Source organism: Achromobacter sp. UMC46, from assembly GCF_014170335.1.
Classification (GTDB): domain Bacteria; phylum Pseudomonadota; class Gammaproteobacteria; order Burkholderiales; family Burkholderiaceae_B; genus Achromobacter.
Window position 1 is genome coordinate 1 of record NZ_LZZS01000001.1, and the last position, 55,745, is coordinate 55,745.

Sequence of the window (55,745 nt, forward strand, 5' to 3'; positions counted from 1 at the left end):
CAGATGCAGGTTCATCTCCGCGGCCATCGTCCGCTCGATTACCGCTTTCTGGAACGACAGGAACAGGTCTTGAACCTCGCTGGGCGTCATCGGTCCCTTGACCAGATGGTCCAGTAACTCGGCCGGCACTTCAGGCAGCGGCCCACGGGCCGCCGCCTGCGCGGCTGCTGTGCGTCTCTTCTTCATCGGCATATCCATGATCTTTATTCCTCATGATATGCCCCGCACACAAAATCCCGGATAGGCCCCAACGGCGAGATCGTGGCCTACGAAACCAGCCGACGACCGGTGTTCAAGCTCGTGGGCAGCATGTTGAAAAAGGCGCTGGCTCGGCTACGTCCGGCAGACCGCCCCGTCCTGCACTCCGACCAGGGATGGCAGTACCAGCAGCCCAACTACCGTCGCATGCTCGCCGCCCGGTCAGTGACGCAGAGCATGTCACGCAAGGGAAACTGCTTGGACAATGCCGCCATGGAGAGCTTCTTCGGGACGTTGAAGGCCGAGTTCTTCCACCTGAACCGCTTCGAGAGCATCGACCAGTTGCAGGTGGGCATCAGGCAGTACATCCGTTACTACAATCACGACCGCATCAAGCTCAAGCTAAAAGGCCTGAGCCCGGTGCAATACCGAGCTCAGGCCTTCGGGCTTTAGCTTCTGACCGTCCAACTTCTGGGGGTCAGTTCACCTTCACGGGGCGTTTTCATGTGCGGGACGGCAACCGGTTTATTTGACCGCCGACACGTCCAGCTTGGCCAGCGTCTTGGACTGGATCTCGTCCACCGTCACGCCCGGCGCCGTTTCCAGCAGCTTCAGGCCGTTTTCGGTGACTTCCATCACGCCCAGGTCGGTGATGATCAGGTCGACCACGCCCACGCCGGTCAGCGGCAGATTGCATTCCGGCAGGAGCTTGATGTCTTCGGTGCCGTCCTTCTTCTTGGCCACGTGCTCCATCAGGACCACGACGCGGCCGACGCCGGCAACCAGGTCCATCGCGCCGCCCATGCCCTTGACCATCTTGCCCGGGATCATCCAGTTGGCCAGATCGCCCTTTTCGGACACCTGCATCGCGCCCAGGATGGCCAGGTTGATCTTGCCGCCGCGGATCATCGCGAACGAGTCAGCGGACGAGAAGATCGACGAGCCCGGCAGCGTCGTCACCGTCTGCTTGCCGGCGTTGATCAGGTCGGCGTCGACTTCGTCGTCGGTGGGGAACGGGCCGATGCCCAGCAGGCCGTTCTCGGACTGCAGCCACACTTCCACGCCCTTGGGCACGTGGTTGGCCACCAGGGTCGGCAAGCCGATACCCAGGTTCACATAAAAACCGTCTTGCAGCTCGCGCGCGGCGCGCGCCGCCATTTCATCGCGGGACCATGCCATGTCGTCTTCTCCTTAGGCCGGGCGAGTGGTGCGTTGTTCGATGCGCTTTTCCGGCGTCGTGTTCAACACGATCCGCTGCACATAGATGCCGGGCAGGTGGATCTGATCGGGATCCAGGCTGCCGGTGTCAACGATCTCTTCCACTTCGACCACCGTGAACTTGCCGGCCATCGCGACGTTCGGATTGAAGTTGCGGGCCGTCTTGCGGAACACCAGGTTGCCGCTGCGGTCGGCGATGTGCGCCTTGACCAGCGACACGTCCGGCACCAGCGAACGCTCCATCACGTATTGCTGACCGTCGAATTCGCGGATTTCCTTGCCGTCGGCCACGATGGTGCCCACGCCGGTGCGCGTGAAGAACGCGGGGATGCCCGCGCCGCCGGCGCGCAGCTTCTCGGCCAGCGTGCCCTGGGGGGTGAACTCAAGCTCGAGTTCGCCCGACAGGAACTGGCGTTCGAATTCCTTGTTCTCGCCCACGTACGACGCGATCATCTTGCGGACCTGGCGCGTATTGAGCAACTGGCCCAAGCCGAAACCGTCGACGCCCGCATTGTTGCTGATGCAAGTCAAATCCTTCACGCCCGAATCGCGCAGCGCGGCGATCAGGGCCTCCGGGATACCGCACAGGCCGAAACCGCCCACGGCGATCATCTGACCGTCCTTGACGATGCCTGCCAGCGCCTCCTGGGCGCTTGCAAAAACCTTGTCCATCGCTCCAACTCCTAGTTAAGGTCGAACTCAAGAGTGCCCGCCCCGCCGCTTGCGCGGCCGTCCCGCCTGGGGATCAAGAAATTCGGGGAAGGCCCTGTCTTTCCTTGGAGCGCGGCTGCCGGCGTCGGCCCCAACGACATCGCACGACATTGCCCGATGTCCCTGGGTCGCGGCGCCGAGGGTGGCGCGCCCCTTTATTTCTGTTTTGATTTTGTGCCTGATTTTAACGGCATGACGGGCAATTCCGCGCGGGCTTTCAACGGAGAGCCCCTGCGGGATTGCCCGCCCTCAGGCGGAAGCCTTGAACTGCGTGGCCATCTGCGCCAGCACTTCCTGCGGCCACGGCGCGGACGTATTGGCCACATAGTCCATCCAGACTAGCACGTTGCGTCCGCGGGCATAGGGGCCCGCGTCGTCGCCCGCCTTCTCCAGCAGCAGCTCGAATTCCGCGCTGGAACGGCCGATGCGGGTCACCTTGTGCGTCACGCGCACGGTCGCCGGATAGGTCAGCGGGCGCAGGAAATCGCACGAGGCATGGGCCAGGATGGCGCCGTTGTCGGCGGGCAATTCGAAGCCCGCGTCGTACAGGATCTGCATGCGCGCCTCTTCCATGAGGCGGAAATACAGCGTGTTGTTCAGATGATTCAAGGCGTCTGAGTCGCCCCAACGCAAAGGCAATTCCACCTGATGGGTATCGCCCACCGCCAGAATCCGCGCAGACAGATTGTCCGGGTTCACCAATTACTCCTGAAGGCTAAAAGAAATACGAAGGCGTACACGGCCTCCGCCTGCAATACAATCGCCGATAATACTTCCAGCCAAATATGGAATACATACGGGGAGCTTTGCAAATGTCTGAACGCGAGTCGATGGAATATGACGTGGTCGTGGTTGGCGGTGGACCCGCCGGCCTGGCCACCGCAATCCGTCTAAAGCAGCTGGCCGCTGAAAAGAATCAGGAAATCGGCGTCTGCGTACTTGAGAAAGGCGCGGAACTGGGTGCGCACATCCTGTCCGGCGCCGTCATGGACCCGCTGGCACTGACCGAGCTCATCCCCGACTGGAAGGAAAAAGGCGCGCCGCTGAACGTGCCGGTCACGCAGGACAAGTTCCTGTTCCTGTCCCAGACCGGCGCGCGCGCCACGCCGAACTGGCTGCTGCCGCCCTGTTTCCACAACGAAGGCAACTACATCGTCCGCCTGGGCGACGTCGTCAAGTGGATGGGCGAACAGGCCGAGGCGCTGGGTGTGGACATCTTCCCCGGCTTTGCCGCCGTTGAAGTGCTCTACGACGAAAACGGCGCCGTGCGCGGTGTGGTCACCGGCGACATGGGCGTGGCCCGCGACGGCTCGCACACCGACCACTACCAGCCCGGCATGGAACTGCATGCCCGCTATACGGTGTTCGGCGAAGGCGCCCGCGGCCAACTGGGCCGCCAGCTGATCGAACGCTTCAAGCTCGACGACGGCCGCGACCCGCAGGCCTACGGCATCGGCATCAAGGAAATGTGGGAAGTCGATCCGGCGCAATCCAAGCCGGGGCTGGTCATCCACACCGCCGGCTGGCCCCTGGATTCCGACACCTACGGCGGCTCGTTCCTGTACCACCTGGACCACAACCTGGTGGCCGTGGGCATGATCGTCGGCCTGGACTACGCCAACCCCTGGCTGTCGCCGTTCGACGAGTTCCAACGCTACAAGACGCATCCGGCCATCCGCGGCACGTTCGAAGGCGGCAAGCGCATCGCCTACGGCGCCCGCGCCATCACGGCAGGCGGCCTGCTGTCGCTGCCCAAGCTGACGTTCCCGGGCGGCGCGCTGGTCGGCTGCGAAGCCGGTTTCCTGAACGCGTCCCGCATCAAGGGCAGCCACGCCGCCATCAAGTCCGGCAAGCTGGCCGCCGAAGCCGCGTTCGACGCGCTGGTCGCCGACCGCCGCCAGGACGAACTGACCGACTACCCGAAGGCCTTCGAGGCGTCGTGGCTGCACGCCGAACTGAACAAGGCGCGCAATTTCAAGCAGTGGTTCAAGAAGGGCCGCACCATCGCCACCGTGATGACCGGCGTCGAACAGCTGCTGCTCAAGGGCAAGATGCCGTGGACCTTGCGCCACAGCAAGCCCGACCACGCCTGTCTGCAACCGGCCTCGGAATGCGCCCGCATCGACTATCCCAAGCCGGACGGCAAGCTCACTTTCGACAAGCTCAGTTCGGTGTTCATCTCGAACACCAACCATGAAGAAAACGAGCCCATCCACCTGACCTTGAAGGACCCGTCGGTGCCGGTCAGCGTCAACCTGGCCAAGTACGGCGGCCCGGAATCGCGCTACTGCCCGGCCGGCGTGTACGAATTCATCAAGGACGACCACGGCGACGACCGCCTGCAGATCAACGCGCAGAACTGCGTGCACTGCAAGACGTGCGACATCAAGGACCCGACCCAGAACATCGTCTGGGTAGCGCCGCAAGGCGGCGAAGGGCCGGTGTACAGCGGCATGTGATCCGGCCGGGGTGACCTGCATGACGGAACGCGTACTTCTCATTGGCTGCGGCGACCTGGGCCAGCGCGTCGCCCGGCGCTTCCTGGCGCGCGGCGACGACGTCCACGCGCTGCGCCGCCATCCGCCCATGGACGACGGCACTGGCATCCGCTGGCTGCAAGGCGACATCACGCGGCCCGGCGAACTGCCTGCGCTGCCCGAGGGCGTGACCCGGCTGATCCACCTGCCCGCCCCCGGCTCGCGCGACGCGTCCGTCTACCGGGGCGTCTTCATCGACGGCCTGCAGGCCGTGCTGGACGCGCTGGACACCTCCCGGCTCAAGCGCGTGGTGTTCGTGTCGTCCAGCGCCGTCTATGGCGAACACCAGGGTGGCTGGGTGAACGAAGACACGCCGCCCGCCCCGCAGGGGTTCAACGGCCAGGTGCTGCTGGAAGCGGAAACGGCGCTGGCCGTGCGCGGCCTGTCGTCCACGTCGCTGCGGCTGGCCGGCCTGTACGGGCCGGGCCGGCTGCAATTGATCGAACGGCTGCGCAGCGGAGCGGCAGGCGCGCCCGTCCAGCCCGAGCATTGGGCCAACCGCATCCATATCGACGATGCGGCCGCGGCGGTCGTGCACCTGGCGCTGCTGCCCACGGCGGACCCCGTCTACATCGGCTGCGACGACACGCCGCTGCCCTTGCATGCGCTGTATGCCGACCTGGCCGCGATGATCGGCGCGCCCGCGCCGCGCATCGCGCCCGCCCCGGCGAACGTGGGCAGCAAGAAGCTCAGCAACGCCAGGCTGCGGGCAAGCGGGTTCACGCTGCAGTGGCCGGATTCCCGGCCCGGGTACGCCGCGCTGCTGGCAGCGGGCGGCCCCCCTCCAGCCGGCACGGCGCAGGCATAGTTCGCCCGGCACCGAATCGTTGCGTGCGCGGGCGGCGGATACTGGCAGCCGGATCCACCACCGGCCACGCCATGCTTCCCGCCCCCCCCCTGCTTGCCGTCACGCACGCCGACCCTTACCCCTACTACGCCGCGCTGGCGCGCGAAAAACCGCTGTACCGGGACGACGCGCTGGACCTTTGGATCGCCAGCCATCCGGACACGATCCTGGCCGTGATGCGCGCCCCCGCCGCCCGCGTCCGGCCGCCGTCGGAACCCGTGCCGAAAGGCCTGTGTGGCGGCCCGGCCGGCGAGTTGTTCGGCCGCTTCGTGCGCATGAACGATAGCGCGGTGCACACGCGGCTGAAGGGCTTGCTGGCCGCATTCATCCAGGAACAAGGCGCGCGGGCCTGTACGCCGCAATGGCCCGCGATGCCGGCCACGGACGCCGCCGCCGTGGACCACTGGCTGACCGCCGCGCCGGTGCATGCGCAAGCCGCTTTTCTGGGACTGGCCCCCGCCTTGCAGGCCGATAGCGCAGCGCAGATCGCCGCCTTCCTGTCCGCCCTGCCCGCCACGGCGGATGCAAGCCAGGTCGCCGCCGGACATGCCGCCGCCCGCGCGCTGCAGACCCGTCTGGAATCCTTCCTGCTTGCCGATGACGTCGCCCCGGCGTTGCGCACGCTGCGCGACGACGGCGCCCGCGCGGACATCCCCGTTGCGGTGCTGGCGGCCAACCTTGCCGGCCTGCTGTTCCAGTCTGGCGAAGCCGGCGCCGGGCTGCTGGGCAACACGCTGGTCCATGCGGGCAGGCGCGGCCTGGCTGCCGCCGAGGCCAGCGCCGATGCCGAGGCGATCGTCGGCCACGTCATCCGCCACGATCCGCCGCTGCACAACACGCGGCGGTTCCTGGCGGACACGCTCACGGTCGGCGGCCAGCGGATCGAAGCCGGCCAGACCGTGTTGCTGGTGCTGGCCGCCGCCGCGTCCGTGCAGCCCGACGCCAGCTGGACGTTCGGAGCGCTTGGCCACGCCTGCCCCGGCCAAGGCTTGGCGCGCCACCATGCGGCGAGCGCGCTGTCCCACCTGCTGCGGGCCGGCGCCGACCCCGCGGCCCTGGCCTTCCGTTTCCGTTATCGGCCGCTGCCCAATGCGCGCGTGCCGCAATTCGCGTTTTAAAAGGAACCCGCACCATGATCGCCGTGATATTCGAAGTCGAACCCGCCAATGGCAACCCCGATCCCTATCTGCAGATCGCCGCCGGCCTGATCGACGAGCTCAAAGCCGTCGACGGATTCATTTCCGTCGAGCGCTTCCAAAGCCTGACACAGCCGGGCAAGCTGCTGTCTCTGTCGTTCTGGCGCGATGAAGAGGCGGTGAAGCGCTGGCGGTCGCTGGAATCGCACCGCCGCGCGCAGGAAGCGGGGCGCGGCGTCGTGTTCCAGAACTATCGCCTGCGAGTCGCGCAGGTGCTGCGGGACTACGGCATGGCCGAACGCGACGAGGCGCCGTCCGATAGCCGCAGCCGGCATGGTTGAGGGGCACTGGATTCACGTCGTTTTGTATTAATTTCCAATAAAATTCACGAGACGGCACTTACCCCTGCACGTCGGCCTGCGGCGCTCCGGTACCATTCCCCTTCTGCCGCCCTTTTTACCGCCACGCCGACGCGCCATGTCCACCGCCGCCCCCGCCCGCCCCACGCCGCTGCAAGTCGATCTGGCTCGCCATATCGCAGAAGACATCGTGGCGCGGCGCCACCGGCCGGGCGACCACCTGTCGGAAGAGGCTCTGGCCGCGGCCTACAAGGTGTCGCGCACACCGGTGCGCGGCGCGCTGCGCTTGCTGGCCGCACAGGGCCTGATCACGCACCGTCCCAACAGCGGCTATACCGTCGCGGACAACGCGACGGCGGGCGCCCCGTTGATCGAAGGCGCCGGCCCTACACAAAACGAGCTTTACCGCCGCCTGATCGACGACCGCGCATCGCGCGGCCTGCCCGAGACCTTCACGGAACGCGACCTGCTCCTACGGTATGGCATTGCGCGCAGCGTGCTGGCCAAAACGCTTCTGCAGCTATCCGCCGACGGGTTGATCGAAAAGCGCAAAGGGCACGGCTGGCAATTCGCGCCCTCGCTGGAGAACGCCGAAGCGCTCAACGAAAGCTACCGCTTCCGCATGGCCATCGAATGCGCGGGGCTGCTGGAACCCGCGTTCCGCGTCGACAAGCCGGCGCTGGCGCGCATGCGCGCCGCGCACGAAGCGCTGATCCAGCACGACGACGCCGACATCTCGGCCACCGATTTTTTCGCGCTGAACACGTCCTTCCATGAATTGCTGGCCCGCTTCTCCGGCAACCGCTACATCCTGCAAGCGGTGCAGCAGCAGAACCAGTTGCGCCGGCTGGAGGAACACGCCGCGTTCTATCGCGACGCGCGCTTCGTGAACTCCACCAATGAACACCTGCAGATCATCGGCGCGGTGGAATCGGGCGACCAGGAATGGGCCGCCCAACTGATGCGCCACCACCTGAAAGCCTCGCTGCAAGCCTCCTGACACTACCTCGGCCCGCTCGCCGCGCCCGCCCAACAAGCCGACATGCTGCCTTGAGCACGACCCATATTGTATTTATCATTTATTTAATACAAAATAAGCGAACCTGAAATCACCCGCAGCAGGATCGCCCATGCCGTCGCTTCCCTCTTCCCCCCCCAGTCCCGAAGCCTATTGGATGCCCTTCACCGCCAACCGGCGCGTCAAGCGGGATCCCGTGCTGTTCAGCGCCGCCGAAGGCATGCACTACATCCGCCCCGACGGCCGCCGCGTGCTGGACGGCATCGCGGGCCTGTGGTGTGTGAACGCGGGCCACCGCCGACCGGAAATCGTGGAGGCCATCGCCCGCACGGCCCACGAACTGGACTACGCGCCGTCGTTCCAGATGAGCCACCCGCTGGCCTTCGAGCTGGCCGATGCGTTGTGCGCCGAAGCGCCCCCGGGGTTCTCCAACGTCTTCTTCTCGAACTCCGGATCGGAAGCGGTCGACACCGCCTTGAAGATCGCGCTGGGTTATCACCGGGCGCGCGGCCAGGGCCAGCGCGTGCGGCTGATCGGGCGCGAACGCTCGTACCACGGCGTGGGCTTCGGCGGCTTGTCGGTGTCGGGCATCGGCGGCCACCGCAAGCCCTTCGGCAATCTGCTGCCATATGTGGACCACCTGCCGCATACCTATGACCGCCAGCAGATGGCCTATACGCGCGGCCAGCCGGATTGGGGCGCCCACCTGGCCGACACGCTGGAGCGCATCGTGGCGCTGCATGACGCCTCGACCGTCGCCGCGGTCATCGTCGAGCCGGTCGCCGGATCCACCGGCGTGATCGTGCCGCCGCGCGGCTACCTGCAGCGGCTGCGCGAGATCTGCGACGCGCACGGCATCCTGTTGATCTTCGACGAAGTGATCTGCGCGTTCGGGCGCATCGACGGCGCCTTCGCGTCGCCCTACTTCGGCGTGAAGCCGGACATCATCACCAGCGCCAAGGGCCTGACTAACGGCGCCATCCCCATGGGCGCGACGCTGGTGCAGCGGCATGTGTACGACGCGTTCATGCAGGGGCCGGAAAACGCCATCGAACTGGCGCACGGCTACACGTATTCGGGCCACCCGGTCGCGTGCGCGGCCGGCCTGGCGACGCTGGACGTCTGCCGCCGCGAAGGCCTGTTCCAACGCAGCCAGGAACTGTCGCGCTATTGGGAAGATGCGGCGCACAGCCTGAAGGGGCTGCCGCACGTGGTTGACATCCGCAACATCGGCCTGCTGGCCGCGATCGAACTGGCGCCGCTGGAAGGCCAGCCGGGCCAGCGCGCGCATGCGGTGCACAACGCCTGCCTGGAGCGCGGGTGTCTGATCCGCTCGGCAGGCGACACGATGCTGCTGTCGCCCCCGCTCATCATCGAACGCGCGCAGATCGACGAGCTGTTCACGGTGCTGGCGGACGTGCTGCGCGCCAGCGCCTGACCCCGTCCGCGCCGCTCAGGCCAGATGGCGCGCCACGGCCTGGACGACCCGCCGCACATCGTCGGCGGACACATCCAGGTGCGTCACCAGGCGCGTCGGGCCGCCGTAGACGGCGCGCATCAGGATCTCTTCGCTGGCCAGCGCCGCCGTCAACGCATCGCAGCGCGACGGCTCGAATTCCACGAACACCATGTTGGTGTCCTGGCTCAAGACCTTGACGCCGGCAATGGCGCGCAGGCCCTCGGCCAACGCTCGGGCGTTGTCGTGGTCGTCGGCCAGGCGCTCGACGTTGTGCTCCAGCGCGTACAGGCACGCCGCCGCCAGCACGCCGGATTGGCGCAGGCCGCCGCCCAGCATCTTGCGCCAGCGGTGCGCGCGGGCAATCAGCTCGCCGCTGCCCACCAGCACCGAACCGATCGGCGCGCCCAAGCCCTTTGAAAAGCAGATGGACACCGAATCGAACGGCCGGCACATGTCGACCAGAGGCTTGCCGCTGGCCACGGCCGCGTTGAACACGCGCGCGCCGTCCAGGTGCGTGCCCAGGCCCAGCCCGCGCGCCCAGTCCGTCGCGGCCTGGATGTAGGCGGCCGGAATCAGCTTGCCGTGGAAGGTGTTCTCCAACGCCAGCAACCGGGTGCGCGCAAAGTGCGAATCGCCCAGCGGCTTGACCGCCGCCGCCAGTTTTTCCAACGGCAGCGACCCGTCTTCCGCATGCTCGACGGGTTGAGGCTGGATGCTGCCCAGTACCGCCGCGCCGCCGCCTTCGTATTTGTAGGTGTGGGCCAGTTGCCCCACCAGGTATTCGTCGCCCCGGTCGCAATGCGCCATCAGCGCGGCCAGATTGCTTTGCGTGCCGGACGGGAAGAACAGGCCCGCCGCCTTGCCCGCGCGCTCGGCCACCGCCGCCTGCAACCGGATCACGGTCGGATCGTCGCCCATCACGTCGTCGCCCAGGGGGGCGGAAACCATCGCCTGCAACATGGCCGCCGAAGGCCGTGTGACAGTGTCGCTACGCAGATCGATCATGGGAAATCCTTGGAGAGGGAACGGAATCGGAAAAAGGGGTCGGGCGTGGGCGCGGAAGGCCGGATCAGGACGCGCGCGCCGCCGGCGCCGCACGGCTGACGACGAAAATGCCGGCCAGGATCAGGACCATGCCGCCCACTTCGCCCAGCGAAGGGCGTTCGGACAGGATCGCCCAGGCCAGCAACATCGCGACCACGGGCACGCCCAGGCTGGACAGCCCGGCGATCGCCGCGGGCACGCGTCGCACCACCTGCAGCCACAGCAGCCAGCCGGCCGCCGTCGCGATCAGCACGATGTAGGCCATGCCCGTCCAGAGCGGCCAGTTCCACTGCGCGGTCATCTGCGGCACCAGATAGGCCACCGGCACCATGACCAAGCCGCCGAACAGCATCTGCCAGGCGGTGAATGTCATCACATCGGGCGCATGGCGTTCGAACATCCGCTTGGACAGCACGGTGCCCACGCCCCAGCACAGGCCGCTGCCCAGGCCCAGCAGCACGGGGCGGATGTCGCCCAGGCCGTTCCACGGTTCCACGAAACAGACGAGGCCCACCGCCGCCAGGCCGATGCCCAGGCCGTGCCGGATGGACGGGCGCTCGCCAAGCAGCCACCACGCGAACAGCACCACCCAGAACGGCATCGTATAGGCCATCAGCGAGACCTTGCCCACGCCGCCCGACACCAGCGCCGTCTGCACGAAGCCCTGAAACCCCGCCGTCTGCGTCAAGCCGATCAGCAAGGTCAGTTTCCACGGCGGCATCGCCAGCGGCCGCCGCGTGGCGATGGCCAGCGCGAACAGCACCAGGCTGCCCGTCACGTAACGCAGCGCCACGAAGTCGAACGGACCGATGTAGGGCACGATCAGCTTCATCGCGATCCAACTGCCTGCCCACACCACGATGGTGCTGAGCATCAGTGCCAACCCTGCGCGATCGAAACTGCTGCGGCTCACTTCCATGGCTCCGTTTTGAGGGAAATAAAAAGAAAAGACGCCCGGACCGGGGATTACCGGTGCGGGCGTCTGACATTATGCTCCCGTCCTGTTGCAGGACGCCGGCCGCGCGCGGCCGGATGCCGTTACAGGGGCTTGGCCAGTTGTTCCAGGATGGCGGGGTTCTCCAGCGTGGACACGTCTTGCGTGACTTCCTCGCCCTTGGCCACCACGCGCAACAGGCGGCGCATGATCTTGCCCGAACGCGTCTTGGGCAGGTTGTCGCCGAAGCGGATGTCCTTGGGCTTGGCGATGGGGCCGATCTCTTTCGCCACCCAGTCGCGCAACAGCTTGGCGATGGCCTGCGCCTCGGCGCCTTCCGGACGTGCCTGCTTGAGCACCACGAACGCCACCACGGCTTCGCCCGTCGTGTCGTCGGGGCGCCCCACCACGGCGGCTTCCGCCACCAGTTCATGCGCCACCAGCGCCGATTCGACTTCCATCGTGCCCAGGCGGTGGCCCGACACGTTCAGCACGTCGTCGATCCGGCCCATGATCCAGAAGTAGCCGTCCGCGTCGCGCTGCGCGCCGTCGCCGGCCAGGTAATAGCCGCGCAGCTCCGGCGGGAAGTAGCTCTTCTTGAAGCGTTCCGGATCGCCCCAGATATTGCGGATCATCGCGGGCCACGGGCGCTTGATGACCAGGAAGCCGCCGTTGCCCTTTTCGACGTCGCCGCCGGTCTCGTCCACGATGGCCGCGGCGATGCCCGGCAGCGGCAGCGTGCACGAACCCGGCTTGGTCGGCGTGGCGCCCGGCAGCGGGGTGATCATGTGGCCGCCGGTCTCAGTCTGCCACCACGTGTCCACGATCGGGCAGCGTTCGCGGCCGATGTTCTTGTGATACCAGATCCAGGCTTCGGGGTTGATGGGCTCGCCCACCGTGCCGATGATGCGCAGGCTGTCCAGATCGTAGTTTTTCGGATGCGCCTCGGGCGTCGCCTCGGACGCCTTGATCAGCGAACGGATGGCGGTGGGCGCCGTGTAGAACGTCGTGACCTTGTGGCGCGCGATCATGTCCCAGAAGCGGCCGGCGTTCGGGTAGGTCGGCACGCCTTCGAACACGACCTGCGTCAGGCCGGCGGCCAGCGGGCCGTAGGTGATGTAGGTGTGCCCGGTGACCCAGCCCACGTCGGCCGTGCACCAGTAGACGTCGTCCTTGCGGGCGTCGAAGGTCCACTTCACGGTCAGCAGCGCCCACAGCAGATAGCCCGCCGACGAATGCTGCACGCCCTTGGGCTTGCCCGTGGAGCCGGACGTGTAGAGGATGAAGAGCGGATGCTCGGCGTTGACCGGCACGGGTTCGCAGGTGTCGGGCTGGCCGGCCTCGACGTCATGCATCCACAGGTCCCGGCCTTCGGTCCATTGCACCTTGCCGCCCGTGCGCCGGTACACGACGACCTTGGAAATGGCTTCGCAGCCGCCCATCGCGATGGCGTCTTCCACCGCGACTTTCAGCGGAATGGTCTTGCCGCCGCGCACTTGCTCGTCCGCGGTGATGACCAGCGACGCGCCCACGTCCACGATGCGCTCTTGCAGGCTCTTGGCCGAAAAGCCGCCGAACACCACCGAATGCGTCACGCCCAGGCGCGCGCAGGCCTGCATGGCCACCACGGCTTCGATCGACATGGGCATGTAGATGATGGCGCGGTCGCCCTTCTTGTAGCCCAGCGCGGTCAAGCCGTTGGCGAAGCGGCACACCCGCGCCAGCAGTTCGCGGTAGCTGACCTTGTTCACCGTGCCGTCGTCGCCTTCGAAGATGATGGCGGTCTTGTCGGCGTTGCCGTTGGTCAGGTGCACGTCCAGGCAATTGGCCGAGACGTTCAGTTCGCCGTCGCCGAACCAGCGGTAGAACGGGGCGTCGGATTCGTCCAGCACCTGCGTGAACGGCTTGGTCCATTTCAGGTTGTCGCGGGCTTGTCCGGCCCAGAAGCCGTCAAAATCGCTTTCGACCTGGGCGCACAGCGCGTTGTAGGCGTCCATGCTGGGAATCGCCGCGCCCTGCGCCGCACGCTCGGGCGGCGGAAAGACGCGGGTTTCTACCAGTACGGACTCAATGGCATTCGACATGATCTTGTCTCCAATCGGTGATTCTGTTGTTTGTGCTGCTGTTTTATTACCCACCCGCCACCGTATCGCCGCGCTCTTACGGGCACCTTACGCAAAATGCGGGCCGGAGCCCGCATACGCACGTGAACGCGAAAGACCTGACGGCGCCGGCTCAGGGCGGGACACACCGGAACGGCGTCGACCCCAGCGGCACGAACAAGCTGACAACGCACCTGCATAGCAGTGCAGAGCAATCCGCTCGATGCATCGCAACGCGCGATGCATCGAAGGCGGTTCATAAGGATAGCAGCCCGCCGCGGCGCGGAGGATCAGGCGGCGGGACGGCGGGCCAGGCCGCGCTTCATGTCCACGCGAGACAGCAGCGCCAGGCCGCCGACAAAGAACAGGCCGGTCACCAGGATGGCCAGGCGGTGGTCGCCGTGCGTGGCCCAGGTCACCAGGCCGTAGGTCAGCGGACCAATCACCGCGGCCAGTTGCACGGCGAACGTCCACAGCGAGAAGAACTCGGCCAGACGGCCGGCAGGGGCCAGCGCCCCCGTCATCGCGCGGCCCGCGCTTTGCGTCGTGCCCATGCACAGGCCGGCGAGCGTGGCCGCCACCCAGAACACCGGCGCCGTCGTCGCCGCGTAGGCGACCAGCACCATCACGATCCAGCCGCATAGCGTGATCGCCAGGGCCGGCTTGTGGCCGATGCGGTCCTGCACGTAGCCGAACGAGAACGCGCCCAGCGCCGCGCCGATGTTCACCGTGAACACCAGCAGCATGATCTGCGGCGTGGTGAAGCCCATGACTTCGGACGCATACACGGCCGCCAGCGTGATGACCACCGAAATGCCAGCCTGGTAGCAGGCGATGCACATCAGCAGCCGGCGGAACTCGGGGAAGTGCTGGCCGGTCTCGCGCCAGGCGTAGGCCAGGCGCTTGAGCATGTGCAGCGCTTGCGGCTTGTCCGCCTGCGGGCGCGTGCGCTCTTTCAGCATGAAGAAGGACGGCAGCGCCGCCAGCGCGAACACCGCGCAGGTGACGACGATGACCCACGGCACGAAGTGCTCCGCCGTCATGCCGCGCGCTTCGGCCTGCGTCACGACGACCAGCGACAGGCCCAGCGTGAGCATGCCGCCGCAATAGCCGAAGCTCCAGCCCCAGCCGGACACGCGGCCCAGCGCCGCAGGCCTGGCCAGTTCAGGCAGGAACGCCGCCACCACGGACTCGCCCACGCAGTAGCAGTAGTTGGACACCACGATGGCGGCCAGCGCCAGCCAGACGTCGCCCGGCCCGGCCTGCGTCAGCACCAGGGTCGCGGCCACGCAGCCGATAGTGCTGGTGTAGAGCAGGCGGCGCTTGCTGCCGCTGGCGTCCGCGCGGGCGCCCAGCGTGGGCATCGTCAGCATGATGAGCAGATAGGACAGCGACAGCGCCGCGGTCCAGGCCAGCGTGGCCCACGGGGCACGCCCGCCGACCACGCCGACGAAATAGGTGCTGAACACCGCCGTGAGGATCACGGTGGTGTAGCCGGAATTCGCGAAGTCGTACATGGCCCAGGCCCAGACCTCGCGTTTGGCCACCCCGGGATTCAGGGGGCTCGCGCGCCCTGCCCCGGTGGCCGGCATGGAACCGTCCGCAGACGGCTCCGGATGCTGCGGCTGGCTCACAGGCCCAGCGCGGCGATGCCAGCTTGTGCGATCAGCACGTCTTCGGTCGACTTCACGCCCGACACGCCGACCGCGCCCACCACGTGGCCGTCGACGGTGATCGGCACGCCGCCTTCCAGCATGCCGTCGATCAGCGGCGCCGACAGGAACGACACGCGGCCAGTATTGATCATCTCTTCGTAGATGCGCGATTCGCGGCGGCCCACCGCGGCGGTCTTGGCCTTCGACGGCGAGATGTGCGCCGAGATCGGGGCCGCGCCGTCCAGGCGCAGCATGCCCAGCAGGTGGCCACCGTCATCGACCACCGAAACGGTCACGGCCCACTTGTTCTGCACGGCGTGTGCTTCGGCCGCGGCGAGGATCTTCTTGACGTCTTCGGCGCTCAGCACGGGTTTGGTATTCATTGCAGCGACTCCTTGATCTGTTCCAGGGCGTTGGGATCTTCAATGGTCGTCAGGTCTCCGGGGTCGCGTCCTTCGCATACCGCGACGATCGCACGGCGCAGCACCTTGCCGGACCGGGTTTTGGGCAATGCGCCCACAAACCGGATCCGGGCGGGTCTGGCCACCGCTCCCAGCTGATCTTCCACCAGCCGCATGATATCGCCTTCCAGCTGCTTTGCCCCTTCCGGCGTTTCCGCGCTGGCGGGATTCTTCAATACCGCGAACGCCATGGCCACCTGCCCCTTCAGCGCGTCGGCCACGCCGACCACCGCGCATTCCGCGATGCCGCTGTGGCTGTTGACCGATTCCTCGATCTCGCGCGTACCCAGGCGATGGCCCGCCACGTTGATCACATCGTCGGTGCGGCCCAGGATGAACCAGTAGCCGTCGGCGTCCACCCGCCCCCAATCAAAGGTCGAATACACCTGGCGGCCGGGAATCGAGGTGAAGTAGGTCTGCACGAAGCGCGCGTCGTCGCCCCAGATGGTGGACATCGCGCCCGGCGGCAGCGGCGGCACGATGGCCACCACGCCTTTCTCGTCCGGTCCCAGGTCTTCGCCCGTGGATTCGCTGACGATGCGCGCGTCGAACCCGTACACCGGGAAGGAAGGGCTGCCAAAACGGGTCGGCACGCGCTCCACGCCCGGCTGGGCGGACAGAATGGGCCAGCCGGATTCGGTCTGCCAGTAGTTGTCGATGATGGGCTTGCCCAGGCCTTCCGATATCCATTGGGCCGTAGGCTCGTCCAGCGGCTCGCCCGCCAGGTAGACGGCTCGCAGGCTGGACAGGTCGTGGCGCTTCAACAGCGCCGGGTCCTGGCGCTTCAGGACGCGCACCGCCGTCGGCGCCGAAAACAGCGTGTTCACGCCGAACTGCTCGACCAGCTTCCACAGGATCGCGCCGTCGGGACGCACGGGCGTGCCCTCGTACAGCACCGTCGCCTGGCCGCCGATCAGGGGGCCGTAGATGATGTAGGAATGCCCCACCACCCAGCCGATGTCGCTGGTGCAGAAAAACGTGTCGCCCGCGCGCCCGTTGAACAGGTATTCCATCGACGAGGCCAGCGCCACGGCGTAGCCGCCGGTGTCGCGCTGCACGCCCTTGGGCTTGCCGGTCGTGCCGGACGTGTAGAGGATGTAACTGGGTTCGGACGATTCCAGCCATTGCACCGGCACGCGCGCCCCGCGGTGGCGCTCGCGCAGCGTCGCGTAGTCCTGATCGCGGCCGGCCACCGGTTCGAACGGCGCCAGGCCCCGGTCGAACACCACCACCGAGGCCGGCGGCGTCTTGGCCAGGGTCAGCGCCCGGTCCAGCAACGGCTTGTAGGGCACGACCTTGCCCCCGCGCGAACCGCCGTCGGTGCAGACCACCACCTTCGGCGCCGCGTCGTCGATGCGCTGGGCCAGGTTGACCGACGCGAACCCGCCGAACACCACCGAGTGCACCGCGCCGATCCGGGCGCAGGCCAGCATCGTGAACACCGCTTCGGGCACCATCGGCATGTACAGCAGCACCCGGTCGCCGCGCCCCACCCCAAGCTCTTTCAGCATGGCGGCGGCAGCGTTGACCTCTTCATAGACGTCCTGGCGGCTGTAGACGTGTTCGCGGTCCACCTCGGTGGACACCCAGATCAGCGCCGGCTTGTCCGCCTGGGTCGGCAGCCAGCGGTCGACCGCGTTGTAGCAAAGATTGGTCTGCCCGCCTACGAACCACTTGGCGAATGGCGGGCGCGAGAAATCCAGGACAGACTCGTATGGCGTCTCCCAGTGGATGCGCCCGGCCTCTTCGCGCCAGAATCCGTCTCGGTCATGCAATGATCTGTAATGGAAATCCCGGGTTTTTTGCATTTATGTCTCCTGTTATCGTTCATACGCCTTAAGGCTGATTGATTTCTTTCGAATCATTTGGTCATTCTGGTAGGCGAACCTTGCACGAGGCTTGCCACAAGTCAAAATGTTCCACCAAATATCCACGCGTCATGGATAAATAGCCGATCTGTCACTGACCGGTCTTGAAAGTTTGGTAGAATGCCCGCGAAGTTGTAGATAATTGTTGATTTTGCTGACATCTCGGCCCGATCCACGGCTAATCCCGTGGTTTTTGCTGTCATCCGGCAAGTCATCCCAGGCGAATGCATCGACACTCCATCCTCGCGCGATTCAATTCATCCACTGGCCAAGCGTACCGGGGTCTGCGTACGCTCGCGTTGATGGCATGTGTGGCGGGTTTGGCAGGTTGTGCTGGCACTGGCCAGAAGTCAACCGCCCATACGTCCGAGATTGATCCGTACGAAATGGAATGGGTTGCCACCTCCGATGATCCCATCGGCCTGCTGGTCAGCCACAAATTCAAGCGCGATCGCCAGCAGAGCCGTACCAGCTCCGTCGCCGGCGGCGACAACGCCATGGTCAGCGAAGCCCTCAATTACCTGGGCATCCGCTACCGCTTCGGCGGCAGTTCCCCCGATACCGGATTCGATTGCAGCGGCCTCGTCGCCTACTCGGCCGAACGCTCGCTGGGCCTGAAGCTGCCCCGCAACGCCGCTGAAATCGCCCAACAGGGCATTTCCGTCGCCAAGAACGAACTCAAGGCCGGCGACCTGGTCTTCTTCAATACGATGGGCCGCCGCTATTCGCACGTCGGCATCTATCTGGGCGACGACCGCTTCGTGCACTCGCCCAGCGCCGGTGGCGTCGTCCGCGTCGAAAGCATGACCATGGCCTACTGGACCAAGCGCTACAACGGCGCCCGCCGCCTGGACAACAGCCTGATGGCTTCCGCCCGCGCCGCGAATTGAATCCCGCTTCCGGCATCCTGGCATAAGCAGGCTGCCCGACGCCATCCCCAAAAGCAAAACGCCGCCAGACTATCGTCCGGCGGCGTTTTTCATTGCTCTTCGCGGTCCAGGGACTCAATGCCTACGCCGCAGGCCGTTTCGGCCTCCCCAGTTCTTGTGTTCGATCGGCAAGCGGCTGAATCAGTGAACGGTGCCAGCACGCGGGCACAGGCCGCATTGCTGCAGCGCCTGCTGCATGCTGCATACCGAACGGCGACAAGCCACGACCCGGATGCCGCCGCGCTGCGCGGCGTTGCGGAAGGTCTTCATGACGTTGTGCCCCAGGAAGTCGGTCAGCAAAATCACCAGTTGCGTGCCCGACGGCAATTGAAGCGTCTTCTTCTGATGCGAGGGATCACGGCCACTGATGTGGTGCGTGATCGAAATATTGTGTCCTTTCAGCAGATCCGGGATGTTGCCCAGTCGATCTGCGCCAACCACTACTGCACTGAGTCCTGCCGTCATGATGAACCTCACTGGTCGTTGAGCTTGGATGTAATGATAATGATTCCTATTTTTTAGTCAACTTAAATGAGATCGGTTCTTATTTAATAATATTAATGAGCTTCTCAAAAGAGATAGCGAGATTTGCTATCAGCCAGGGAACTCGCGGCTTTCCGGCGAGTCGCGGTCCTCGGACACCAAAGAAAAAGCGCGGCATTCTCGGAATGCCGCGCTTTTTCTTTGGTGTAGGCCAAAGACCGTGCGGGCCGCCCTACTTCGGCGCGCCCTGGACGGCTTCGGTCACCACCGCGCGGGTCAGCGACGGCGCCAGCATTTCCAGGAACGTGTAGACGTAGTCGCGCAGGAAAACGCCCGACTTCACGCCCACGCGGGTCGTGTGCGTGCCGAACAAATGGCCGACGGGTAAGCCGACCAGGTTGGAATCGCGCCGCGGGTCATAGGCCACGCCGGCGATGATGCCAATGCCCAGGCCCACGTCCACGTAGGTCTTGATGACGTCGGCGTCGATGGCTTCCAGCACGATGTCCGGATGGATGCCCTGGTTGGCGAAGACCTCGTCGATCGTGCTGCGGCCCGTGAACGCGCGGTCGTAGGTGACGATGGGGAATTCCGCCAACTGCTGCAAAGACAGGCGCTTGGCGGCGCTGGAGGTCAGTTCGGCCAGCGGGTGGTCGGGGCGCACCACGACCGTGTGCTCCCAGGCGTACACGGGCAATGTGGCCAGGCCCGGCGTCAGCGCCAGGGATTCCGTCGCCAGCGCCAGGTCGGCCTGCTCGTGCAGCACCATCTCGGCCAATTGCGCCGGGCTGCCTTCGGCCAGGGACAAATGCACTTTGGGGAATTGCTTGCGGAATGCGGGGATCACACGCGGCAGCAGGTAGCGCGCCTGGGTGTGCGTGCACGCGATCACCAGGCCGCCTTCGTCGCGGCGCGCGAACTCGTCGCTGACTTTCTTCAGGTTGTCGACTTCGCGCATGATGCGGTCGATCACCTGCGAGACCGCCAGGCCGGGCTTGGTCAACCCCTTGATGCGCTTGCCGTGCCGTTCGAAGATCTTGATGCCGAGTTCGTCTTCGAACTCGATGATGGCCTTGGAGACTCCAGGCTGCGAGGTATAGAGCATCCGGGCGGCTTCGGTCAGATTGAAGTCGCGCCGGATGGTTTCGCGCACGAAACGAAATTGCTGGAGGTTCATTAATTGGCCCCTGATAGATGGACCAATTATAAGTAATAAGGACGCCTTGTTATATAACTTATTTATATAAGCTTAGGAGCCAAGGCGTCCCTGTTTCAGCGCATCGAGATCGTGGTGTTCACGGTCTTGGCGTGGGCCGACCAGCGAGCGGTGACCGTCTTGGTCTGCGTCCAGAACTGAACCGCCTGCTTGCCGTTGGGACCCAGGTCGCCCAGCTTGGAGCCGCGCGAACCCGTGAAGCTGAACCACGCCACCGGCACGGGGATCGGCACGTTGATGCCCACCTGGCCCACATCGATGTTGTTCTGGAAGTAGCGCGCCGCGCCGCCGTCCTGGGTGAACAGCGCCACGCCGTTGCCATTGGGGTTGCGGTTGATGAACGCCACCGCGTCTTCCAGCGTTTCCACGCCGACGCAGCACAGGACCGGGCCGAAGATCTCTTCGGTGTAGATGGTCATGTCTTCGTTCACGCCGTCGAAAATCGTCGGGCCCACGAAATTGCCCTGCTCGAAGCCCGCAACCTTCAGGTTGCGGCCGTCCAGCAGCAGCTTGGCGCCTTCGTCCACGCCCTTCTGGATCAGGCTTTCCACCCGCTTCTTGGCGTTCGGCGACACCAGCGGGCCCAGATCGGCTTCGCGGTCGGTGCCCGAATTGACCTTCAGCTTCTTGGAACGCTCGACGAAGTCGGGCAACCAGTTGCGGGCGTCGCCCACCAGCACGGCGACGGACGACGCCATGCAGCGCTGGCCTGCCGCGCCGAAGGCGGCGCCGACCAGTTGGTTCAGCGCGACGTCCGGATCGGCGTCCGGCAGGATCACGCAATGGTTCTTGGCGCCCATCATCGACTGGCAGCGCTTGCCGGCGGCCGATGCGCGGTTGTAGATCTCGGTGCCCACGCGGGTCGAACCGATGAACGACACCGCCTTGATGTCGGGGTGTTCGCACAGGCCATTGGCGGTATCCGGGCCGCCATGCACGACGTTCAGCACGCCCGGCGGCAGGCCGGCTTCCAGCGCCAGCTGGGCCAGGAACAGCGACGCGGTCGGATCCTGTTCAGAGGGCTTGAGCACGAAGCTGTTGCCGCAGGCCACGGCGATGGGGAACATGAAGCACGGCAGCATCACCGGGAAGTTGAACGCGGTGATGCCCGCGCACACGCCCAGCGGCTGGATCAGCGTGTAGACGTCGATGCCGGAAGCGGCATTTTCGGCGTACTCGCCCAATTGCAGGTTGGCGATCGAGCATGCGTGTTCGACCACTTCCAGGCCGCGGCCGATTTCGCCCTCGGCGTCCGGCAAGGTCTTGCCGTGTTCGCGGGTGATCATCTCCGCCAGCTTGCCGGTGTTGGCGCGCAGCAGTTCCTGGAACTTCAGCATGACGCGCATCCGCGTGCCCTGCCCGCTGTTGCGCCAGGTCTTGAAGGCTTCCTTGGCGTTGGAGACGGCCAGGTCCAGCTCTTCGCGCGTCGCGAAGGGCACCTTGGCCACGACCTCCTGGGTGGCGGGGTTGATCACGTCTCGCCATTCGGTGGTTTTGGACTGCACAAGCTTGCCGCCGATCAATAGCGGAACGCGGGGGACTTCACTCATTTGATGCTCCTCACACTGCGTAGTCGATGCGGATGGAATCCGCGTTCATGGATCTTTCCGCGCGCCGCCGGGCAAGGGCCCGGTCGGCGCGCCAGCGGTTATTGCTTCACCAGCGAGCAGGTCGAATCGGCCAGGGGCTGGAACGCTTCGGCCGCCGGGATGGTGGCCACCAGCTTGGAATAGTCCCAGCCGCCCTTGGACTCCGCGGGCTTCTTCACTTCATACAGGTACATGTCGTGGATCACGCGGCCATCAGGGCGGATCGACGCATTGCGCATGATCGGGTCCTTGATAGGCAGTTCGCGCATCTTGTCCGCCACCACCTTGCCGTCGGTGCTGCCGGCGGCTGCCGCCGCGCGCAGGTAGTGCAGCACGCTGGAATACACGCCGGCCTGCGTCATCGTGGGCTTCAGGCCGCGGAAGGCCTTCTCGAAGCGCGACGACCATTGGCGCGACGCATCGTCGTAATCCCAGTAGAAGCCGTCCACATACGACAGGCCTTGGGCGCTTTCCAGCCCCAGCGCACGCAGGTCCGACAGGAAGATCAAGAGCGACACCAGACGCTGGCCGCCGGCCACGATGCCGAACTCGCGGGCCTGCTTGACCGCATTGACCGTGTCCTGGCCGCCGTTGGCCAGCGCCACGACCTGCGCTTTCGAGCTTTGCGCCTGCAGCAGATAGGACGCGAAATCGGGCGCGTTCAGGGGATGGCGCACACTGCCCGCCACCGTGCCGCCCAGCGCCTTCACCGCCTTGGCCGTGTCCGCTTCCAGCGAGTGGCCGAAGGCGTAATCCACGGTAATGAAGTACCAGGACTTGCCGCCCGCCCGCACGGTGGCCTTGGCGCCGCCCGCGGACTGCGAATAGGTGTCGAACATCCAGTGGAAACCGACGGGCGAGCATTCCTTGTTGGTCAGCGCCGTCGTGGCCGGGCCGGAGAACATCACGACCTTGTTCTTTTCGCGAGCAATGCCTTGCACGGCCAGCGCCACGGCGGAATTCGTCAGGTCGGCAATCGCCGTCACGCCGTCGCGGTCGAACCATTCACGCGCTTTCGCGGCGCCCACGTCCGCCTTGTTCTGGTTGTCGGCGGACACCAGTTCGATCTTCATGCCCTTGCATTCCGCCGCCAGGCAGTCGTCGATGGCCAACTGCGCCGCCGCCACCGACCCCGCGCCCCCCATGCCGGCATAGGTGCCGGACATGTCAGTCAGAATGCCGATCTTCACCGGCGGCTTATCCGCCGCTTGCGCCTGGCTCACCAACAATGCGCCCAGACACAAGCCTGCGGCCAGCCCGCGTGCGTGCAATTTCATGGATTTGTCTCCTGAGTGTTATGCGCTGATTTTTAGCGTTGTGCGCCGTCTTTGCGGCCTGCGACTCCCAGGGCAATGCCCCGAGGCCTGCCAGCCCAGTGTAGATGTGTGAAAATCAACAAGCAACACCAGAAATGCACATTCCTTGTGCATTCATGCACAATCAGATTTTGAGCCCCGCGCCCCTGGCGCCAGGGGTCTGGGAGCGCCATAACGTGCTTGATTGGGACAGTCTGCGATATTTCCTGGAAGTGGCCCGGACCCAGCGGGTCAGCGCGGCGGCGCGCAAGCTCGGGGTGGAGCACACCACGGTGTCGCGCCGCATCCGGGCGCTGGAAACCGAACTGGACACCCTGCTGTTCGAGAAATCGCGCAGCGCGGGTTTTATGCTGACCGACGACGGCCAGCGCCTGTTCGTCCATGCCGAACAGATGGAAAGCACGGTGCATACCGCCCGCGAGAACCTGTCGGGCATCGGCCAGGCCCTGTCGGGCCACTTGCGCATCGGCGCCACGGAAGGCTTCGGCAGCTACGTGCTGACACCGCTTGCGGCCGACTTCCAGCGCCGCTACCCGCACATCACGCTGGACATCCTGCCGGTGCCGCGCTTTGTCAGCCTGTCCAAGCGCGAGGCCGACCTGGCCATCACCATCGAACGCCCCCAGCGCGGCCCCTACGTCTGCAGCAAGCTGTGCGACTACACCCTGCGGCTGTACGGCACGCCGGGCTACCTGGCGCGCCACCCTCCGATCGCCAGCCGCGCCGACCTGGCCGACCATACCTTCATCGGCTATGTGGACGAACTGCTGTTCAGTGAACGGCTGCGCTATCTTGAGGACCTGCTGCCGGCCAGCAAGGTGGTGCTGCGCAGCACCAGCGTGGTCGCGCAGTACCACGCGGCCTTGCAGGGCCAGTCGCTGGCGATCCTGCCTTGCTTCATCGCCGCGCAGGATCCGCGGCTGAAGCCGGTGCTGGAGAACGAGGTGGAGATCACGCGTTCGTTCTGGATGTACTGCCACGAAGACCTGCGCAAGCTCAAGCGCGTGACGGTGCTGTGGGAATTCATCCGCAAGTCGGTGCTGAAGAACGCCGACCTTTTGGCCGGCAAGCGCGGCACGATGAAATATCTGCCCTGACGGGCGCAGGGTGAGCGGAGGGCCGGCACGGCCCTCCTCCGGGCGTCATGCCTGGCCGGTGTTCTTGGGCGCCTTCACCCGCAGGCGGCGCATGAGCAGGAACACGGTGAGCAGGGCCACGGCGCCATGGATCGCCCACACGCCGACGCCGAAGCTGAGCTTGCCGTTGGAAATCCACGCGCGCGACAGGTTGATCAGGTTCATGTAGAGCAATCCGACCAGGCCCGCGATCAGCAAGTCGCCCGAACGGCCCAGGCGCGGGTTCACCGCCCCCAGCGGAATGGCCAGCAGCGCCAGGTTCAGCGCCGCCAGCGGCAGCGACACGCGCCACATCACCTGCGACCAGCTGCTGTCGGTGTTGTCCGCCATCAGCTGCATCGTGGTGCGGGCCTTGGCCGAGCGTTCGGCGGCGGCCCGGGCTTCGCCGATGGGGTCGCCGCCGGCCTTGCTTTCAAGGCGCAGGCCGTACTTGTCGAAGTGCACCAGCCGGATTTCGGGCGTACCGGGTTTCAGGTCATAGCGATGGCCTTCGCCCAGCACCAGGAAGCGGTCGCCATTAGGTAGCGTTTCGCTGCGCGCGCTGCTTGCGGTGAGCACGCTCAGCCATTCAGGCCCGATTTCGCGCGCAAACACGTTGCCCAGTTCGTCGGAGGGCGTAGCGGGGTCTTCCGAAAAGAACACGCGGTTGCCACCGGAGGATTCCGCGAACTGCCCCGCCGTGACTTTGGACAGGTCTGAGCGCTGCTCGAAGCGTTCGTGGTATTCGCCGATCTGGCGGTACGCCCAGGGCGCGGCCACCAGCGTCAAGCCGGCCACCGCCACGGCGATGGGGATGGCCACCCGCAGCACGGGCCGGAGCCAGTCGGCCAGCGACAGGCCGCTGGCGAACCACACCACCATTTCGGATTCGCGGTAGTTGCGCGTGACCGTCGTCAGCACCGCGATGAACACGGAGACGGCAAGAATGGTCGGCAAGGCGGTGATGGTCGACAGCGCGGCCAACACCAGCACGACGTCGGCTCCGATGTTGCCGCCCGCGGCCTCACCGAGCAGGCGCACGAGAAGCACGCTGAGCCACACGACGAGCAACGTGGAAAAGACAACGCCAGCGTGACTGGTGATCTCGCTGACGACAGAGCGTTTAAATAGAGACATGGGAGAATATGCGGGATAATCGACCGCATCATACACAGACGCACACGGGAAACCCTCATGGAATTTAGCACACAGACCACTGCTTCCCTGCACCAAGTCAAAACCGCCGCCCTGGCTGTCGGCGTCTTCGCGGATGGCGTGCTGAGCCCCGCCGCCGACATCATCGACCGCGCCTCCAACGGCGCCGTGCGCGCGGTGGCCAAGGCCGAGTTCCGCGGCCGCGCCGGCGCCACTCTGACCTTGCGCGCGCTGCCTGGCGTTGCCGCGCAGCGCGTGGTGCTGGTGGGCCTGGGCAAACAGGACGAATTCTCGGCCCGCGCCCATGCGTCGGCCGAACAGGCATTCGCCTCGGTCTGCGTCGCCGCCCAATTGGTTGAAGGCGTGTCCACGCTGGTCGCCAACCCGATCGCGGACGTGCCCGTCATCGCCCGCGCCCGTAGCGCCGCCATCGCGGCCGGCAACGCCACCTACCATTACGACGCCAGCTTCGGCAAACCCGACCGGGACGCGCGCCCCAAGCTGAAGAAGATCGTCCAGATCGTCGAACGCGCCGATGCCGCCCAGGCCCAGAAGGGCTTGCGCGAGGGCGGGGCCATCGCCAACGGCATGGACCTGACCCGCACGCTGGGCAATCTGCCCGGCAACATCTGCACCCCCACCTACCTGGGCGACACCGCCAAGCGCCTGGCCCGCGAGTTCAAGTCGCTGAAGGTGGAAGTGCTGGACAAGAAGCAGGTCGAAGCGTTGGGCATGGGCTCGTTCCTGTCGGTCGCCCGCGGCTCCGCCGAAGCGCTGCGCTTCATCGTGCTGCGCCACAACGGCGCCAAGGCCCCCGCCAAGAAGGGCGCCAAGGCCGCCGCCCAAGGCCCGATCGTGCTGGTCGGCAAGGGCATCACGTTCGATGCGGGCGGCATCTCGCTCAAGCCCGCCGCCACCATGGACGAGATGAAGTACGACATGTGCGGCGCCGCCAGCGTGCTGGGGTCGTTCCGCGCCCTGGCCGAACTGGAGCTGCCGCTGGACGTCGTGGGCCTGATCCCGGCGTGCGAGAACCTGCCCAGCGGCACGGCCAACAAGCCCGGCGACGTCGTCACCAGCATGGCCGGCCTGACCATCGAGATCCTGAACACCGACGCCGAGGGCCGCCTGGTCCTGTGCGACGCCCTGACCTACGCCGAACGCTTCAAGCCGTCCGCCGTCATCGATATCGCCACGCTGACCGGCGCTTGCGTCGTGGCGCTGGGCAACGTCAACAGCGGCCTGTTCTCCAAGGACGACGCCCTGGCCGACGCCCTGGCCGCGGCCGGCCGCCAGTCGCTGGACACCGCATGGCGCATGCCGATGGACGACGCCTACCAGGAACAGCTGAAGTCCAACTTCGCCGACCTGGCCAACATCGGTGGCCCGCCCGCCGGCGCGGTCACCGCGGCCTGCTTCCTGTCGCGCTTCGCCAAGGCCTACCGCTGGGCCCACCTGGACATCGCCGGCACCGCCTGGCGCGGCGGCAAGGACAAGGGCGCCACCGGCCGCCCCGTGCCCCTGCTGATGCAGTACCTGCTGGACCAGGTTTGAAGCGCCTGCAACGGAACCGGGCATGACGCGGATCGACTTCGCCTTCGGCGCGCCCGACCGCCTGCGGATGGCCTGCCAGGTGGTGCGCAAGCGCTTCCTGGCCGGCCAGCGGCTGGTGGTGTACTGTAAAGACGGCTCCCGCCTGGCGGCGTTCGACCGCATGCTGTGGGCGTTCGACGACACGTCGTTCGTGCCGCATGTGCTGGCCAATGACCCGCTGGCGTCCGAGACGCCGGTGGTGCTGACGGCGGGCGATCCGCAGCAGGCCGCGCAGGCGGCCCAGCCGGCGGATGGCGCCGACGCCGCCCCGCTATGGCTGCTGAATCTGGACAACGAGTGCCCGCCAGGCTTCGACACGTTCGAGCGCGTGCTTGAAATCGTGTCGGACGACCCCGACGACAAGCAGGCCGCGCGCCAGCGCTGGCGCGTCTACCAGAATGCCGGCCATACGCCGGTCAGCCACGACCTTACCCGCCAGCCGTCCGGCGACTGACCGCCCTACCTGCCCCGGCGGGCCCGCCGCCCGCCTATCGATTTTCGGAAAGCTCCATGCCTACTCGCCCCAACGATCCCGGCATCCCCACCCTGACGCAGCGGGCCGAGCCCACGCTCTACCGGCCCGCCGACGAGGAAGATGCCCCCTTGCTGACGGAACGCGCCGATGACGACGGCGACGACTCTGCATTCGCCGACGACGCGTTCCCGCTGCTGACCGAGGTCGCCCACGAGCAGGAAGCGGAAGCCGACGCCGAGGCCCAAGCCGAGGCGGCCCACGCCACCCTGCCCGACGCCACCGTCCTGACCGCCCGCCTGCAGGCCGAGGTCGAGCAGTTGATGCGCCAGGCCCTGGCCGAGGCCGTCGCGCTGATTCAAACCCGCATGGATGCCGAATTACCGGGTATCGTTGCCCGTGTGCTTAAAGATGTCCGGCCGGGTTGAACCGGCCGGCGGCGGGTGTCCGGCAACCGGTCTAAATCTTCCAAAAACTGGATTCTTCAGGGAACTGTAAGGTATCCTTCCCCTCTAAGCCTTCTAGGCAATCACTATTTTTGCCGTACACAGGAGTTCTCCATGAACGAATATCGTCCGTCCCCTTTTAACCGTTCCGGCTCGGTCGCCGGCGCGCCGGGCGAGGTCGCTCGCAACCAGGTCCTGCGCAACACCTATTGGCTCTTGGCGCTGTCGCTGATCCCCACGGTCCTGGGCGCCGCTGTCGGCCTCTACACCGGCATCAACCGCGTCATGGGCGCCAGCCCCGGCCTGTCCGCCATCGTGTTCCTGGTGGGCGCGTTCGGCCTGATGTTCGCCATCGAGAAGAACAAGAACAACTCAATGGGCGTGGTGCTGCTGCTGGCCTTCACGTTCTTCATGGGCGTCATGCTGTCGCGCCTGCTCGGCTTCGTCATGGGCTTCAGCAACGGCTCGACGCTGGTCATGACGGCCTTCGGCGGCACGGCGATCGTGTTCGCCACGATGGCCACGCTGGCCACGACCATCAAGCGCGACCTGTCCGGGATGCAGAAATTCCTGTTCATCGGCGCCGTGGTGATCCTGGTGGCAGCCCTGGCCAACATCTTCCTGCAGATGCCCGCGCTGATGCTGACCATCTCGGTCATGGCCATCCTGGTCTTCTCGGCTTTCATGCTGGTTGACCTGCAACGCGTCGTGAACGGCGGCGAGACCAACTACGTGTCCGCCACGCTGGCCATCTACCTGGACGTCTACAACGTCTTCTCGAACCTGCTGATGCTGCTGGGCATCTTCGGCGGCAACCGCGAGTAAGCACCGGTCGAAAGACCCCTGCAAAAGGCCTGCATTCGCGTGTAGGCCTTTTTTCTTTGGAGCGCCCATATGCCCGATCGCCGCCGCTTCCTCCAGACTACCGCCTGCGCCGCGCTGCTGGGATCCGCCGGCGCCGCGCGCGCGCTCAGCGTCAAGCCCGCCATGCTGAGCCGAAGCATTCCGTCGTCGAAAGAACAGATTCCCGTCATCGGACTGGGCACGGCCGACACCTTCAACGCGTCGCCCGGCGACGCCGCGGCCATGGAACCCTTGGCCCAGGTGCTGGACATCTTCACCCGGGAAGGCGGTTATCTTATCGACACCGCACCCAGCTACGGCCAGGCCGAAGCAGTCGTTGGGACGCTGCTGGCCCGCCAGGGCGGAAGGGGCGACGCTTTCTTCCTGGCGACCAAGATCGGCGCACAGGGCCGCGAATCCGCCATGGATCAAATCCGGCAGTCGCAGAAACGCCTGGGCCGCGACAAGCTGGATCTGATCCAGATCCACAATCTGATCGACACCCGCAACCAGCTGGCGCTGCTGCGCGAACTGAAGCAGCAAGGCGTCACCCGCTACATCGGCATCACGCACTACACCGACTACGCGCACGACGAGCTGACCGAACTGGTCGAACGCGAAAAGCCCGACTTCCTTCAGATCAATCTGTCCGTCGGCGCCCGCAACGCCGAAAAGCGCCTGCTGCCCGCCTGCCAGGCCAACGGCGTGGCCGTACTGATCAACCGCCCGTTCCAGGACGGGGCCCTGTTCCGCCAGGTCAAGGGCCGCGCCCTGCCCGGTCTGGCCGCCGAGATCGGCTGCACGTCGTGGGCGCAACTCTTCCTGAAATTCATCATCGGCCATCCAGCCGTCACCGCCGTCATCCCCGCCACGTCCAAACCCGCCAACATGGCCGACAACGTGCTGGCCGGGTTCGGGCGGCAGCCGGATGCCGCCCTGCGCGAACGCATCGCCGCCTTGCTGGCATAGCCCGTCATGGCCGCGGCCGCCCCCTCCTCCCTGTGCACACGCGCGGCGCGGGCGCTGGGCATCCACGACGAGGAAGTCGCGCCTGCCGCCTGCGGCTTCGCCTTTTTCTTCTTCCTGTTCTGCGGCTATTTCATGCTGCGCCCGATACGCGAAACGCTGGGCATTCAGGCGGGCGTGAACCAACTGCAGTGGCTGTTCACCGCCACCTTCGTCGCGACGCTTGCCGTGGTGCCGCTGTTCGGCTGGCTGTCCGCGCGCGTGGCGCGCGCCACCTTGCTGACCTGGGTCTACAGCCTCTTCGCGCTGACCATGGCGGGATTCGCCGCGCTGCTCCACCTGCGGCCTGAAAGCGTGTGGGCGGCGCGTGCCTTCTATGTGTGGCTATCGGTGTTCAACCTGTTCGTGGTCTCCCTCGCCTGGAGCCTGATGGCCGACGTGTTCCGCATGGAATCGGCCAAGCGCCTGTTCGCACTGATTGCCGCCGGCGCCAGCGCAGGCGGACTCTGCGGCCCACTGCTGGGCGCCTTGCTGGCGGGCGCCCTGGGTCCGGCGGGATTGCTCCTGCTGTCGGCCCTGCTGCTGACGGCCACGCTGCCGCTCAAGCAGTGGCTGCTGCGATGGCGCGCCGCCACGCGCATGGAAGCCGGGCTGGAGGACATGCAGCGCCCCATCGCCGGCACCGTCCTGGCCGGCATCTCGCGCATCTTCCAGTCGCGCTATCTGCTGGGTATTTCGCTGCTGGTCGTCCTGCTGGCCACGCTGAACACCTTCCTGTACATGGAACAGGCGCGGCTGGTGGCCGACACGTTTCCCGACACCGCCCAGCGCATCCGCGTCTTCAGCGCGCTGGACTTCACCGTCCAGACGCTGGCGCTGTTGTCGCAGCTCTTCATCACGGGCCGGGTCGCCGCCCGCCTGGGCCTGCGCTTTTTACTGACGGCGGTGCCGCTGGCCGTGGGGCTGGCCTTCCTGGCGCTGGCCGCGTTCCCCGTCTTCAGCGTGCTGGCCGCCGCGATGATCCTGCGGCGGGCGGGCGAATACGCCCTGATCCGCCCGGGGCGCGAGATGCTGTTCACCGCCGTTCCGCCTGAAGACAAATACAAGACCAAGAGCGTCATCGACACGGTGGTCTACCGCGGCGGCGATGCGGCCAGCGGTTGGGTCAAGGCGGGCGTCGACATGCTGGGCCATGGCGCAGCGCTGATCGCGCTGCTGGGCGCGGTGGTCGCGTTGGCCGCGGCTGCGGTCGGCTACGGCCTGGGCAAGCAGGCCGACGCGCGCAAGCCCGGAAACCATTAGATTTTTCCGAATATCCATCTGATAAAGGCAAACGGATTCTCCAGGCCGCGACCGCACAATGGCGCAGCGCTGATCGCCTCGGGAATCGTCATGAAACGCACTGCCTGCCTTGCCGCCCTGTTGCTTTGCCTTGCCGCGGCCTCCGCGCAAGCCGACTATCCGGCCCGCCCGATCACGCTGATCGTGCCTGCCGCCGCAGGCGGCAACGCAGACATCACCGCGCGCCTGATCGGCCAGGAGATGAGCCGCCAGCTGGGCCAGCCCGTGGTGGTGGAAAACCGCGTCGGCGCAGGCGGCCGCATCGGCACGCAGGCCGTGGTGCGCGCCGCGGCCGACGGCTACACCATCGGCTACGCCCACGTCGGCACGCTGGTGCTGCACCGGTTCCTGTTCAAGCAGCAGCTCTATGACCTGGACCGCGACGTGACGCCGATCGGCCTGGTGGCCGAAACCCCGAACGTCATCGTGGTGAACGCTGCATCGCCCTATCGCGACCTGAAGAGTTTCATCGACGCCAGCCGCGCCCAGCCCGACCGGCTGACCATGACCTCGGCGGATCCCGGCACGACCAGCGAAGTCGGCGTCAAGCTCTTCATCGCCCAGACTGGCGCCGCCGTGCGCCAGATTCCCTACAAGGCGACGGCCGCGCAGTTGTCCGACCTGCTGGGCGGCCATGTCGACGCCATGATGGAGAATCTGCCTCCCTTGATCGGCAACTTGAAGGACGGACGCCTGCGTGCGCTTGCCGTCACGACCAAAGGCCGCGCCGCCTCCAACCCGGACGTGCCCACGGTGGCCGAGCAGGGCTATCCCGACTACGAACAGTCCGCCTGGAGCGCGCTGATCGCGCCCGCCGGCACCCCGCCCGCCGCCGTCGCCCGCCTGAACACCGCGCTGAACCAGGCGCTGCGATCGCCGAACGTCGAGAAGGAACTGCGCAGCCGCTCCCAGGAACCCCTGGGCGGCACGCCGCAGGATGTACAGACCCAGATTCGCAAGGAGCTGCCCAAATGGGAGAGCATCATCAAGGCCGCCACGCTGGATTGAAGCGCGCGCCCGCTCGCACCGGAGCCGCCGCATGGTCCGCGTAAGCCGGGAAGATTTCTCCGTCGCCGCCGCGACGAATGAATCGGCCTATCGCCGCATCACGGTCCCCATGCTACGGATCGAGGCGGGGCCGGGCCCTGCCGTCGCCTTGATCGCCGGCGTGCATGGCGACGAATGGGAGGGCCAGGCGGCCATCCTGGATTTGTGGCACCACCTGCCGGCCATCCTGCAACGCGGCACGGTCTATCTGCTGCCCGCCGTCAACGCAGAGGCGTCGCTGGCCGGTACGCGCCTGTCGCCCGCCGACGGCGGCAACCTGAACCGCGCCTTCCTGGGCGCGCCGGCGCGCGGCTACACCGAAAGCGTGGCGGCCGCGCTCGAAGCCCGGCTGCTGCCCCGCGTGCAGGCCATGGTCGATGTGCACAGCGGCGGCGCGTCCCTGCGCTACCTGCCGTCATCGGTGATCACGCGCTACGGCGACGACGCCTACGACGAGCGTCTGCCCGCCCTGGCGCGTGCCTTCGGCGTGCCCCATTGCGTCTTCTTCCGCGGCAGCGAAACGGGTTCAATGCCCGCTGCGGCCAGCCGTCACGGCGTCCTGCGCCTGAGCGCCGAGATCGGCGGCGGCAGGGAAACCAGCAGCAGCCTGGCCGACCGGTGCCGCGACGGACTGCTGGGTTGCCTGGGTGAACTGGGCCTGTTGTCGGACCTGCCTCTGCCCCGTCACCCGAAAATCCGGCTGTATGACCTGGACGCGCCCGCCGCCACCCTGCGCGCGCGCGGACCCGGCGTCTTCGTGCCGGGCGTCGAACTGGGGCAATCGGTCACGGCAGGCCAGCGCATCGGCCGCCTGATCGAACCCGCCCGTCCCGATACCCCCTTGCGCGACCTGCTCAGCCCCCAAGCCGGCACGGTCGTCTGCCTTCGCGCCATCGCCCGCAGCGACGACGGCGACTGTCTGCTGCAAGTGGCCCCCGCCCTCCCCCTGGACTCCCTTGCATCCAAATACTGACCCATGCTGATGAACCCCAGATTGTCCGGCCTGCGCTGCATCCGCTGCGCAAGCCTGTGGCTGCCCGACGACTATGCCGAAGGCTGCCCGACCTGCCTGGTCGGGGGCCACCCCGCCACGCTGGAATGCGGCTACGACGCCCCTGAGCCCGACAACGCCATGCCCTTGCCCGTGTTGTCGCCCGTCACCCTGGGCGAAGGGGACACGCCTTGCCTGGACGCGGCGGACCTGGCCCGCACCGAAGGCGTCGGCCAACTGTGGCTCAAATGCGAGAGCGCCAACCCCACGGGCAGCCACAAGGACCGCATGGCCGCGCAACTGGTGTCGCGCGCCCGCCTGGCCGGCGCGACCCGCGTGGCGGCGGCCTCCAGCGGCAATGCCGGCGTCTCGCTGGCCGCCTATTGCGCGGCGGCCGGCCTGCAAGCCGACATCGCCATCACCCGCAATTGCCCGCCCCTGCAACGCGAGGCCATGCAGCGCTTCGGCGCCAAGCTCAGCGCCTTCGAAGACAGCCTGGCCCGCTGGCCCTACGTGTCGGACCTGTGCCGCCACCACGGCGCGTTCGCCGGCACCAACTACCTGAATCCCCCCGTCGGCACGCATCCCTACGGCGTCGAAGGCTACAAGCCCATCGCCCAGGAAATCCTGGATGCCTGCGGCACCCCCACCGACATCATCGTGCCGACCGCGCGCGGCGATCTGCTGTGGGGAATTTTCCTGGGCTGGCAGCACCTGCTGCAAAGCGGACGCATCGCACGCCTGCCTCGCCTGCACGCAGTCGAGCCGTATGCCCGCCTGTCGCGGGCCCGGGCGGCAGGCGACGCGCGCGGCCAGTGGGAGGGCGTCACGGACCAATATTCCATCGCGGGCGGCACTTGCACCCTGCAATCGCTGGAAGCCCTGACGCGCTCGGGCGGGACGCCGGTAGAGGTCTCGGATGCCGCCGCGGCCCAGGCGCAGCAGCGGCTTGAACGCCGGGGCCTCAGCACCGAGCTGTCTTCCGCCGCGGCGCTCGCGGCCGTGTCCCGGCTCAGGCGTTCGGGGGTGCTGGATGCGGAATCGTCGGTGGTACTGATCGTGACGTCCGACGGACGCCGAGGCTGATCGTCGCGCGCCCGCGCCCTAGACGCCGAAGCGCTCCACCAGCGGGGCCAGCGCGCCGCGCAGGCAGGTCGCCCAGAACTTGCCGGCTTCCGACAGCGGGCGGCTGCCATGCAGGATCATGTGGCACTCGAAATGCACGGCGGCCGTCAACGGCCGGTAGCACAGCCCCGCGGTCTCCATGCCCACGGCCGTCGCGGGGTTGGCGATGCCGACGCCATGCCCGGCCAGCGCCAACTGGCACACGGTGCTGGAATACGGCGTTTCGATCGCCACCCTCAGATTCTGGCCCGCCTGGCGCAGCAGGGAGTCCAGCCGCTTGCGTGAGCCGTCCTCGGCGTTCAGCGCAATCACGTCCAGATCGGCCAGATGCGGAAAATCCACGCACGCCAGGCGCGCCAACGCATGCCCCGCCGGAAAGACGGCCACCGCCCGCAAGCTGGCCAGCCGGTGGCCGCGCAGGCCTTCCAGTTCGGATTCATCGGCCACGACGGCCAGGTCCAGTTCGCCCGACACCACCATGTCGCGCAGAGTGTTCGAGTCGCGGATCTGCAGATACAGGGGCGTGTCCGGATAACGCGTGCGGAACCGCGAGATCGCGTCGCTGACGACGGCGCCGCTGTAGGCGTGGATGCAGCCGATGCGCAGGCGCGGCTGCGCCGCGCCGCGGATCGCGCGGATCTTGCGGCCCAGGCTTTCCAGGCCGACATTCAAGCGGCGGATTTCCTCGTACAGCAGCGTGGCCTCGGGCGTGCGCTGCATGCGCTGGCGCACGCGCTCGAACAAGCGCAGCTCGATGCTGGCTTCCAGCGCGGCCAAGGTGGCGCTGACCGTCGCGGGCGACACGTCCAGCCGCCGCGCGGCGGCCGTCACGCTTTCCGTCTCGTAGACGGTGCGGAAGGTCTCGACCTGTTTTAGCGTGAAGGTCATAGGCGGCGTGCGGCGCGCTTAGATGCGTTGCAGGTCCATCAGCACGCGCCGGGTGGACAGCGGGCGGCCGGCCAGGATCTCGGCCAGCCGTTCCCGCAAGTCGCGGCGCAGCGCCGGCTCGATTGCAGGGTCTTCGAAATCGGGCGCGTCTTCGTCCACGCCATAGCCCGTTTCGCGCAGCAAGGTCCATTCGAACCGGCGCAGCGCGCCCGCGGCGCGCGTGCCGTTGGACAGTTGCTGCAGCGCCATGTCGTAGGCGTCGAACAGCAAGGGGTGGGCGTCCTCGCGCGGCAGCAGGCGCAAGAGCAGCTCGTTCATGTACCAGGCGGACATCAGGGCGGTGCCCGTCAGCGGACGGATGCCGGCGATCTCGGCACGCGTCAGGGTCTTGACCTCGCCGTTGCCGGTCCAGGACAGCAGCAGGGGCTGAAAGGCCGACAACACGGGACGCAGGACGGAATACGGGCGCTTGGCGCCCTTGGCGACCATGGCCACACAGCCATGATCGCGGGAGAACGTCTGAACAATAAGGGAAGTCTCACGCCACGCGGTGGCGTGCAGCATAAACCCCGGGCGATCCTGGACGCGAGGCGCCCGTCTACTCATAGCCCAAATCGCGGAGCGCACTCTCGCGGTCGGACCAGCCCTTGCGCACCTTGATGTACACCTCAAGGTGAACGGGCTTGTCCAGCAGCTTGGCGATGTCCTGCCGCGCCTCGGAGGCAATACGCTTCATGTGCATGCCGCCCGTGCCCAGCAGGATGGGCTTGTGGCTGTCGCGTTCGACCACCACGCAGGCGTTGATGCTGGCGCCCTTGCTGGTCTCTTCCCACTGCTCGATGACGACGGTGCAGCCGTAGGGCAGCTCGTCGCCCACCAGGCGGAAGATCTTCTCGCGCACCAGTTCGGCGGCGATGAAACGCATCGGGCGGTCGGTCAGCGTGTCTTCTTCGAACATCGCCTCGCCTTCCGGCAGGCGGGTCGCGATCTCTTGCAGCAGCTGGTCCAGCTGCTGGTTCTTGGTGGCGCTGACCGGCACCACGGCGCCGAACGGATGCAGCGCCATGATCTTGGCGACGAAGGCGAACAGGTCGTCGCGGTTCTTCAACGCGTCGATCTTGGACACGACCAGGATCGTGCGCTCGGGGTTGGGTAGAAGCGGCAGCAGCTTGGCGTCGCCTTCAGACCACTTGCCGGCCTCGACCACATGCACCACCACGTCCACGTCGGCCAGCGCCTGCGTCACGACGCGGTTCATCATGCGGTTCATCGCGCCGCCATGGCGCGTCTGGAACCCCGGGGTGTCGACGAACACGAACTGCTCGTGCTCGCGCGTCAGCACGCCATGGATGCGGTGACGCGTGGTCTGCGCCTTGCGCGACACGATGGAGATCTTGGAACCGATCAGGGCGTTCGTCAGCGTGGACTTGCCCACATTGGGACGGCCAACAATGGCAACGAAGCCAGTACGAAAAGGGGTATCGCTCATTTAGTCTCTTGAGCCACTGCCACGGGCAGCGACAATTGCGCGGTTTTGCGCGCCTTGCCCGACTTGCGGGCAGCCTTGGTCGCCGGGCTGATGGCCAACGCGGCCTCCAACGCCAGCTTGGCCGCCGATTGCTCGGCGGCGCGGCGGCTGGCGCCGGGCGCCGTAACCTTGATCTCGAGCGCCGGGATGGCGCACTCGACTTCGAACTGCTGGCTGTGGGCCGCGCCATGCGTAGCCACCACCGTATACAACGGCAGCGCCAGCTTGCGGCCTTGCAGGAATTCCTGCAGCAAGGTCTTGGCGTCCTTGCCCAGCGTTTTGGGGTCGACCGAGGCCAGTACCGGCTGGTACTGGCGCACGATCACGCGACGCGCGGCATCAAAGCCCGCGTCCAGGAAGACGGCGCCGAACAGCGCCTCGACCGTATCCGCAAGGATGGACGGCCGGCGGAATCCGCCGCTCTTCAGTTCACCTTCGCCCAGGCGCAGGTACTGCGACAGTTCCAGGCGCTGGGCGATATCCGCCAGCGACGCCTGCTTGACCAGATTGGCCCGCAGGCGCGACAGGTCGCCTTCGTCGATTTTGGAATAGCGCTCGAACAGCATGGCCGCAACGACGAAGTTCAGCACGGAATCCCCAAGGAATTCCAATCGCTCGTTGTGGCGCGCACCATGACTGCGATGCGTCAGTGCCTGTTCCAGCAAGCCTGCATCACTGAAGTGGTGATCCAGGCGGTTTTCTAGCGTGGCTAGCGACATAATCAGTTGAACCGGCCGATGCGGCTGAGATCGCTGAAATTCATCCAGATGAAGAACGCGCGTCCGACGATATTGGATTCAGGTACGAAGCCCCAGTACCGGCTGTCCGCGCTGTTGTCCCGATTATCGCCCATGGCGAAATAACTGCCTTCAGGTACTTTGCAGCGTACCCCATTGCGGCTGTATTGGCAGTTTTCCCGGTTGGGAAATTGCCACATCGGCGAATAATCTTGCGGCTTGTTCTCATCCAGCAGGATCTTGTGCTCAACGTCGCCCAACTTCTCTTTATATTGTGCGATATAGGAGACACGATCCGGCTCGAAGTAGTCGCCGTCGCGCACATGCGGCACCAATTCGCCGTTTATGTACAGTTTTTTGTCCAGGTAGGCGATTTCATCGCCCGGCAGGCCGACCACGCGCTTGATGTAGTCCACGTCCGGATCCACCGGATACCGGAACACGAACACGTCGCCGCGCTGGGGCTTGCCGATATCCACCACCTTCTTGTCGATCACGGGCAGGCGCAAGCCGTAGCTGAACTTGTTCACGAGGATCAGGTCGCCGGATTGCAGCGTGGGCAGCATCGAACCCGACGGGATCCGGAACGGCTCCACCACGAACGAACGCAGCATGAAGACGAACAGGATGACGGGAAAGAAGCTGACGGCGTATTCGATCCACCATGGCACGCGCCGCGCGGCGTCGCCGGCTTCGCGGCGCAGGCGCTCGGCTTCCTGGGCGTCTCCGACCAGGGCCGCGTCGTACTGCGCCATTGCCGCTTGCGCGCGGGCTTCGCGACCACGTCGCAGCACCGCAAGATCAAGCACCCAGATAATGCCGGTCAGGACCAGCAGAACAAACAGGATCAGGGCAAAGTTCCAACTCATCAGCTAACCGCCTTCTTTTGGTTCTACTTGTCTTCCACTTGCAGGATGGCCAGGAACGCCTCCTGCGGAATTTCCACGCTACCCACCTGCTTCATGCGCTTCTTGCCGGCCTTCTGCTTTTCCAGCAGCTTCTTCTTGCGCGAGATATCGCCGCCATAGCACTTGGCCAGCACGTTCTTGCGCAACGCCTTCACGTTTTCACGCGCAATGATTTCGGCGCCGATGGCCGCCTGGATGACCACGTCGAACATCTGGCGCGGGATCAGGCCGCGCATGCGGGTCACGACGTCGCGGGCGCGATGGCGCGCATTGCTGCGGTGGACGATCACGGCCAGCGCATCCACGCGGTCGTTGTTGATCAGCAAGTCCACGCGCACCACGTCGGCCGAGCGGTACTCCAGGAATTCGTAGTCCATCGAGGCATAGCCGCGCGACACCGACTTCAGCTTGTCGAAGAAGTCCAGCACGATCTCAGCCAGCGGAATCTCGTACACCAGGTGGACCTGGCGGCCGTGATAGCTCATATTGACCTGCGAGCCGCGCTTGTTGTTGCACAGCGTCATGACCGGACCGACGTAGTCCTGCGGCATGAACAGCGTGACCTTCACGATGGGCTCGCGGATGTCCTGGATCTTGCCCACTTCCGGCATGCGGGACGGGCTTTCCACAGTGATCACCGAGCCGTCGCGCTGCTCGACTTCATACACCACCGACGGCGCGGTGGTGATGATGTCCATGTCAAATTCACGCTCCAGGCGCTCCTGCACGATTTCCATGTGCAAGAGGCCCAGGAAGCCGCAGCGGAAGCCGAAGCCCAGCGCCTGCGAGACTTCCGGCTCGAACATCAGCGCGGCGTCGTTCAGCTTCAGCTTGTCGAGCGAATCGCGCAGCTGGTCGTATTCCGAGCTTTCCACCGGGTACAGGCCGGCGAACACCTGCGGCTTGACTTCCTTGAAGCCGGGCAGCGCGCTGGTGGCGGGCTTGTTGGCCAGCGTGACCGTATCGCCCACCTTGGCGTCTTCCAGCTGCTTGATGCCGGCGATGATGAAGCCCACTTCGCCTGCCGACAGATGCGGACGCTGCTGCGACTTCGGCGTGAACACGCCGGTCTGCTCGCACAAGTGGGTGGCGCCGGAGGCCATCAACAGGATCTTGTCCTTGGGCTTGAGCACGCCGTTGATGATGCGCACCAGCATGACCACGCCCACGTAGTTGTCGAACCACGAGTCGATGACCAGCGCTTGCAGCGGCGCGGCGGGATCGCCCTTGGGCGCCGGCACGCGGGCCACGATGGTTTCCAGGATCTCGTCGATGCCCATGCCCGTCTTGGCGCTGGCCAGCACCGCTTCCGAGGCGTCGATGCCGATCACGTCTTCGACTTCCTGGCGCGCGCCTTCGGGATCGGCCTGCGGCAGATCCATCTTGTTCAGGACCGGCACCACTTCCACGCCCAGCTCGATGGCGGTGTAGCAGTTGGCGACCGTCTGGGCTTCCACGCCCTGCGACGCGTCCACCACCAGCAGCGCGCCTTCGCACGCCGACAGCGAACGGCTGACTTCATATGAGAAGTCCACGTGCCCCGGGGTGTCGATCAGGTTCAGGTTGTAGGTCTTGCCGTCGTTCGCCTTGTAATGCAGGGCGGCGGTCTGAGCCTTGATGGTGATGCCGCGCTCGCGTTCGATTTCCATGGAATCGAGCACCTGCGCCGACATTTCGCGATCCGCCAATCCGCCGCAGCGCTGGATCAGGCGATCGGCCAGAGTCGATTTACCGTGATCGATGTGGGCAATGATGGAGAAGTTGCGAATATGCTGCATGCTTGAAATTATAAGGGACGGAACACTCGGCACAAGGCCGGAAGACACCGCCGCCGGAGTACGCACGGCTGACGTGAAGGGCGCTGGCGGGCCGCTGGTAGGCAATACCCGGGCAAAAACGAGGGGGCGCCAAGCGCCCCCTCTTGCGGCAACCAGCCATTTTAGCTGGTCTTGGGGTTTTTTTTCTGCCGCCGGACCGCACCGGGGCAAAAAGCAGCGCGCTTCAGCCTTTACTTCGAGGCCGGAACCGCCACCCATTGCGTCTGATCGCCGCGGCGCACCAGCAAACCTGCGGCGCGGGACTTGTCCAGCTTGCCCACGAGCGTGGCGAATTGCTTCGCGCCGGTGACGTCAGTGTCGTTCAGGGCCAACACAATATCGCCTTCCTGCAGGCCGGCCTTGGCGGCCGCGCCTTCGGCGACCTTCACCTGGACGCCGCCCTTGATGCGCAGCTTCTTCTGCACGTCGGCGGGCACATCCACCACGCCCAGGCCCAGCGCGTTCGTGACTTCGGGCGCCGGCGCCGGCTTCTTGCCTGCCGCCGCGGCCTTCTCGGTCGGAATCTCGCCGACCTTGACCGACAGCGTCATGCTCTTGCCCTTGCGCCACACTTCCATGTTGGCGCGCGTGCCCGGCTTGGTTTCGCCCACGATGCGCGGCAGGTCAGACCAGCGTTTGATCGGTTCGTTGTTGAACTTCAGGATCACGTCGCCCGGCTGCACACCCGCTTCTTCGGCAGGACCTTCGGCTTCCACGCTGCTGACCAGCGCGCCTTCAGCCTTGGGCAGGCCGATGGCTTCGGCCACATCCTTGCCCACTTCGCCGATCTGCACGCCGACCCGGCCGCGCGTCACCTTACCCGTGGCGCGCAACTGGTCGACCACCCGCATCGCTTCGTCGATCGGGATGGCCAGCGAAATGCCCATGAAACCGCCACTGCGCGAAATGATCTGGGAATTGATGCCCACGACCTCGCCGTCCAGGTTGATCAGCGGGCCGCCCGAGTTGCCGGGGTTCACGGCCACGTCGGTCTGGATGAACGGCAGGTATTCGCCGGTATCGCGGCCGATCGCGCTGACGATGCCGGAGGTCACGGTGGAATCCAGGCCGAACGGCGAACCGATGGCCAGCACCCACTGCCCTTTCTTCAGCTTCTTGGGGTCGCCGATGACCAGCGGGATCATGTCCTTGGCTTCGATCTTGATCAGCGCCACGTCGGTGCGTTCGTCCGTGCCGATGACCTTGGCCTTGAACTCGCGGCCGTCGGTGAGCGTGACGTAGATGTCCGTCGCGTCGACCACCACGTGGTTGTTGGTCAGGATGAAGCCGTCATCCGATATGAAGAAACCCGACCCCACGCCACGCGGCACGGTCCGTTCCTCTGGCTGCGAAGGCTGCGGACGCTGACGCGGCGTCGGGGACTGACCGCCGGGGCCCGGAGGCTGGAAGTCGGGGCCGAAGAACCAACGGAACAATTCATAGGGATCGCCGCCGCCACCAGGGCCAGGGCCACGCACCGGCACGGTTGCCGTGGTGCGGATATTCACGACCGCGGGGTCGGCCTTTTCAACAATGCCCGTAAAGTCGGGCAACGCCACCGTGGGCGTCTGCGCCACCGAAGCGGGGACATACGCGGCGGACATCGCCACGCTTGCCGCCACAACCATCAGAAAGCGCCGGAAAAAAGCGTTCGACACCGTCATTGCTTTCATAAATTACTCCGAAATTGCTGCTAGCCGCCCCGGGGAACGGGTCACTTGGACCCGGCCGTCCCGGTTGCCGGTGCTGCCGCCGCAGGGGCGACGGGCACATACTCAGTCGCTTCCGCCAACTGTTCCAGCGTCGCCACGGGCACTTCGCCTACGGCCGTCAGCCAGAAGTCCGCAATGCGCGTTCCGTAGACGGTAATCGACCCGCGCTGCGCGGCGCCATGCGGGGGATGATGCCCGCGTTGGCTGTCATAAGGCTCGATGAAGACGGATATGGCCGCCAGTCCGTCAGACAGCACCATCTGATTGACGGTTGCGCCGCGCCCCATCGAGCGCGCCACCTGCATGATTACCTTGAAGCCCTTGGGCGCCGGAATGCGCCACCCCTGGGCCGACAGGTCCACGGGCGCCATCGACGGCTCAAGCACCTTCCAGTCGCGGGTGCTCCAGCGCGAGGTCAGCAATTGGGGGTCGACTTCCGACCCCAGCCGCAACGACGTGAACGACACCTGCTCGACCACGCCGCGCGCGGCGTTCAGGGTCTGGGCCTTCAGCAGCAGATTGGTTTCAAGGTCGGCGCACAGGCGGTAGCCGTAGCGCAGCTTGTCCAGTGGCTCGATCGTGATCAGCCGGCACTCGCGGCCCGCCACCCGGTGCAACTTGGGTTCGGTGCTGATCTTGTAGTGTTCGGCCAGGTTGGCGGGATCGCCCAGCAACAAGCCGGGGAAACGGTCGCCGCGGCGGCGCTCGACCAGCACGGTCTTGCGCTCGGGGATCAGGCACTGCACGTCTTCGTTGTGCCGCAGATATTCGCGCGGCTGGCCATCCAGGATTTCCAGGCGTTCGCGTTCACCGGTGCCGTCCAGGACGTGCACCAGGCGCGAAGACTGGATCATTTCGCCCTGTTGATACATGAAGACGCCGGCGTAATCCTGCTTGCGCGCGGCCTGCTGGATGCGCGACAGCAACTGGACGACGTCATCGGCTGCCGGAGCGGTATCGGCGGCGCGCGCAGGTTCATGCGCGGCCAGGAAAGCGGTCAGAAGCGTGGCGGCGAACCAGCCAGCACGGTGCGCGTGCCAGGAGGCTGCGCGCGGCCAACGTGTCGGTAACACCAGCGCCATCAACGCCCCGCCCCGACGTCGAACGAGACCTGGCGAACCGCGCTGGGGCCGGCCATCTGGCGATGGGCCTCCAGGTAGTCGCGCAGGCCCGCATCATCCGCGGAGGCAGGCGTGCCGCTGGCATCTGCCAGCACGCGCACTTCGGTCGCCGGCGTGCCCGTCAGGTAGGGCTGAGCCACCCAGGCGACCGTCGCCACGGCGGCCGCCACGGCCAGGCCGGACAGGCCGTAGCGCAACGGCGAACGGCGCCGGGGCGCCGCCACGATCGGCAATTCGGCGTCCAGCGCCCGCGCCAGCCGGGACTGGAAAGCGGCGCTGGGCGTCAATGCCAGATCGGCATTACGGAGGGAATCACCAATCAAATGATAGGTGTCCCAGGTCTGACGTCCTTCCTTGGACAACAGACCGGGAAGAATATCGTCGGAATCTTCTCCGTCCATCCAGGCGGAAACCGATTCCTCCCAGGAGGATTCGGTGATTTCAACGGACTTGGCTGCGGTTTGCATGACTGCCACTCCTTACCAGCGACGCTCGGCATCGGTGCCAAGCAATGGACGCAATTTGGTCGCGATGGCCTCGCGCGCACGAAAAATGCGGGAGCGCACCGTACCGATCGGGCAATCCATGCTCTGGGCGATGTCTTCGTAACTCATACCTTCGATTTCACGCAGGACAATTGCGGTACGCAACTCTTCGGGCAATTGCTCGATGGCCGCGTTCACCGTCTCGGCGATTTCGCGGCTGGCAACCATGGACTCCGGCGTGCTTATATCGGTTAGGTTGTCGGTTTCGTTAAAAGTTTCACCGTCTTCCGTTTCTATCGCATTTGGCGCGCTGGGACGCCGGCCCTGCGAGGCCAGCCAATTGCGCGCCGTGTTGATGGCGATACGATACAACCAGGTGTAGAACGCGCTGTCGCCCCGGAACTGGGGCAACGCCCGATAAGCCTTGATGAAGGCTTCCTGGGCCACGTCCTCGATTTCCGAGGGGTCGCGGATCATCCGGGCCAGCAGGCGCAGAATCTTGCGCTGGTACTTCAGCACCAGCAGATCGAAGGCCTTCTTGTCGCCCCGCTGAACGCGCGCGACAAGCTCGGCGTCGACTTCGCGCTCGCTCATGACGCCTCCTGCGGGCGTGCCGCCGGCTGCGTGCGCCGCGCCGTGCCCGTCAGCAGGCAAAGGCGCCGCCAGGACTCGGGTCGCAGCGTCCGTTGCCAGACGGTGAGGGTGATTGTTCTATTTGTAAAGGCCGTACTCCCGGTGGGCAAGGGCTGCAAAGTGAGCGTGAGCCAGCGCAGGCCGCGCTGCTGATTCAACAGCACCGCGTCTTGCCAGCCTTGCGGCCGGCGCACCTGCCAGCGCCCAACCCCGGTCGCCGTTCGTATTGCCGATACCGGGGACAGGCTGCTCCGTGCCGAGTGTAACAGCCCGGCCGGCACAAGCAGGAACAACACAAGCAGCAGCGCGATCACCGCGCCCGCCGCCCATGCCGGGCCGCCCCAGGAAGCCGCCGTCAGCACGCAGGCCGCAGCCACGGCGATCGCCAGGCCGCAAAGCGCGCGGACGCCAGGCGGCTGCCCGGCAGGCACCTGAAACGACCAGCGCCCTGCGTCCGAGCCTTCCAAATCAGACCCGGCGAACGGCCATGGAGCCGTTGGTGCCGCCGAAGCCGAACGAATTGGACAGGCCGACCTCGATCTTCATCTGCCGCGCTTCGTTCGCGCAGTAATCCAGATCGCATTCCGGATCTTGATTGAAGATGTTGATCGTGGGAGGCGACACCTGGTTGTACACGGCCAGCGTGGTGAACACGGCCTCGATGCCGCCCGCCGCGCCAAGCAAGTGCCCGGTCATGGACTTGGTCGAGTTGACCACCAGCTTCTTGGCGTGATCGCCGAACGCCAGCTTCAGCGCATCGGTTTCGTTCTTGTCGCCGAGCGGCGTGGACGTACCGTGCGCGTTGACATACTGAATGTCATCCGCGTTCAGGCCGCCGTTGCGCAGCGCATTGAGAACGCCGCGGCGCGGGCCGTCCTTGTCGGGGGCCGTGATGTGGTGCGCGTCCGAGCTCATGCCGTAGCCTGCGAGCTCGCCATAGATGCGCGCGCCGCGCTTCTTGGCATGCTCGTATTCTTCCAGCACGAGGACACCGGCGCCCTCGCCCAGCACGAAGCCGTCGCGGTCGCGGTCCCAGGGGCGTGAAGCCGTCTGAGGGTCATCGTTACGGGTCGACAGGGCGCGCATCGCGGCGAAACCGCCGATGCCCAGCGGGGACACGGTCGATTCTGCGCCGCCCGCCACCATGACGTCCGCATCGCCGTATTCGATCAGGCGCGCGGCGTCGCCGATGCAATGCAGGCCGGTGGTGCAGGCCGAAACGACGGCGTAGCTCGGACCCTTCATGCCGTAGGCAATGGACAAATGACCGGAGATCAGGTTGATCAGCGAACCCGGCACGAAGAACGGCGAGATCCGGCGCGGACCCTTGGCCAGATATTCGACCTGGGTTTCCTCGATGCGCGGCAAACCGCCGATACCGGAGCCCACGATCACGCCAATGCGCTCGGCATTGGCTTCGGTGACTTCCAGGCCGCAGTCGCGCCATGCCTGCATCCCGGCAGCCAGGCCGTAATGGATAAACGTATCCATCTGGCGGGCTTCTTTGGACGAGACATAGGTGCTGATGTCGAAGTCTTTGACTTCGCCAGCAATGTGCGTGGTGATGGCCGAGGGATCGAAACGGGTGATGCGGCTGATGCCAGAACGTCCGTTGACGATATTGTCCCAAGCGGTGGTCAGGTCGTTCCCTACAGGAGAAACGATACCAAGGCCGGTGATGACGACACGTCGCTTCACGGATGACTCCTCAAACAGACAAAAGAAAGGCGGCTTTCGGGATGCGCTGCACGTGTGGCCCACGCGAAAGCGGGTCGGGCATGACTACGCCCTTCCCGCATGCGGACCACACGGCAAATTCCTGAAACCGCCCCGTTTCCCGGTTGGCCCCGAAATTCGGGCAACCGGAAGGATATAGGCTGAGCTTACTGCTTACCGTGCGAATTGATGTAGTCAATCGCTTGTTGCACGGTCGTGATCTTTTCGGCCTCTTCGTCGGGGATCTCGGTCTCGAATTCGTCTTCGAGCGCCATGACCAGTTCGACCATGTCGAGCGAATCGGCACCGAGGTCGTCAAGGAAGGAGGATTCGTTCTTGATCTCGGCTTCGTTCACGCCAAGTTGTTCAGCGACGATCTTCTTGACGCGCTGTTCGATGCTTTCCATGCAGATCTCCAATTGGGAAAAATCCCGCGAATTATAGCCAAGCGTAGAGGAAAGCAACGCCTGGCCGTGACAAAAATAACACCGCGCACTTGTTCTGTCGCCCGTCTGGGCGCAGGAATACCGGTATGCGGCGTTTCCGGATGAACTGCGCGCGGGCCTCGCCGGTTGCCCGGCGGCGACGCGGCGGCCTGGGCCGCCCGCGCGCAATTCGTGATTTATTGCATGTACATCCCGCCGTTTACGTGCAGGGTGGTGCCGGTAATGTAACCCGCTTGCGGCCCGGACAAAAAGGCCACTGCATGGGCGATGTCCTCGGGCGAGCCCAAACGGCCCAGAGGAATCTGCTGCAACAGCGCCGTGGTCTGGCTTTCAGCCAGCGCACGCGTCATGTCGGTGTCGATGAAACCGGGCGCGACGCAGTTGACGGTGATGTTGCGGCTACCCAACTCCCGGGCCAGCGCGCGCGACATGCCCGATACGCCCGCCTTGGCGGCGGCGTAGTTGGCCTGGCCGGCGTTGCCGCTGGAACCCACCACGGACGTGACGTTGATGATGCGTCCCCAACGGGCCTTCATCATGCTGCGCAACACGGCGCGCGACAGGCGGAACACGGACGTCAGGTTCGTGTCCAGGACCGCCGACCAATCGTCGTCCTTCATGCGCATGGCCAGCGTATCGCGGGTGATGCCGGCATTATTGACGAGGATGTGCGGACCGCCGCCTTCCTTGCCCAGCGCGTCGATCAACGCATCGCACGCCTCGGCGTCGGTCACGTTCAGCACCACGCCACGACCGCCAGACGGCGCCAGGGCTTCGGTGATGGCGGCCGCGCCCGATTCGGACGTGGCGGTGCCCACGACGGTCGCGCCGCGCGCAGCCAGTTCCTGGGCGATGGCGCGGCCGATGCCGCGCGTGGCACCGGTCACCAGCGCGATCTTGCCCTGCAGTTCGATCGAGTTGTCCATGTCTTTAATTTCCGTTAACGACGGCCAACGCGGCTTCAAGCGAAGCGGGGTCGGTGATGGCCATGCCGGTAAGTTCGGGGTCGATGCGCTTGGTCAGGCCCGCCAGCACTTTGCCGGGGCCGCACTCGATGATGTGCGTGACGCCTTGCGCCTTCATCGCGCGCAGGGTTTCGACCCAGCGCACAGGATGCCATGCCTGACGCACCAGCGCATCCCGGATTGCCCCGGGTTCGGTGGGCGAGGCGACATCGACGTTGTTGATGACGGGGATCTGCGGGGCCGAGACCGTGACGCCGGCCAGCGCGCCGGCCAGCACGTCGGCGGCGGGCTTGAGCAGGCTGGAGTGGAACGGCGCGGACACCGGCAGCAGCAGCGCGCGCTTGGCACCCGCTGCCTTGGCCAATTCGCAGGCGCGCTCGACGGCAGCCTTGTGCCCCGCGATCACGACCTGCGCAGGCGCATTGAAATTCACGGCCTCGACGACTTCGCCCTGGGCGGCCTGCGCACAGGCGGTGCGCACGGAATCGTCGTCCAGGCCCAGAATGGCGGCCATGGCGCCGGTGCCGACCGGCACGGCGGCCTGCATGGCGTCGGCGCGCACGCGCACCAGGCGCACGGCGTCTTCAAGCGACAACGAACCGGCGGCAGTCAGCGCGGCGTATTCGCCCAGACTGTGGCCGGCCACGATGTCGGGCTTGCGGCCGCCGGCGGCGCGCCAGGCGGCGTAGAACGCCACGCCAGCAGTCAGCATCGCCGGCTGGGTGTTGGTGGTCAGGTTGAGCTGCTCGACCGGGCCCTGGGCGATCAGCGCGCCCAGATCCTGGCCCAGGGCTTGCGATGCCTGCGCCACGGTGTCCGTGACGGCGGCCACATCCGACCAGGCGTCCAGCATGCCGACAGCTTGCGAACCTTGGCCGGGGAAGACAAATGCGATTTTCATGATTGACCGGTTGGATTGATTCAGTATCTGTGTGGAATGTCAGGCGCGCTCTGCGGGCGGCGGCGCGTGCGCCGCACTGCCCGGGCACGCCCTTACATGCGGGCGAGTACCGAGCCCCAGGTGAATCCGCCGCCCACGCCCTGCATCAGAATGAGCTGGCCCGGCTTGACGCGGCCATCGCGGCGCGCGGCGTCCAGTGCCAGCGGCACGCTGGCCGCGGAGGTGTTGGCGTGACTATCAACGGTAATGACGACTTTTTCGACCGGCACGGCGAGCTTGCGCGCCAGGAAATTCAGGATGCGGACGTTGGCCTGATGCGGGATCAGCCAATCGACGTCGCCAAGCGCGATGCCGGCTTCCGCGCAAGTGTCGCGCGCGGAGCGGTCCAGCACGGTCACGGCCTGCTTGAACACGGCTTGGCCATCCATGCGCAGGAACGGATCGCCCGTCACGTCGCCATAGGCCACGTTGCCCGCGGCGCTCAGGATCTTCATCTGGCTGCCGTCGGCATGCAACTGCGCGGCCAGGATGCCCGGCTCGTCGGAAGCCTTCAGCACCACGGCGCCAGCGCCGTCTCCGAACAGCACGCATGTGCTGCGGTCGTTCCAGTCCAGGATGCGCGAGAAGACTTCGGCGCCGATCACCAGCGCGCAGCGGGCGCGACCGGCGCGGATGAAGCTGTCGGCGGTGGTCAGGGCGTAGACGAAGCCGCTGCACACGGCCTGCACGTCGAACGCCGCCGATCCCTTGGCGCCCAGGTTGGCCTGCACCAGGCATGCCGTGCTGGGGAACACGAAATCGGGCGTGGACGTGGCCACGATGATCAAATCGACGTCGGCGGCTTCGACGCCGGCATCAGCCAGCGCGCGACGCGAAGCCTCGGTCGCAAGCTGGCTGGTCGTGACGCCGCGTTCGGCCAGATGGCGCTGACGGATGCCCGTGCGCTCAACGATCCATTGATCGGAGGTGGCGATATCGCGCGTCGCCAGTTCCGCTGCCAATTCGTCATTCGAAACCACGCGTTCCGGCAAGAAGCTGCCGGTGCCCGCGATTGCGGAATATTTCATTGCGGTATCCATCAAGCGGTGTCCCCAGCCACGTTCCGCGACGGCGTTGCGGCGCCCTCGCCCGATTGAACGCGCTTGGTAATCTGAGCGACCGTCTGAGCGGTGCGCTCCAGCAGTTTACTCACTACGGCTTCACGAGCTCGCTGCAACGCAAAACCGTAGGCGTAGACATCCGCGGAACCATGGCTCTTGATGACCACGCCGCGCAAGCCCAGCAACGCGGCGCCGTTATAGCGACGGTTGTCGACGCGGTTGCGCAGACGGTTGAGCACCGGCTTGGCGATGGCGCCGGCCAGCAGGGTGACGATGTTGCGTTTGAACTCTTCGCGAATGATGCTGGACAGCATCTTCGCCAGCCCCTCGACGGACTTGAGCACGACGTTGCCGACGAAACCGTCGCAGACGACGACGTCGACCGTGCCCTTGAAGATGTCATTGCCTTCCACGTTGCCGTAGAAATTCAATGGGCTGCCGCGCAGGAGCTCTGCAGCTTCCTTCACGACTTCATTGCCCTTGATGACTTCTTCGCCGATGTTAAGCAAGCCCACGGAGGGGTTCTCACGATGGTCCACCGCCTGCGACAGCGCGGCGCCCATGATGGCGAATTGCAGTAGGTGCTCGGCCGAGCAGTCCACGTTCGCCCCCAGGTCCAGCACCGTGGTGGCACGGCCCGTCTGGTTCGGAATGGACGTGGCGATCGCGGGGCGGTCGATGCCGTCCAGCGTCTTGAGCACGTAGCGTGAAATGGCCATCCATGCGCCGGTGTTGCCGGCGGAAACGCAGGCGTCAGCCCGCCCGTCCTTGACGGACTGGGCGGCCAGGCGCATGGAGGAGTCTTTTTTGCGGCGCAAGGCGACCTCGACAGGGTCGTCCATGGTGACAACCTCGGATGCCGCCACGATTTCCATGCGATCGCGCGCCACGCCGCGGTGCTCGGAGAGCGCCGCTTCGATAGCGTCGGGAAGCCCGACCAGCAATAGCCGGGTATCCGGAAATTGCCGGGCGAACTCGATCGCAGCCGGAATTGTGACGGGCAGACCGAAGTCTCCGCCCATACAGTCTATGGCGATGCGTATCACGGGTGCCAGGTATCAGCGCTCAGCCGAATTGGTCCGAGTACGAGTTCGGCCCGGGGGCCTTATTCGTCGGCCTTGGTCTTCAGGACCTTGCGGCCACGGTAAAAGCCGTTGGGGCTGATGTGGTGACGCAGGTGCGTTTCGCCGGTGTTCGGCTCGATGGCGGTCGACGGGGCAACCAGAAAATCGTGCGAACGGTGCATACCGCGCTTGGAGGGGGACTTCTTGTTTTGTTGAACGGCCATGATGACTCCTAGAAACGGGGCGCATTGTACGCGATGCGGCCCGATGTTGATCTCAATCTTTGTGCTTCAGTTGTTCCAGCACCGCAAACGGCGACGGACGCTTGACAGCGGGCTCTTCAGGAGCTTCGCTGACTTTGGCCTGCGCGCCCGGGCATATTTCATGCTTGGGCACATACGGAACGCTCAGAATGAGCTCATCTTCGATCTGGGCCAGCAGATCGAAATGATGCGAACCGACCACCTTTTCAGGCTGGTTGGACACAAAACCATTTCCTTCTTCGTCTTCATCGTCCTCGCCGGCATGACCATCGGTGTAATCACCGTTGGTATTGCCATCATCGAGGTCGGCTTCGGACTTGACCAGCTGCAAGAGGACTTCGCTATCAATCGGATACACGAACGGCACATTGCACCGCTGGCATACCAGCACCGGGTTCGCCTGCACGTGAACGTGCAAGAGGGGCCGGCCAAGCAACAGACCAGACTTGCCCACCTCACCGCGCACAGACCACGTCACAAGCCCGGCATCGCCCAGCGGTTGTTCGGGTAACCCTTCAACCGCGCGCGAAAACCGCACAAGAGGTATGGTGCCATGCGCTTCCTTGCCGCTATGGGCAAATGCGAATGCATCGATGCGCTTAATGATCAATCCTTTGCATTCACGGGTCTTTGCGATTGCTCACGCTTTGCCAAATTGGCCTTGACGTCCTGCCTTGCCGTTCTCCCTTGTCGTTCTTCGACAAGTTCTTCGACAAGCTAACCATCTAGTGCAGCTAGCCGCAGCCTTTGCACTGCAAAAATCCCGCAAAACGTTAGATAATACTGCGACTTACGCTTTAACGTCAAATATCGCATGCCTTCCAAGCCTAGCCTGATCCTCGCATCCAGCTCGCGTTACCGCAAAGAACTGCTGTCGCGCCTGCGCCTGCCCTTTACGGCCATTTCCCCCGATGTAGACGAAACGCCACACCCGGGTGAAACGCCTGCGGCGCTGGCCCTGCGCCTGTCGGTCGCCAAGGCCATGGCCGTGGCAGACAAGCATCCCGGCAGCCTTGTCATCGGATCGGACCAGGTTGCCACGGTGGACGGCCAGCCCATCGGCAAACCAGGGGATTTCCCCCGCGCCCAGGCTCAATTGCGCGCCCTGTCGGGGCAAATCGTGGAATTCCACAGCGCATTGGCGGTGACGGATGGCCAACGGGTGGAAAAAGCCGACATCATCACCCGATGCCGTTTCCGCCAGCTGTCGGACCACGCCATCGAGGCCTATTTGCGCGCCGAGGAACCCTACGATACCGCAGGCAGCGCGAAGGCGGAAAGCCTGGGCATCGCGTTGATGGAAAGCATCCAGAGCGACGACCCGACCGCCATCATCGGCCTGCCGCTGATCGAGCTGACGCGCATGCTGACCCGCTTCGGGCTGGACCCGCTGGACGCCCCAGGAGCGTTCGCATGAGCGGCGCGCTGCACCTGATCCCAGTCGGCCTGGGCGAGGCCCCGCCCGAGCGCTGGCTGCCCGCCGACGTCCGCGCGCTGGCTGGGCGGCTGGACACGTATATCGCCGAAAACGCCAAGACGGCGCGCGCGTTCCTGAAGCTGATCGGCACCACCCGGCCGCTGCAGGAAATCACCATCCATACGCTGACCGACAAGGTCAACGACGGCCAGATCAAAACGTGGCTGGACCCGGTCAAAAAGGGCGCCGAAATCGGACTGGTGTCCGAGGCCGGCTGCCCCGCCGTGGCCGATCCGGGCGCCAAGGTCGTGGACGCCGCCCATCGGATGGGGCTGACCGTCAAGCCCTGGGTGGGCCCCTCTTCGATCCTGCTGGGCCTGATGGCCAGCGGCCTGGACGGGCAGCGCTTCGCCTTCCACGGCTATGCGCCGGTGGACCCTGCCGAGCGCGCCAAGCAGTTGCGGGCCTGGGAGCAGCATTCGGCCAAGCACAACCAGACCCAGCTGCTGATCGAAACGCCCTACCGCAACGCCGCCATGTTCGCGACGCTGCTGGCCAGCCTGAAGGGCGACACCAAGCTGTGCGTGGCCCGCTCGGTCACGACCGCCGACGAATGGGTCGCGACGCACACCGTGGCCGACTGGAAAAAGCTGCCCGCGCCCCAGCTGGACAAGCTGCCGACGCTGTTCCTTTTCCTTGCCCGCTAACTCCGGCCCGCTGATCCCCATGTTTCGCCTGATCACCACACTGCTAGCCACGGCAGTCTTGGCCGGCTGCGCCACGCGCGGCCCCGCCGGACTGGACCTGGACACGTCCATCACCGCCGTCAGCCAGACCAGCCGCGTCCGCAGCGTCGTCCTGCACTACACCAGCGTCAACGACGCCACCTCGATGAAGCTGCTGTCCAAAGGCAAGGTCAGCGCGCACTATCTGATCAACGAGGACGGCCGCGCTTATCGCCTGGTCGATGAAAATCGTGCCGCATGGCATGCCGGCGCCAGTTCCTGGTACGGCAACATCGCCATGAACAGCACCTCCATCGGGATCGAGGTCGTCAACCCCGGCTGGACCGACGGCCCGGACGGCAAGCCGCTCTGGCACGCCTACAACGATCGCCAGGTGCGCGCGCTGACCATCTTGCTGCGCGACGTCATCCAGCGCCATGGCATCGCCCCTGAAAACGTGGTCGGCCACAGCGACATCGCCCCGCAGCGCAAAGTGGACCCCGGCCCGCTGTTCCCGTGGAAAGCGCTGGCCGAGGCCGGCATCGGCCGCTGGTACGACAAAGCCGGTGCGGCCGCGCACCTGACCCGCCTGCAAGCCGAAGGGGTGCCGGACGTCGCCTGGTTCCAGAAGCAACTGCAGCGGCTGGGCTACGCCTGCCCGCAGGACGGCGCCTTGGACCGCGCGACGATCAACACGCTGGCGGCGTTCCAGATGCACTACCGCCCCGCCCTTCACGATGGCCAACCGGACGCGGAAACCGCCGCGATCATGCTGGCGATGCCTTGAGCGGACACTGAGCGGGCATTGGCCGGACCTTGATCGCGCCCTGCCCCGGGGCACCGTACGCAAGGGTCACGCCCGGCGCCGCCACCACACCACGATCCGCCAGCCCAGCAGCAGGGCCAGCACGGAGGCATACAGGAGCGGCTGCGCCAGGTCGTTCTTGCCGGCCTTGTGCCACCAGTAGTGCAGCACCGCCAGCAGGCCGATCGCGTAAATGGCCCGATGCAGCTGCTGCCAGCGCTTGCCCATCCGGCGCATGGCCCACTGCGTGGAGGTAGCCGCCAGCGCCGTCATCAGCACGAAGGCTGCGAACCCCACCGTGATGAAGGGCCGTTCGCCGATGTCCTGCAGCATCGCCGCCGGATCCAGCCCCCGGTCCCACCAGACCCAGGCCATGAAATGCATGGCCCCGTAGAAAAACGCGAATAGCCCGCACATCCGGCGCAGGCGGACCAGCGCCGGCTGCCCGGTCAGCCTGCGCAGCGGCGTGATCGCCAGCGTGACCAGCAGGCAGACCAGCGTCCAGGTGCCGGACGAACGCGTCAGGAACTCCACCGGGTTGGCGGTCAGGCCGTTGTTGAAACCCAGCCAGATCCAGCGCAGGAACGGCGCCAGGCCCAGCAGGAACAGGAAGGGCTTGACCCGCCCCACCGCCCGCGCGGACAACTGCGCCTTGCGCGGTGAAGCGGCCATGGCGGATGGCGAAGTGCCTTCAGGCATGGGGGACGCCTCAGTAGTTCGCTTTCAGGTCCATGCCCTGATAGAGCGATGCCACCTGTTCGCCATAGCCGTTGAACATCAAGGTCCTGCGCTTGGGGCTGAACAGGCCGTCTTCGCCGATGCGGCGCTCCGTCGCCTGGCTCCAGCGCGGATGCGGGACATTGGGGTTCACGTTGGCGTAGAAGCCGTATTCCTGCGGCGCCGCCTTGATCCAGGACGACACCGGCAGCTTTTCCACCAGCCGGATCTTGACCAGCGACTTGGCCGACTTGAAGCCGTATTTCCACGGCACCGCCAACCGCAGCGGCGCGCCGTTCTGGTTGGGCAGGATCTTGCCGTACACGCCGAAGACCAACATCGCCAGCGGATTCATGGCTTCGTCGATCCGCAAGCCTTCGACGTAGGGCCATTCAAGGATTGCCGCGCGCACGCCCGGCATGTTCTCGCGCTGCACCGCCGTCACGAACTCCACGTATTTCGCGTTGCCCGTGGGCTCGACCTGCTTGAGCAGCTCGGACACCGAATAGCCCACCCACGGAATCACCATGGACCAGCCCTCCACGCAGCGCAGGCGGTAGACGCGCTCTTCCATCGGCGCCAGCTTGAGCAATTCTTCGATAGTGAAGGTGCGCGGCTTGGCGACCTCGCCTTCGACGCTGACCGTCCACGGGCGCGTCTGCAACTTGCCGGCATTGGCGGCCGGATCGCCCTTATCGACGCCGAACTCGTAGTAGTTGTTGTAGGACGTCACGTCCGCCAGCGAGGTCTGCTTGTCCATGACACTCAACGGCGCGTTCGGCTTGCCCGCCAGGGCGCCAGCGTCCAGGGCGAAGGCGCTGCGCGCCGCCCAACCCGGTAAGCCGACGGCGGCGGCCGTCAGTCCGGCGCGCAGCATCAGCTCGCGCCGCGAGCGCCAGACGGCTTCGCCGGTGATTTCAGACGGAAGAATATCGGCGGGCTTGCGTATCAGCATCGTGGTCTCCGGTGTGGCGCCCCGCCATCGGCGGGCTCGCCCTGCGCAAGCCATAGACGTTGCGCGATCCCATGATATTCCGCAGCGGTGCCGCCGCGGATGGGAACTTCCAGATTGACCCGCTTTGGCGCCGGACGTTCCCGCCCCGCTGCCGGATCAGGCGCTGGCGGACACCCGCGGCAACAGCCATTCGCGCACCCGCGGCACGCTGTCCAGCACCGCTTGCGGCGCACAACCTTGAAGTTCCTTCAAGGTATGCGCCCCATACGTCACGCCCAGCCCGTGGACGCCAGCATTGGCCGCCATCTGCAGATCGTGCGAGGTATCGCCGATCATCACGACACGGCCGGCGTCCACGTCCAGTTCCTGCATCAGCTCGTGCAGCATCGCCGGGTGCGGCTTGCTGAAAGTTTCGTCGGCGGTGCGGGTGGCGTCGAACATCGGGCCCAGGCCGGTCGCGGCCAGCGCGCGGGTCAGGCCGACCCGGCTCTTGCCCGTCGCGACGGCCATGCGCACATTCTGCCCAGCCAGTTCGGCCAGCAGCTCGGGGATGCCGTCAAAGAGGCGCAGCTCAGGGTCGCGCAACAGGTAATGGGTACGGTAGCGCTCCAGGAAGCGCGGCATCATCGCCTGCGTCAGTTCCGGCACGGCGCGGCGCAAGGCGCTTT

General features: G+C 65.8%; 56 protein-coding genes and 2 pseudogenes (1 of these 58 running past the window's edge). 21 read left to right on the forward strand and 37 right to left on the reverse strand.

The window, feature by feature from the left end; genetic code table 11:
• Positions 1–198, reverse strand: a pseudogene (locus tag A9973_RS00005) (IS256 family transposase); the annotation flags it as partial.
• Between the two features lie 51 nt (positions 199–249).
• Between A9973_RS00005 and A9973_RS00010 the strand changes: the two are divergent.
• Positions 250–651 (forward strand): annotated as a pseudogene (locus A9973_RS00010) (IS3 family transposase); the annotation flags it as partial.
• 72 nt (positions 652–723) lie between these two features.
• On the opposite strand, the gene A9973_RS00015 reads toward A9973_RS00010, so the two are convergent.
• From A9973_RS00015 to A9973_RS00025, 3 genes are all read right to left on the reverse strand, one after another.
• Positions 724–1,377 carry a CoA transferase subunit B gene (locus A9973_RS00015; protein ID WP_169271940.1) on the reverse strand — a complete coding sequence of 218 codons (654 nt, stop codon included), beginning with the start codon at positions 1,375–1,377 and terminating at the stop codon, positions 724–726.
• Positions 1,378–1,389: 12 nt separating this feature from the next.
• Positions 1,390–2,088 (reverse strand): CoA transferase subunit A, encoded by a 699-nt coding sequence (locus tag A9973_RS00020; RefSeq protein WP_054423951.1) that lies wholly within the window; start codon positions 2,086–2,088, stop codon positions 1,390–1,392.
• 288 nt (positions 2,089–2,376) lie between these two features.
• Complete coding sequence (locus A9973_RS00025; protein WP_183011751.1) at positions 2,377–2,826, reverse strand: acyl-CoA thioesterase; 450 nt, start codon at positions 2,824–2,826, stop codon at positions 2,377–2,379.
• Between the two features lie 113 nt (positions 2,827–2,939).
• Between A9973_RS00025 and A9973_RS00030 the strand changes: the two genes are divergently transcribed.
• The 6 genes from A9973_RS00030 to A9973_RS00055 all read left to right on the forward strand — a co-directional run bounded on the left by A9973_RS00030 (position 2,940) and on the right by A9973_RS00055 (position 9,462).
• Positions 2,940–4,586 (forward strand): electron transfer flavoprotein-ubiquinone oxidoreductase, encoded by a 1,647-nt coding sequence (locus A9973_RS00030; RefSeq protein ID WP_183011752.1) that lies wholly within the window; start codon positions 2,940–2,942, stop codon positions 4,584–4,586.
• A 19-nt stretch (positions 4,587–4,605) separates the two neighbouring features.
• On the forward strand, positions 4,606–5,472 hold the full coding sequence (locus A9973_RS00035) for an NAD-dependent epimerase/dehydratase family protein (protein ID WP_183011753.1): 867 nt from the start codon (positions 4,606–4,608) through the stop codon (positions 5,470–5,472).
• 71 nt (positions 5,473–5,543) lie between these two features.
• Positions 5,544–6,629, forward strand: a complete 1,086-nt coding sequence (locus tag A9973_RS00040; RefSeq protein ID WP_183011754.1) for a cytochrome P450 — start codon at positions 5,544–5,546, stop codon at positions 6,627–6,629.
• Between the two features lie 14 nt (positions 6,630–6,643).
• Positions 6,644–6,988: an antibiotic biosynthesis monooxygenase gene (locus tag A9973_RS00045; RefSeq protein WP_183011755.1), complete on the forward strand. Its 345-nt coding sequence runs from the start codon at positions 6,644–6,646 to the stop codon at positions 6,986–6,988.
• A 136-nt stretch (positions 6,989–7,124) separates the two neighbouring features.
• Positions 7,125–8,006, forward strand: a complete 882-nt coding sequence (locus tag A9973_RS00050; protein WP_183011756.1) for a GntR family transcriptional regulator — start codon at positions 7,125–7,127, stop codon at positions 8,004–8,006.
• Between the two features lie 130 nt (positions 8,007–8,136).
• Positions 8,137–9,462: an aspartate aminotransferase family protein gene (locus A9973_RS00055; protein ID WP_183011757.1), complete on the forward strand. Its 1,326-nt coding sequence runs from the start codon at positions 8,137–8,139 to the stop codon at positions 9,460–9,462.
• Between the two features lie 15 nt (positions 9,463–9,477).
• Here A9973_RS00055 and ltaE read toward each other — a convergent pair whose 3' ends face one another.
• From ltaE to A9973_RS00085, 6 genes are all read right to left on the reverse strand, one after another.
• Positions 9,478–10,488, reverse strand: a complete 1,011-nt coding sequence (gene ltaE, locus A9973_RS00060; RefSeq protein ID WP_183011758.1) for a low-specificity L-threonine aldolase — start codon at positions 10,486–10,488, stop codon at positions 9,478–9,480.
• A 64-nt stretch (positions 10,489–10,552) separates the two neighbouring features.
• Entirely contained in the window at positions 10,553–11,440 is an 888-nt protein-coding gene (locus A9973_RS00065) for a DMT family transporter (protein ID WP_183011759.1), read from the reverse strand.
• Positions 11,441–11,565: 125 nt separating this feature from the next.
• Positions 11,566–13,545: an acetate--CoA ligase gene (gene acs, locus A9973_RS00070; protein WP_183011760.1), complete on the reverse strand. Its 1,980-nt coding sequence runs from the start codon at positions 13,543–13,545 to the stop codon at positions 11,566–11,568.
• Positions 13,546–13,853: 308 nt separating this feature from the next.
• Positions 13,854–15,155 (reverse strand): MFS transporter, encoded by a 1,302-nt coding sequence (locus A9973_RS00075; protein ID WP_220805314.1) that lies wholly within the window; start codon positions 15,153–15,155, stop codon positions 13,854–13,856.
• 38 nt (positions 15,156–15,193) lie between these two features.
• Complete coding sequence (locus A9973_RS00080) at positions 15,194–15,601, reverse strand: heme-binding protein (RefSeq protein WP_183011762.1); 408 nt, start codon at positions 15,599–15,601, stop codon at positions 15,194–15,196.
• Entirely contained in the window at positions 15,598–17,487 is a 1,890-nt protein-coding gene (locus A9973_RS00085) for a propionate--CoA ligase (RefSeq protein WP_183011763.1), read from the reverse strand. The genes A9973_RS00080 and A9973_RS00085 overlap by 4 nt, the downstream gene beginning before the upstream one ends.
• Positions 17,488–17,771: 284 nt before the next feature.
• Between A9973_RS00085 and A9973_RS00090 the strand changes: the two genes are divergently transcribed.
• On the forward strand, positions 17,772–18,437 hold the full coding sequence (locus A9973_RS00090) for a C40 family peptidase (protein ID WP_183011764.1): 666 nt from the start codon (positions 17,772–17,774) through the stop codon (positions 18,435–18,437).
• Positions 18,438–18,617: 180 nt separating this feature from the next.
• Here A9973_RS00090 and A9973_RS00095 read toward each other — a convergent pair whose 3' ends face one another.
• The 4 genes from A9973_RS00095 to A9973_RS00110 form a co-directional block, all read right to left on the reverse strand.
• Positions 18,618–18,941, reverse strand: coding sequence for a DUF2325 domain-containing protein (locus A9973_RS00095; RefSeq protein WP_035212827.1), 324 nt, complete (start codon positions 18,939–18,941; stop codon positions 18,618–18,620).
• A gap of 250 nt (positions 18,942–19,191) precedes the next feature.
• Positions 19,192–20,136, reverse strand: a complete 945-nt coding sequence (locus tag A9973_RS00100; RefSeq protein WP_183011765.1) for a CysB family HTH-type transcriptional regulator — start codon at positions 20,134–20,136, stop codon at positions 19,192–19,194.
• Between the two features lie 95 nt (positions 20,137–20,231).
• Positions 20,232–21,725 carry a CoA-acylating methylmalonate-semialdehyde dehydrogenase gene (locus A9973_RS00105; protein WP_183011766.1) on the reverse strand — a complete coding sequence of 498 codons (1,494 nt, stop codon included), beginning with the start codon at positions 21,723–21,725 and terminating at the stop codon, positions 20,232–20,234.
• A gap of 98 nt (positions 21,726–21,823) precedes the next feature.
• The gene (locus tag A9973_RS00110; RefSeq protein ID WP_183011767.1) at positions 21,824–23,041 is read right to left on the reverse strand and encodes an ABC transporter substrate-binding protein; all 1,218 of its coding nucleotides are present in this window, start codon (positions 23,039–23,041) and stop codon (positions 21,824–21,826) included.
• Between the two features lie 215 nt (positions 23,042–23,256).
• Here A9973_RS00110 and A9973_RS00115 point away from each other — a divergent pair, with 215 nt between their 5' ends.
• Positions 23,257–24,177, forward strand: coding sequence for a LysR family transcriptional regulator (locus tag A9973_RS00115; RefSeq protein ID WP_105555080.1), 921 nt, complete (start codon positions 23,257–23,259; stop codon positions 24,175–24,177).
• A 45-nt stretch (positions 24,178–24,222) separates the two neighbouring features.
• Here the strand turns inward: A9973_RS00115 and lptF are convergent, their stop codons facing one another.
• Complete coding sequence (gene lptF, locus A9973_RS00120; protein WP_183011768.1) at positions 24,223–25,332, reverse strand: LPS export ABC transporter permease LptF; 1,110 nt, start codon at positions 25,330–25,332, stop codon at positions 24,223–24,225.
• 57 nt (positions 25,333–25,389) lie between these two features.
• Between lptF and A9973_RS00125 the strand changes: the two genes are divergently transcribed.
• The 9 genes from A9973_RS00125 (at position 25,390) to A9973_RS00165 (ending at position 34,135) form a co-directional block, all read left to right on the forward strand.
• Positions 25,390–26,904 carry a leucyl aminopeptidase gene (locus A9973_RS00125; RefSeq protein ID WP_183011769.1) on the forward strand — a complete coding sequence of 505 codons (1,515 nt, stop codon included), beginning with the start codon at positions 25,390–25,392 and terminating at the stop codon, positions 26,902–26,904.
• A gap of 22 nt (positions 26,905–26,926) precedes the next feature.
• A complete protein-coding gene (locus A9973_RS00130; RefSeq protein WP_183011770.1) occupies positions 26,927–27,397 on the forward strand; it encodes a DNA polymerase III subunit chi in 471 nt (156 codons plus the stop codon).
• 56 nt (positions 27,398–27,453) lie between these two features.
• Positions 27,454–27,843, forward strand: coding sequence for a hypothetical protein (locus A9973_RS00135; RefSeq protein ID WP_183011771.1), 390 nt, complete (start codon positions 27,454–27,456; stop codon positions 27,841–27,843).
• 132 nt (positions 27,844–27,975) lie between these two features.
• On the forward strand, positions 27,976–28,686 hold the full coding sequence (locus A9973_RS00140; protein WP_183011772.1) for a Bax inhibitor-1/YccA family protein: 711 nt from the start codon (positions 27,976–27,978) through the stop codon (positions 28,684–28,686).
• A 69-nt stretch (positions 28,687–28,755) separates the two neighbouring features.
• The gene (locus A9973_RS00145; RefSeq protein WP_183011773.1) at positions 28,756–29,673 is read left to right on the forward strand and encodes an aldo/keto reductase; all 918 of its coding nucleotides are present in this window, start codon (positions 28,756–28,758) and stop codon (positions 29,671–29,673) included.
• Between the two features lie 6 nt (positions 29,674–29,679).
• Positions 29,680–30,972 carry an NTP/NDP exchange transporter gene (locus A9973_RS00150; RefSeq protein WP_183011774.1) on the forward strand — a complete coding sequence of 431 codons (1,293 nt, stop codon included), beginning with the start codon at positions 29,680–29,682 and terminating at the stop codon, positions 30,970–30,972.
• Positions 30,973–31,062: 90 nt separating this feature from the next.
• Positions 31,063–32,019 (forward strand): tripartite tricarboxylate transporter substrate binding protein, encoded by a 957-nt coding sequence (locus A9973_RS00155; RefSeq protein WP_183011775.1) that lies wholly within the window; start codon positions 31,063–31,065, stop codon positions 32,017–32,019.
• Positions 32,020–32,050: 31 nt separating this feature from the next.
• Complete coding sequence (locus tag A9973_RS00160; protein ID WP_183011776.1) at positions 32,051–33,031, forward strand: succinylglutamate desuccinylase/aspartoacylase family protein; 981 nt, start codon at positions 32,051–32,053, stop codon at positions 33,029–33,031.
• A 3-nt stretch (positions 33,032–33,034) separates the two neighbouring features.
• Entirely contained in the window at positions 33,035–34,135 is a 1,101-nt protein-coding gene (locus A9973_RS00165; RefSeq protein ID WP_183011777.1) for a pyridoxal-phosphate dependent enzyme, read from the forward strand.
• 18 nt (positions 34,136–34,153) lie between these two features.
• Here A9973_RS00165 and A9973_RS00170 read toward each other — a convergent pair whose 3' ends face one another.
• The 19 genes from A9973_RS00170 to A9973_RS00260 form a co-directional block, all read right to left on the reverse strand.
• Positions 34,154–35,062 carry a LysR substrate-binding domain-containing protein gene (locus A9973_RS00170; protein WP_183011778.1) on the reverse strand — a complete coding sequence of 303 codons (909 nt, stop codon included), beginning with the start codon at positions 35,060–35,062 and terminating at the stop codon, positions 34,154–34,156.
• An 18-nt stretch (positions 35,063–35,080) separates the two neighbouring features.
• Positions 35,081–35,668: a DNA repair protein RecO gene (recO, locus tag A9973_RS00175; RefSeq protein WP_183011779.1), complete on the reverse strand. Its 588-nt coding sequence runs from the start codon at positions 35,666–35,668 to the stop codon at positions 35,081–35,083.
• A complete protein-coding gene (gene era, locus A9973_RS00180; protein WP_183011780.1) occupies positions 35,661–36,551 on the reverse strand; it encodes a GTPase Era in 891 nt (296 codons plus the stop codon). Before era ends, recO begins: the two co-directional genes overlap by 8 nt.
• Positions 36,548–37,309 carry a ribonuclease III gene (gene rnc, locus A9973_RS00185; RefSeq protein WP_183011781.1) on the reverse strand — a complete coding sequence of 254 codons (762 nt, stop codon included), beginning with the start codon at positions 37,307–37,309 and terminating at the stop codon, positions 36,548–36,550. The genes era and rnc overlap by 4 nt, the downstream gene beginning before the upstream one ends.
• Positions 37,310–37,311: 2 nt before the next feature.
• The gene (gene lepB, locus A9973_RS00190) at positions 37,312–38,196 is read right to left on the reverse strand and encodes a signal peptidase I (RefSeq protein WP_183011782.1); all 885 of its coding nucleotides are present in this window, start codon (positions 38,194–38,196) and stop codon (positions 37,312–37,314) included.
• A gap of 23 nt (positions 38,197–38,219) precedes the next feature.
• Positions 38,220–40,013 (reverse strand): translation elongation factor 4, encoded by a 1,794-nt coding sequence (lepA, locus tag A9973_RS00195; protein ID WP_183011783.1) that lies wholly within the window; start codon positions 40,011–40,013, stop codon positions 38,220–38,222.
• Positions 40,014–40,243: 230 nt separating this feature from the next.
• The gene (locus tag A9973_RS00200; RefSeq protein ID WP_370539417.1) at positions 40,244–41,656 is read right to left on the reverse strand and encodes a DegQ family serine endoprotease; all 1,413 of its coding nucleotides are present in this window, start codon (positions 41,654–41,656) and stop codon (positions 40,244–40,246) included.
• A 110-nt stretch (positions 41,657–41,766) separates the two neighbouring features.
• A complete protein-coding gene (locus A9973_RS00205) occupies positions 41,767–42,846 on the reverse strand; it encodes a MucB/RseB C-terminal domain-containing protein (protein WP_183011785.1) in 1,080 nt (359 codons plus the stop codon).
• Positions 42,846–43,352 (reverse strand): sigma-E factor negative regulatory protein, encoded by a 507-nt coding sequence (locus tag A9973_RS00210; protein WP_183011786.1) that lies wholly within the window; start codon positions 43,350–43,352, stop codon positions 42,846–42,848. The genes A9973_RS00205 and A9973_RS00210 overlap by 1 nt, the downstream gene beginning before the upstream one ends.
• Before the next feature lie 12 nt (positions 43,353–43,364).
• Positions 43,365–43,964, reverse strand: a complete 600-nt coding sequence (gene rpoE, locus A9973_RS00215) for an RNA polymerase sigma factor RpoE (RefSeq protein ID WP_183011787.1) — start codon at positions 43,962–43,964, stop codon at positions 43,365–43,367.
• Positions 43,961–44,470, reverse strand: a complete 510-nt coding sequence (locus A9973_RS00220; RefSeq protein ID WP_183011788.1) for a hypothetical protein — start codon at positions 44,468–44,470, stop codon at positions 43,961–43,963. Before A9973_RS00220 ends, rpoE begins: the two co-directional genes overlap by 4 nt.
• Before the next feature lies 1 nt (position 44,471).
• Positions 44,472–45,701 (reverse strand): beta-ketoacyl-ACP synthase II, encoded by a 1,230-nt coding sequence (gene fabF / locus A9973_RS00225; RefSeq protein ID WP_169271905.1) that lies wholly within the window; start codon positions 45,699–45,701, stop codon positions 44,472–44,474.
• A gap of 185 nt (positions 45,702–45,886) precedes the next feature.
• On the reverse strand, positions 45,887–46,126 hold the full coding sequence (gene acpP / locus A9973_RS00230) for an acyl carrier protein (RefSeq protein WP_003813816.1): 240 nt from the start codon (positions 46,124–46,126) through the stop codon (positions 45,887–45,889).
• A 215-nt stretch (positions 46,127–46,341) separates the two neighbouring features.
• Positions 46,342–47,091 carry a 3-oxoacyl-ACP reductase FabG gene (gene fabG / locus A9973_RS00235; protein ID WP_006223826.1) on the reverse strand — a complete coding sequence of 250 codons (750 nt, stop codon included), beginning with the start codon at positions 47,089–47,091 and terminating at the stop codon, positions 46,342–46,344.
• A 4-nt stretch (positions 47,092–47,095) separates the two neighbouring features.
• Positions 47,096–48,031 (reverse strand): ACP S-malonyltransferase, encoded by a 936-nt coding sequence (gene fabD / locus A9973_RS00240; protein WP_183011789.1) that lies wholly within the window; start codon positions 48,029–48,031, stop codon positions 47,096–47,098.
• Positions 48,032–48,123: 92 nt separating this feature from the next.
• Entirely contained in the window at positions 48,124–49,110 is a 987-nt protein-coding gene (locus A9973_RS00245) for a beta-ketoacyl-ACP synthase III (protein WP_183011790.1), read from the reverse strand.
• On the reverse strand, positions 49,110–50,177 hold the full coding sequence (gene plsX / locus A9973_RS00250; RefSeq protein ID WP_035212788.1) for a phosphate acyltransferase PlsX: 1,068 nt from the start codon (positions 50,175–50,177) through the stop codon (positions 49,110–49,112). Before plsX ends, A9973_RS00245 begins: the two co-directional genes overlap by 1 nt.
• Before the next feature lie 59 nt (positions 50,178–50,236).
• Entirely contained in the window at positions 50,237–50,419 is a 183-nt protein-coding gene (gene rpmF / locus A9973_RS00255) for a 50S ribosomal protein L32 (protein WP_006218037.1), read from the reverse strand.
• Between the two features lie 52 nt (positions 50,420–50,471).
• Positions 50,472–51,068, reverse strand: a complete 597-nt coding sequence (locus A9973_RS00260) for a DUF177 domain-containing protein (protein ID WP_183011791.1) — start codon at positions 51,066–51,068, stop codon at positions 50,472–50,474.
• A gap of 204 nt (positions 51,069–51,272) precedes the next feature.
• On the opposite strand from A9973_RS00260, the gene A9973_RS00265 reads away from it, so the two are divergent.
• Genes A9973_RS00265 through A9973_RS00275 form a run of 3 tightly spaced genes read left to right on the forward strand, consistent with a single transcriptional unit; the run spans position 51,273 to position 53,387 of the window.
• Positions 51,273–51,875, forward strand: coding sequence for a Maf-like protein (locus A9973_RS00265; RefSeq protein ID WP_183011792.1), 603 nt, complete (start codon positions 51,273–51,275; stop codon positions 51,873–51,875).
• Entirely contained in the window at positions 51,872–52,582 is a 711-nt protein-coding gene (locus tag A9973_RS00270) for an SAM-dependent methyltransferase (RefSeq protein ID WP_183011793.1), read from the forward strand. Before A9973_RS00265 ends, A9973_RS00270 begins: the two co-directional genes overlap by 4 nt.
• Before the next feature lie 19 nt (positions 52,583–52,601).
• The gene (locus A9973_RS00275; protein ID WP_183011794.1) at positions 52,602–53,387 is read left to right on the forward strand and encodes an N-acetylmuramoyl-L-alanine amidase; all 786 of its coding nucleotides are present in this window, start codon (positions 52,602–52,604) and stop codon (positions 53,385–53,387) included.
• A 66-nt stretch (positions 53,388–53,453) separates the two neighbouring features.
• Here A9973_RS00275 and msrQ read toward each other — a convergent pair whose 3' ends face one another.
• The 3 genes from msrQ to A9973_RS00290 all read right to left on the reverse strand — a co-directional run.
• Positions 53,454–54,104, reverse strand: a complete 651-nt coding sequence (gene msrQ / locus A9973_RS00280; protein ID WP_220805316.1) for a protein-methionine-sulfoxide reductase heme-binding subunit MsrQ — start codon at positions 54,102–54,104, stop codon at positions 53,454–53,456.
• Between the two features lie 10 nt (positions 54,105–54,114).
• Positions 54,115–55,077 carry a protein-methionine-sulfoxide reductase catalytic subunit MsrP gene (gene msrP, locus A9973_RS00285; protein WP_183011795.1) on the reverse strand — a complete coding sequence of 321 codons (963 nt, stop codon included), beginning with the start codon at positions 55,075–55,077 and terminating at the stop codon, positions 54,115–54,117.
• A gap of 156 nt (positions 55,078–55,233) precedes the next feature.
• Positions 55,234–55,745, reverse strand: partial view of an HAD family hydrolase gene (locus A9973_RS00290; RefSeq protein ID WP_183011796.1) — the 3' portion only. Its footprint extends 154 nt past the window's final position; 512 of the gene's 666 nt are visible here — the last part of the coding sequence; the start codon falls outside the window, past its right edge — the gene reads right to left on this strand; its stop codon occupies positions 55,234–55,236.

What these genes read in the sequence shown, in the direction of transcription:
- A9973_RS00015 (WP_169271940.1), bottom strand. Translation starts at nt 1,377, where the DNA reads ATGGCATGGTCCCGCGATGAAATGGCGGCGCGCGCCGCGCGCGAGCTG.
- A9973_RS00020 (WP_054423951.1), bottom strand. Translation starts at nt 2,088, where the DNA reads ATGGACAAGGTTTTTGCAAGCGCCCAGGAGGCGCTGGCAGGCATCGTC.
- A9973_RS00030 (WP_183011752.1), top strand. Translation starts at nt 2,940, where the DNA reads ATGTCTGAACGCGAGTCGATGGAATATGACGTGGTCGTGGTTGGCGGT.
- A9973_RS00035 (WP_183011753.1), top strand. Translation starts at nt 4,606, where the DNA reads ATGACGGAACGCGTACTTCTCATTGGCTGCGGCGACCTGGGCCAGCGC.
- A9973_RS00040 (WP_183011754.1), top strand. Translation starts at nt 5,544, where the DNA reads ATGCTTCCCGCCCCCCCCCTGCTTGCCGTCACGCACGCCGACCCTTAC.
- A9973_RS00045 (WP_183011755.1), top strand. Translation starts at nt 6,644, where the DNA reads ATGATCGCCGTGATATTCGAAGTCGAACCCGCCAATGGCAACCCCGAT.
- A9973_RS00050 (WP_183011756.1), top strand. Translation starts at nt 7,125, where the DNA reads ATGTCCACCGCCGCCCCCGCCCGCCCCACGCCGCTGCAAGTCGATCTG.
- A9973_RS00055 (WP_183011757.1), top strand. Translation starts at nt 8,137, where the DNA reads ATGCCGTCGCTTCCCTCTTCCCCCCCCAGTCCCGAAGCCTATTGGATG.
- ltaE (WP_183011758.1), bottom strand. Translation starts at nt 10,488, where the DNA reads ATGATCGATCTGCGTAGCGACACTGTCACACGGCCTTCGGCGGCCATG.
- acs (WP_183011760.1), bottom strand. Translation starts at nt 13,545, where the DNA reads ATGTCGAATGCCATTGAGTCCGTACTGGTAGAAACCCGCGTCTTTCCG.
- A9973_RS00075 (WP_220805314.1), bottom strand. Translation starts at nt 15,155, where the DNA reads ATGCCGGCCACCGGGGCAGGGCGCGCGAGCCCCCTGAATCCCGGGGTG.
- A9973_RS00080 (WP_183011762.1), bottom strand. Translation starts at nt 15,601, where the DNA reads ATGAATACCAAACCCGTGCTGAGCGCCGAAGACGTCAAGAAGATCCTC.
- A9973_RS00085 (WP_183011763.1), bottom strand. Translation starts at nt 17,487, where the DNA reads ATGCAAAAAACCCGGGATTTCCATTACAGATCATTGCATGACCGAGAC.
- A9973_RS00090 (WP_183011764.1), top strand. Translation starts at nt 17,772, where the DNA reads ATGCATCGACACTCCATCCTCGCGCGATTCAATTCATCCACTGGCCAA.
- A9973_RS00095 (WP_035212827.1), bottom strand. Translation starts at nt 18,941, where the DNA reads ATGACGGCAGGACTCAGTGCAGTAGTGGTTGGCGCAGATCGACTGGGC.
- A9973_RS00100 (WP_183011765.1), bottom strand. Translation starts at nt 20,136, where the DNA reads ATGAACCTCCAGCAATTTCGTTTCGTGCGCGAAACCATCCGGCGCGAC.
- A9973_RS00105 (WP_183011766.1), bottom strand. Translation starts at nt 21,725, where the DNA reads ATGAGTGAAGTCCCCCGCGTTCCGCTATTGATCGGCGGCAAGCTTGTG.
- A9973_RS00110 (WP_183011767.1), bottom strand. Translation starts at nt 23,041, where the DNA reads ATGAAATTGCACGCACGCGGGCTGGCCGCAGGCTTGTGTCTGGGCGCA.
- lptF (WP_183011768.1), bottom strand. Translation starts at nt 25,332, where the DNA reads ATGTCTCTATTTAAACGCTCTGTCGTCAGCGAGATCACCAGTCACGCT.
- A9973_RS00125 (WP_183011769.1), top strand. Translation starts at nt 25,390, where the DNA reads ATGGAATTTAGCACACAGACCACTGCTTCCCTGCACCAAGTCAAAACC.
- A9973_RS00130 (WP_183011770.1), top strand. Translation starts at nt 26,927, where the DNA reads ATGACGCGGATCGACTTCGCCTTCGGCGCGCCCGACCGCCTGCGGATG.
- A9973_RS00135 (WP_183011771.1), top strand. Translation starts at nt 27,454, where the DNA reads ATGCCTACTCGCCCCAACGATCCCGGCATCCCCACCCTGACGCAGCGG.
- A9973_RS00140 (WP_183011772.1), top strand. Translation starts at nt 27,976, where the DNA reads ATGAACGAATATCGTCCGTCCCCTTTTAACCGTTCCGGCTCGGTCGCC.
- A9973_RS00145 (WP_183011773.1), top strand. Translation starts at nt 28,756, where the DNA reads ATGCCCGATCGCCGCCGCTTCCTCCAGACTACCGCCTGCGCCGCGCTG.
- A9973_RS00150 (WP_183011774.1), top strand. Translation starts at nt 29,680, where the DNA reads ATGGCCGCGGCCGCCCCCTCCTCCCTGTGCACACGCGCGGCGCGGGCG.
- A9973_RS00155 (WP_183011775.1), top strand. Translation starts at nt 31,063, where the DNA reads ATGAAACGCACTGCCTGCCTTGCCGCCCTGTTGCTTTGCCTTGCCGCG.
- A9973_RS00160 (WP_183011776.1), top strand. Translation starts at nt 32,051, where the DNA reads ATGGTCCGCGTAAGCCGGGAAGATTTCTCCGTCGCCGCCGCGACGAAT.
- A9973_RS00165 (WP_183011777.1), top strand. Translation starts at nt 33,035, where the DNA reads ATGCTGATGAACCCCAGATTGTCCGGCCTGCGCTGCATCCGCTGCGCA.
- A9973_RS00170 (WP_183011778.1), bottom strand. Translation starts at nt 35,062, where the DNA reads ATGACCTTCACGCTAAAACAGGTCGAGACCTTCCGCACCGTCTACGAG.
- recO (WP_183011779.1), bottom strand. Translation starts at nt 35,668, where the DNA reads ATGAGTAGACGGGCGCCTCGCGTCCAGGATCGCCCGGGGTTTATGCTG.
- era (WP_183011780.1), bottom strand. Translation starts at nt 36,551, where the DNA reads ATGAGCGATACCCCTTTTCGTACTGGCTTCGTTGCCATTGTTGGCCGT.
- rnc (WP_183011781.1), bottom strand. Translation starts at nt 37,309, where the DNA reads ATGTCGCTAGCCACGCTAGAAAACCGCCTGGATCACCACTTCAGTGAT.
- lepB (WP_183011782.1), bottom strand. Translation starts at nt 38,196, where the DNA reads ATGAGTTGGAACTTTGCCCTGATCCTGTTTGTTCTGCTGGTCCTGACC.
- lepA (WP_183011783.1), bottom strand. Translation starts at nt 40,013, where the DNA reads ATGCAGCATATTCGCAACTTCTCCATCATTGCCCACATCGATCACGGT.
- A9973_RS00200 (WP_370539417.1), bottom strand. Translation starts at nt 41,656, where the DNA reads ATGTCCGCCGCGTATGTCCCCGCTTCGGTGGCGCAGACGCCCACGGTG.
- A9973_RS00205 (WP_183011785.1), bottom strand. Translation starts at nt 42,846, where the DNA reads ATGGCGCTGGTGTTACCGACACGTTGGCCGCGCGCAGCCTCCTGGCAC.
- A9973_RS00210 (WP_183011786.1), bottom strand. Translation starts at nt 43,352, where the DNA reads ATGCAAACCGCAGCCAAGTCCGTTGAAATCACCGAATCCTCCTGGGAG.
- rpoE (WP_183011787.1), bottom strand. Translation starts at nt 43,964, where the DNA reads ATGAGCGAGCGCGAAGTCGACGCCGAGCTTGTCGCGCGCGTTCAGCGG.
- acpP (WP_003813816.1), bottom strand. Translation starts at nt 46,126, where the DNA reads ATGGAAAGCATCGAACAGCGCGTCAAGAAGATCGTCGCTGAACAACTT.
- fabG (WP_006223826.1), bottom strand. Translation starts at nt 47,091, where the DNA reads ATGGACAACTCGATCGAACTGCAGGGCAAGATCGCGCTGGTGACCGGT.
- fabD (WP_183011789.1), bottom strand. Translation starts at nt 48,031, where the DNA reads ATGAAAATCGCATTTGTCTTCCCCGGCCAAGGTTCGCAAGCTGTCGGC.
- A9973_RS00245 (WP_183011790.1), bottom strand. Translation starts at nt 49,110, where the DNA reads ATGGATACCGCAATGAAATATTCCGCAATCGCGGGCACCGGCAGCTTC.
- rpmF (WP_006218037.1), bottom strand. Translation starts at nt 50,419, where the DNA reads ATGGCCGTTCAACAAAACAAGAAGTCCCCCTCCAAGCGCGGTATGCAC.
- A9973_RS00265 (WP_183011792.1), top strand. Translation starts at nt 51,273, where the DNA reads ATGCCTTCCAAGCCTAGCCTGATCCTCGCATCCAGCTCGCGTTACCGC.
- A9973_RS00270 (WP_183011793.1), top strand. Translation starts at nt 51,872, where the DNA reads ATGAGCGGCGCGCTGCACCTGATCCCAGTCGGCCTGGGCGAGGCCCCG.
- A9973_RS00275 (WP_183011794.1), top strand. Translation starts at nt 52,602, where the DNA reads ATGTTTCGCCTGATCACCACACTGCTAGCCACGGCAGTCTTGGCCGGC.
- msrQ (WP_220805316.1), bottom strand. Translation starts at nt 54,104, where the DNA reads ATGCCTGAAGGCACTTCGCCATCCGCCATGGCCGCTTCACCGCGCAAG.
- msrP (WP_183011795.1), bottom strand. Translation starts at nt 55,077, where the DNA reads ATGCTGATACGCAAGCCCGCCGATATTCTTCCGTCTGAAATCACCGGC.